The sequence below is a fragment of the Ruegeria sp. SAZA006 genome (assembly GCF_059613465.1).
In genome coordinates this window covers 1-55,661 of sequence record NZ_JBXWSO010000009.1, presented here as the reverse complement: position 1 = coordinate 55,661, position 55,661 = coordinate 1, and the positions used below count along the sequence as shown (strand labels likewise).

The 55,661-nt window shown below is 59.7% G+C and carries 53 protein-coding genes, 1 tRNA gene and 1 pseudogene (1 of these 55 running past the window's edge); 20 read left to right on the top strand and 35 right to left on the bottom strand.

Annotation, left to right across the window (positions count from 1 at the left end; genetic code table 11):
• The 6 genes in view from AC2FNZ_RS09325 to AC2FNZ_RS09300 are tightly spaced (at most 3 nt apart) and all read left to right on the top strand, a layout consistent with a single transcriptional unit that may run on beyond the window.
• Positions 1–779: the 3' portion of a sugar ABC transporter ATP-binding protein gene (locus AC2FNZ_RS09325; protein ID WP_496840340.1), read on the top strand. Its footprint begins 757 nt before the window's first position; the window shows 779 of its 1,536 coding nt (coding positions 758–1,536); its start codon lies beyond the left edge, outside the window; the stop codon is at positions 777–779.
• Positions 764–1,741 carry an ABC transporter permease gene (locus tag AC2FNZ_RS09320; RefSeq protein WP_496840338.1) on the top strand — a complete coding sequence of 326 codons (978 nt, stop codon included), beginning with the start codon at positions 764–766 and terminating at the stop codon, positions 1,739–1,741. Before AC2FNZ_RS09325 ends, AC2FNZ_RS09320 begins: the two co-directional genes overlap by 16 nt.
• 3 nt (positions 1,742–1,744) lie before the next feature.
• Positions 1,745–2,743 carry an ABC transporter permease gene (locus tag AC2FNZ_RS09315; RefSeq protein ID WP_142634806.1) on the top strand — a complete coding sequence of 333 codons (999 nt, stop codon included), beginning with the start codon at positions 1,745–1,747 and terminating at the stop codon, positions 2,741–2,743.
• On the top strand, positions 2,740–3,840 hold the full coding sequence (locus tag AC2FNZ_RS09310) for a mandelate racemase/muconate lactonizing enzyme family protein (RefSeq protein ID WP_496840337.1): 1,101 nt from the start codon (positions 2,740–2,742) through the stop codon (positions 3,838–3,840). Before AC2FNZ_RS09315 ends, AC2FNZ_RS09310 begins: the two co-directional genes overlap by 4 nt.
• Complete coding sequence (locus tag AC2FNZ_RS09305; RefSeq protein ID WP_496840336.1) at positions 3,837–4,877, top strand: zinc-dependent alcohol dehydrogenase; 1,041 nt, start codon at positions 3,837–3,839, stop codon at positions 4,875–4,877. The genes AC2FNZ_RS09310 and AC2FNZ_RS09305 overlap by 4 nt, the downstream gene beginning before the upstream one ends.
• Positions 4,874–5,644: an SDR family oxidoreductase gene (locus tag AC2FNZ_RS09300; protein ID WP_496840335.1), complete on the top strand. Its 771-nt coding sequence runs from the start codon at positions 4,874–4,876 to the stop codon at positions 5,642–5,644. The genes AC2FNZ_RS09305 and AC2FNZ_RS09300 overlap by 4 nt, the downstream gene beginning before the upstream one ends.
• A 30-nt stretch (positions 5,645–5,674) precedes the next feature.
• On the opposite strand, the gene AC2FNZ_RS09295 is transcribed toward AC2FNZ_RS09300, so the two are convergent.
• The 7 genes from AC2FNZ_RS09295 to AC2FNZ_RS09265 all read right to left on the bottom strand — a co-directional run bounded on the left by AC2FNZ_RS09295 (position 5,675) and on the right by AC2FNZ_RS09265 (position 12,438).
• Positions 5,675–6,094, bottom strand: a complete 420-nt coding sequence (locus AC2FNZ_RS09295) for a secondary thiamine-phosphate synthase enzyme YjbQ (RefSeq protein WP_170441776.1) — start codon at positions 6,092–6,094, stop codon at positions 5,675–5,677.
• Between the two features lie 112 nt (positions 6,095–6,206).
• On the bottom strand, positions 6,207–7,070 hold the full coding sequence (locus tag AC2FNZ_RS09290; RefSeq protein WP_496840334.1) for a sugar phosphate isomerase/epimerase family protein: 864 nt from the start codon (positions 7,068–7,070) through the stop codon (positions 6,207–6,209).
• 11 nt (positions 7,071–7,081) lie between these two features.
• Positions 7,082–7,972 carry an NAD(P)-dependent oxidoreductase gene (locus tag AC2FNZ_RS09285; protein WP_496840333.1) on the bottom strand — a complete coding sequence of 297 codons (891 nt, stop codon included), beginning with the start codon at positions 7,970–7,972 and terminating at the stop codon, positions 7,082–7,084.
• A gap of 224 nt (positions 7,973–8,196) precedes the next feature.
• Positions 8,197–9,378, bottom strand: coding sequence for a mannonate dehydratase (gene uxuA, locus AC2FNZ_RS09280; protein WP_496840331.1), 1,182 nt, complete (start codon positions 9,376–9,378; stop codon positions 8,197–8,199).
• Entirely contained in the window at positions 9,375–10,427 is a 1,053-nt protein-coding gene (locus AC2FNZ_RS09275) for a Gfo/Idh/MocA family protein (RefSeq protein WP_496840330.1), read from the bottom strand. Before AC2FNZ_RS09275 ends, uxuA begins: the two co-directional genes overlap by 4 nt.
• The gene (locus tag AC2FNZ_RS09270) at positions 10,424–11,425 is read right to left on the bottom strand and encodes a Gfo/Idh/MocA family protein (protein WP_496840329.1); all 1,002 of its coding nucleotides are present in this window, start codon (positions 11,423–11,425) and stop codon (positions 10,424–10,426) included. The genes AC2FNZ_RS09275 and AC2FNZ_RS09270 overlap by 4 nt, the downstream gene beginning before the upstream one ends.
• The gene (locus tag AC2FNZ_RS09265; RefSeq protein WP_496840328.1) at positions 11,422–12,438 is read right to left on the bottom strand and encodes a Gfo/Idh/MocA family protein; all 1,017 of its coding nucleotides are present in this window, start codon (positions 12,436–12,438) and stop codon (positions 11,422–11,424) included. Before AC2FNZ_RS09265 ends, AC2FNZ_RS09270 begins: the two co-directional genes overlap by 4 nt.
• A 123-nt stretch (positions 12,439–12,561) precedes the next feature.
• Between AC2FNZ_RS09265 and uxaC the strand changes: the two genes are divergently transcribed.
• Both uxaC and AC2FNZ_RS09255 read left to right on the top strand, forming a co-directional pair.
• Complete coding sequence (gene uxaC / locus AC2FNZ_RS09260) at positions 12,562–13,905, top strand: glucuronate isomerase (RefSeq protein WP_496840393.1); 1,344 nt, start codon at positions 12,562–12,564, stop codon at positions 13,903–13,905.
• Positions 13,906–15,102, top strand: a complete 1,197-nt coding sequence (locus AC2FNZ_RS09255; protein WP_496840327.1) for a mannitol dehydrogenase family protein — start codon at positions 13,906–13,908, stop codon at positions 15,100–15,102.
• Here AC2FNZ_RS09255 and AC2FNZ_RS09250 read toward each other — a convergent pair.
• From AC2FNZ_RS09250 to AC2FNZ_RS09205, 10 genes and pseudogenes are all read right to left on the bottom strand, one after another.
• Entirely contained in the window at positions 15,089–15,952 is an 864-nt protein-coding gene (locus AC2FNZ_RS09250; RefSeq protein ID WP_496840326.1) for a sugar kinase, read from the bottom strand. The genes AC2FNZ_RS09255 and AC2FNZ_RS09250 overlap by 14 nt on opposite strands.
• A complete protein-coding gene (locus AC2FNZ_RS09245) occupies positions 15,949–16,830 on the bottom strand; it encodes a DMT family transporter (RefSeq protein WP_496840325.1) in 882 nt (293 codons plus the stop codon). The genes AC2FNZ_RS09250 and AC2FNZ_RS09245 overlap by 4 nt, the downstream gene beginning before the upstream one ends.
• A gap of 3 nt (positions 16,831–16,833) precedes the next feature.
• Positions 16,834–17,751: pseudogene (locus tag AC2FNZ_RS09240) on the bottom strand (NAD(P)-dependent oxidoreductase); the annotation flags it as partial.
• Between the two features lie 109 nt (positions 17,752–17,860).
• Positions 17,861–18,865, bottom strand: coding sequence for a Gfo/Idh/MocA family protein (locus AC2FNZ_RS09235; RefSeq protein WP_496840324.1), 1,005 nt, complete (start codon positions 18,863–18,865; stop codon positions 17,861–17,863).
• The gene (locus AC2FNZ_RS09230) at positions 18,862–20,364 is read right to left on the bottom strand and encodes a UxaA family hydrolase (RefSeq protein WP_496840322.1); all 1,503 of its coding nucleotides are present in this window, start codon (positions 20,362–20,364) and stop codon (positions 18,862–18,864) included. The genes AC2FNZ_RS09235 and AC2FNZ_RS09230 overlap by 4 nt, the downstream gene beginning before the upstream one ends.
• A gap of 24 nt (positions 20,365–20,388) precedes the next feature.
• Positions 20,389–21,339 (bottom strand): phytanoyl-CoA dioxygenase family protein, encoded by a 951-nt coding sequence (locus AC2FNZ_RS09225; protein ID WP_496840321.1) that lies wholly within the window; start codon positions 21,337–21,339, stop codon positions 20,389–20,391.
• A gap of 10 nt (positions 21,340–21,349) precedes the next feature.
• The gene (locus AC2FNZ_RS09220) at positions 21,350–22,972 is read right to left on the bottom strand and encodes a TRAP transporter large permease (protein WP_496840320.1); all 1,623 of its coding nucleotides are present in this window, start codon (positions 22,970–22,972) and stop codon (positions 21,350–21,352) included.
• Positions 22,972–23,817, bottom strand: coding sequence for a TRAP transporter small permease subunit (locus AC2FNZ_RS09215; protein ID WP_496840318.1), 846 nt, complete (start codon positions 23,815–23,817; stop codon positions 22,972–22,974). Before AC2FNZ_RS09215 ends, AC2FNZ_RS09220 begins: the two co-directional genes overlap by 1 nt.
• A 13-nt stretch (positions 23,818–23,830) precedes the next feature.
• Entirely contained in the window at positions 23,831–25,000 is a 1,170-nt protein-coding gene (locus AC2FNZ_RS09210) for a mandelate racemase/muconate lactonizing enzyme family protein (RefSeq protein WP_496840316.1), read from the bottom strand.
• Between the two features lie 78 nt (positions 25,001–25,078).
• Complete coding sequence (locus AC2FNZ_RS09205) at positions 25,079–26,092, bottom strand: TRAP transporter substrate-binding protein (RefSeq protein ID WP_496840315.1); 1,014 nt, start codon at positions 26,090–26,092, stop codon at positions 25,079–25,081.
• A gap of 198 nt (positions 26,093–26,290) precedes the next feature.
• Here AC2FNZ_RS09205 and AC2FNZ_RS09200 point away from each other — a divergent pair, with 198 nt between their 5' ends.
• On the top strand, positions 26,291–26,941 hold the full coding sequence (locus tag AC2FNZ_RS09200; protein ID WP_496840313.1) for a GntR family transcriptional regulator: 651 nt from the start codon (positions 26,291–26,293) through the stop codon (positions 26,939–26,941).
• On the opposite strand, the gene denD is transcribed toward AC2FNZ_RS09200, so the two are convergent.
• Entirely contained in the window at positions 26,938–27,906 is a 969-nt protein-coding gene (denD, locus tag AC2FNZ_RS09195) for a D-erythronate dehydrogenase (protein WP_496840312.1), read from the bottom strand. The genes AC2FNZ_RS09200 and denD overlap by 4 nt on opposite strands.
• Positions 27,903–28,787: an NAD(P)-dependent oxidoreductase gene (locus tag AC2FNZ_RS09190; RefSeq protein ID WP_496840310.1), complete on the bottom strand. Its 885-nt coding sequence runs from the start codon at positions 28,785–28,787 to the stop codon at positions 27,903–27,905. The genes denD and AC2FNZ_RS09190 overlap by 4 nt, the downstream gene beginning before the upstream one ends.
• A 194-nt stretch (positions 28,788–28,981) precedes the next feature.
• Here AC2FNZ_RS09190 and AC2FNZ_RS09185 point away from each other — a divergent pair, with 194 nt between their 5' ends.
• Genes AC2FNZ_RS09185 through AC2FNZ_RS09170 form a run of 4 tightly spaced genes read left to right on the top strand, consistent with a single transcriptional unit; the run spans position 28,982 to position 33,309 of the window.
• A complete protein-coding gene (locus AC2FNZ_RS09185; protein WP_496840309.1) occupies positions 28,982–29,740 on the top strand; it encodes an SDR family oxidoreductase in 759 nt (252 codons plus the stop codon).
• The gene (locus tag AC2FNZ_RS09180; RefSeq protein WP_496840307.1) at positions 29,737–31,533 is read left to right on the top strand and encodes an IlvD/Edd family dehydratase; all 1,797 of its coding nucleotides are present in this window, start codon (positions 29,737–29,739) and stop codon (positions 31,531–31,533) included. The genes AC2FNZ_RS09185 and AC2FNZ_RS09180 overlap by 4 nt, the downstream gene beginning before the upstream one ends.
• Before the next feature lie 11 nt (positions 31,534–31,544).
• Positions 31,545–32,393, top strand: coding sequence for a fumarylacetoacetate hydrolase family protein (locus tag AC2FNZ_RS09175; RefSeq protein ID WP_093961722.1), 849 nt, complete (start codon positions 31,545–31,547; stop codon positions 32,391–32,393).
• A complete protein-coding gene (locus AC2FNZ_RS09170) occupies positions 32,386–33,309 on the top strand; it encodes a 2-hydroxyacid dehydrogenase (RefSeq protein WP_093961723.1) in 924 nt (307 codons plus the stop codon). Before AC2FNZ_RS09175 ends, AC2FNZ_RS09170 begins: the two co-directional genes overlap by 8 nt.
• A 17-nt stretch (positions 33,310–33,326) precedes the next feature.
• Here the strand turns inward: AC2FNZ_RS09170 and AC2FNZ_RS09165 are convergent, their stop codons facing one another.
• The 4 genes from AC2FNZ_RS09165 to AC2FNZ_RS09150 all read right to left on the bottom strand — a co-directional run bounded on the left by AC2FNZ_RS09165 (position 33,327) and on the right by AC2FNZ_RS09150 (position 39,088).
• Complete coding sequence (locus tag AC2FNZ_RS09165) at positions 33,327–34,328, bottom strand: HupE/UreJ family protein (protein WP_496840304.1); 1,002 nt, start codon at positions 34,326–34,328, stop codon at positions 33,327–33,329.
• Positions 34,325–35,155 carry a peptidyl-prolyl cis-trans isomerase gene (locus AC2FNZ_RS09160; RefSeq protein WP_496840302.1) on the bottom strand — a complete coding sequence of 277 codons (831 nt, stop codon included), beginning with the start codon at positions 35,153–35,155 and terminating at the stop codon, positions 34,325–34,327. Before AC2FNZ_RS09160 ends, AC2FNZ_RS09165 begins: the two co-directional genes overlap by 4 nt.
• A 150-nt stretch (positions 35,156–35,305) precedes the next feature.
• Complete coding sequence (locus tag AC2FNZ_RS09155) at positions 35,306–37,231, bottom strand: DUF3604 domain-containing protein (RefSeq protein WP_496840301.1); 1,926 nt, start codon at positions 37,229–37,231, stop codon at positions 35,306–35,308.
• 195 nt (positions 37,232–37,426) lie between these two features.
• Positions 37,427–39,088 carry a Na/Pi cotransporter family protein gene (locus tag AC2FNZ_RS09150; protein WP_496840299.1) on the bottom strand — a complete coding sequence of 554 codons (1,662 nt, stop codon included), beginning with the start codon at positions 39,086–39,088 and terminating at the stop codon, positions 37,427–37,429.
• Positions 39,089–39,257: 169 nt separating this feature from the next.
• Here AC2FNZ_RS09150 and AC2FNZ_RS09145 point away from each other — a divergent pair, with 169 nt between their 5' ends.
• On the top strand, positions 39,258–40,091 hold the full coding sequence (locus AC2FNZ_RS09145; protein WP_496840298.1) for a DeoR/GlpR family DNA-binding transcription regulator: 834 nt from the start codon (positions 39,258–39,260) through the stop codon (positions 40,089–40,091).
• Positions 40,092–40,228: 137 nt separating this feature from the next.
• On the opposite strand, the gene AC2FNZ_RS09140 is transcribed toward AC2FNZ_RS09145, so the two are convergent.
• The 3 genes from AC2FNZ_RS09140 to AC2FNZ_RS09130 form a co-directional block, all read right to left on the bottom strand.
• Entirely contained in the window at positions 40,229–41,206 is a 978-nt protein-coding gene (locus AC2FNZ_RS09140; RefSeq protein WP_496840297.1) for an oxidoreductase, read from the bottom strand.
• Between the two features lie 139 nt (positions 41,207–41,345).
• Entirely contained in the window at positions 41,346–42,227 is an 882-nt protein-coding gene (locus tag AC2FNZ_RS09135) for an AraC family transcriptional regulator (protein ID WP_496840295.1), read from the bottom strand.
• 254 nt (positions 42,228–42,481) lie between these two features.
• Complete coding sequence (locus tag AC2FNZ_RS09130; protein WP_496840294.1) at positions 42,482–43,018, bottom strand: RrF2 family transcriptional regulator; 537 nt, start codon at positions 43,016–43,018, stop codon at positions 42,482–42,484.
• Between AC2FNZ_RS09130 and AC2FNZ_RS09125 the strand changes: the two genes are divergently transcribed.
• The 6 genes from AC2FNZ_RS09125 to AC2FNZ_RS09100 are packed head-to-tail and all read left to right on the top strand — an operon-like array spanning position 43,017 to position 47,699.
• On the top strand, positions 43,017–43,496 hold the full coding sequence (locus AC2FNZ_RS09125) for a hemerythrin domain-containing protein (protein ID WP_496840293.1): 480 nt from the start codon (positions 43,017–43,019) through the stop codon (positions 43,494–43,496). The two genes, AC2FNZ_RS09130 and AC2FNZ_RS09125, sit on opposite strands and share 2 nt — an antisense overlap.
• Before the next feature lie 12 nt (positions 43,497–43,508).
• On the top strand, positions 43,509–44,042 hold the full coding sequence (locus AC2FNZ_RS09120; protein ID WP_496840291.1) for a DUF2478 domain-containing protein: 534 nt from the start codon (positions 43,509–43,511) through the stop codon (positions 44,040–44,042).
• Between the two features lie 39 nt (positions 44,043–44,081).
• The gene (gene ubiT / locus AC2FNZ_RS09115) at positions 44,082–44,618 is read left to right on the top strand and encodes a ubiquinone anaerobic biosynthesis accessory factor UbiT (protein ID WP_496840289.1); all 537 of its coding nucleotides are present in this window, start codon (positions 44,082–44,084) and stop codon (positions 44,616–44,618) included.
• On the top strand, positions 44,615–45,613 hold the full coding sequence (ubiU, locus tag AC2FNZ_RS09110; RefSeq protein ID WP_496840287.1) for a ubiquinone anaerobic biosynthesis protein UbiU: 999 nt from the start codon (positions 44,615–44,617) through the stop codon (positions 45,611–45,613). The genes ubiT and ubiU overlap by 4 nt, the downstream gene beginning before the upstream one ends.
• 4 nt (positions 45,614–45,617) lie before the next feature.
• Complete coding sequence (gene ubiV, locus AC2FNZ_RS09105; protein WP_496840286.1) at positions 45,618–46,529, top strand: ubiquinone anaerobic biosynthesis protein UbiV; 912 nt, start codon at positions 45,618–45,620, stop codon at positions 46,527–46,529.
• 9 nt (positions 46,530–46,538) lie between these two features.
• The gene (locus AC2FNZ_RS09100; RefSeq protein WP_496840285.1) at positions 46,539–47,699 is read left to right on the top strand and encodes an NnrS family protein; all 1,161 of its coding nucleotides are present in this window, start codon (positions 46,539–46,541) and stop codon (positions 47,697–47,699) included.
• Here the strand turns inward: AC2FNZ_RS09100 and AC2FNZ_RS09095 are convergent.
• The 9 genes from AC2FNZ_RS09095 to AC2FNZ_RS09055 form a co-directional block, all read right to left on the bottom strand.
• Positions 47,687–48,784, bottom strand: coding sequence for a M56 family metallopeptidase (locus AC2FNZ_RS09095; protein ID WP_496840284.1), 1,098 nt, complete (start codon positions 48,782–48,784; stop codon positions 47,687–47,689). The genes AC2FNZ_RS09100 and AC2FNZ_RS09095 overlap by 13 nt on opposite strands.
• A complete protein-coding gene (locus tag AC2FNZ_RS09090) occupies positions 48,771–49,166 on the bottom strand; it encodes a BlaI/MecI/CopY family transcriptional regulator (protein WP_005983946.1) in 396 nt (131 codons plus the stop codon). Before AC2FNZ_RS09090 ends, AC2FNZ_RS09095 begins: the two co-directional genes overlap by 14 nt.
• Positions 49,167–49,234: 68 nt before the next feature.
• Positions 49,235–49,504 carry a DUF2160 domain-containing protein gene (locus tag AC2FNZ_RS09085; protein ID WP_370797609.1) on the bottom strand — a complete coding sequence of 90 codons (270 nt, stop codon included), beginning with the start codon at positions 49,502–49,504 and terminating at the stop codon, positions 49,235–49,237.
• Between the two features lie 146 nt (positions 49,505–49,650).
• Entirely contained in the window at positions 49,651–50,448 is a 798-nt protein-coding gene (locus AC2FNZ_RS09080; protein ID WP_093961735.1) for a carbohydrate ABC transporter permease, read from the bottom strand.
• Positions 50,445–51,308 carry a carbohydrate ABC transporter permease gene (locus tag AC2FNZ_RS09075; RefSeq protein ID WP_005983941.1) on the bottom strand — a complete coding sequence of 288 codons (864 nt, stop codon included), beginning with the start codon at positions 51,306–51,308 and terminating at the stop codon, positions 50,445–50,447. The genes AC2FNZ_RS09080 and AC2FNZ_RS09075 overlap by 4 nt, the downstream gene beginning before the upstream one ends.
• Positions 51,305–52,381: an ABC transporter ATP-binding protein gene (locus AC2FNZ_RS09070; protein WP_496840282.1), complete on the bottom strand. Its 1,077-nt coding sequence runs from the start codon at positions 52,379–52,381 to the stop codon at positions 51,305–51,307. Before AC2FNZ_RS09070 ends, AC2FNZ_RS09075 begins: the two co-directional genes overlap by 4 nt.
• Before the next feature lies 1 nt (position 52,382).
• Positions 52,383–53,432, bottom strand: coding sequence for an ABC transporter ATP-binding protein (locus AC2FNZ_RS09065; RefSeq protein ID WP_496840280.1), 1,050 nt, complete (start codon positions 53,430–53,432; stop codon positions 52,383–52,385).
• A 93-nt stretch (positions 53,433–53,525) separates the two neighbouring features.
• On the bottom strand, positions 53,526–55,265 hold the full coding sequence (locus AC2FNZ_RS09060) for an ABC transporter substrate-binding protein (RefSeq protein ID WP_093961738.1): 1,740 nt from the start codon (positions 55,263–55,265) through the stop codon (positions 53,526–53,528).
• A gap of 319 nt (positions 55,266–55,584) precedes the next feature.
• Positions 55,585–55,659, bottom strand: a tRNA-Glu gene (locus AC2FNZ_RS09055).
• Positions 55,660–55,661: the final 2 nt, after the last annotated feature.

Here is a 55,661-nt window from a genome sequence, read left to right as displayed (position 1 = left end):
TTGCAGGCGCCAAGGCCAAGAAAGGCGATATCGTTTTGCGGGCCGACTCTGTTTCGACAGGCCCGCGACTGACGCATTTCGACCTCACGCTCCACCGCGGGGAGATCGTTGGGCTGGGCGGGCTTCTGGGCTCAGGCCGGACCGAGGCCGCGCGCGCATTGTTCGGAGTGGATAGTGCACGCGGCGGCGCAATCGAGCTGCACGGTGCGGTCGGGCAACCGTCCGGACCGGGTGACGCGATCGCAAACGGGGTTGGCTTTCTGACCGAAGATCGCAAGGCCGAAGGGATCATTCCTGACATGTCCGTGCGCGAGAATATGACGCTGGCCCTGCTGCCGAAACTGGCCAGCCGTGGTCAGATCGACTTTGCCCGCGAGCGCGAGATCGTTCAGGCCTTCATCGACGATCTGGGTATCAAGGCGGCGCATATGGACCAACCCATTCGCGAGTTGTCCGGCGGCAACCAGCAGAAGGTACTGCTCGCCCGTTGGCTGGCGACGCAGCCAGACATCCTGATACTGGACGAACCGACCCGAGGCGTAGATGTCGGCGCCAAGCGAGAGATCCAATCGTTCATTCGGTCTTATGTCGAGAAAGGATTTGGCGTCGTCCTCATCAGTTCGGAATTCGAAGAACTGGTGGAAGGCGCCGACCGCATCGTGGTCATGCACGAAGGGCGCTCGGTCAAGGAACTGACCAACCCCGGGATTACCGAGAACATATTGGTGCGCGCGCTTGCGCATCATGAAGAAGGAACTGGTTCATGGACCGCGCAATGAAGTTGCCGCAACGGGTCGCATCGATGCCCTTCCGCTTTCATGGCGGTATCGCCGCGTTGGTCGCCCTCCTGGTGTTCAACGCGTTTTTCACCCCCAATTTCCTGCAGCTGCAGACCCTGTTCGTGAATATCAGCCAGGTTGCCACGATCGCCATCGTGGCCATGGGTATGACGCTTGTCATCGCCACGGGTGGAATTGATCTGTCGGTCGGCGCTGTCATGGCTCTGGCGGGGGCGTTGGCCCCGCTGATCTTTCTATCGGATCTGGGCGCCGCCAATCCGATGCTTGGCGTCATTTTGGCCATTGTCCTGCCACTGTTCGTCGCGGGTTTATGCGGGGTATTCAACGGCGTGATGGTTGCCGTGTTGAACGTGCAGCCCATTATTGCGACGCTCATTCTATTCATCTCGGGTCGCGGTATTGCCCAGGTTTTGACGAATGGCAACCTGCAGACATTTTCAAACCCTTCATTCAGTTATCTTGGAACCGGCAAGGTGCTTGGCTTGCCGTTCCAGGGTTGGCTGGCGCTGGCCATTGCCTGTGTGCTGTTCTGGGTGATCACCAGGACCACTTGGGGCCGCTACCTGCTGGCGATCGGCGGAAATGAACGTGCGGCCTATCTGGCGGGTGGTCCCGTCCGGCGGGTCAAGATCGGGGCCTATGTCATCTGCGCGGTGCTTGCGGGCTTGGCTGGTCTGATTGTGGTTGCGATCAACTCGGCCTCGGACGCCGCGCGCAACGGCAATCTGATGGAGCTTGACGCCATCGCGGCCGCTGTCGTTGGCGGGGCTCTTTTACAAGGCGGACGGGCGCCGATCTTTGGTGCCATACTGGGCGCCGTGATCATCCAGCTGGTCAAATATACATTGCTGGCCAACGGGGTAGAGGACGAAGTTGCACTGATCGCCAAAGCGGTCATTATTATCCTGGCCGTCTGGGTCCAGCAGTTCCGGAGGGTTTGATCGATGTTGGATGAAACGGCTTTTGACCTGCGAAAGTATCTTCGGCGCAATTCGGCTTCGGTGACGGTGTGGATCGCACTGCTGGCTTTGATCCTGTTTGGGCTGATGCGCTATGACAACTTTGGCAGCGCCTACAATTTCTCGTCTTTCCTGAACTACAACGCGATGTTCATCGCGATTGCGCTGGGTATGTGTTTTGTGATCATGACCGGCGGGATTGATCTGTCGGTTGGATCCGTTGCGGCCTTTACGTCGGTTGTTGCGGCCTATCTCAGCCCATACGGGATTCAGGTTGCGCTGCCGGGGGCCGTGCTTGCCGGGGTGGGCTTCGGAGCGATCAACGCCTTTTGCATCATCATCCTTCGTATTCCGCCCTTCATCGCCACACTGGCGACCATGCTTGCCGCAAAAGGCGGCGCATTGGTGATTTCGGGCGCCCAGACAATTTCGGTTGATTGGGGGTCGAACTTTACCAAGCTTGGCATGGGGCAGGCGTTTGGTCTGTTTCCATGGGCAATAGTCATAGTGGCCGGACTGACGCTGGTCCTGTGGCTGGTGCTGGAAAGAACAACCATCGGGCGGACCGTCTTGGCGATCGGTGGCAGCGAGGATGCCTCGAACCTCATGGGTCTGAAGGTGAATCGCGCCAAGGCTTTCGTCTACCTGCTTTCGGGCGGCTGCGCAGGGCTGGCTGGCGTCTTTCTGGCCTCGGGCTTTGGAGCCGGACAACCCCTTGAGGGCATCGGATGGGAATTGTCGGCCATCGCATCCGTCGTTGTGGGCGGCACTCTGTTGACGGGTGGAATGGGGTCGATCCCCGCGACGGTGGCCGGCGCGCTGCTGCTGGGGCTGGTCTTCAACGTTCTGAACTTTGAAAACGGTCAGGGGACCATCAGTTTCAGCGCCTATTGGCAGATGGTCATACGTGGAGGCTTTCTTTTTGTGGTCATCCTTTTACAGTCTCGGGTTATTGCCAGGCAGCAGAAGGTCTTGGGTTCGTGAATCGCATAGAAAGTGTTTCAGCGCGGCTGTTCAACGTCCCGCTCGCCGAAGTCCTGGTCGATGCCAAACATGGCGACCACACGTTCTTTCAATTGATCACCGTTACCATTCAAACGTCGGATGGGGTTGAGGGGGTTGGGTATACCTATACGGGCGGCAAGGGCGGTCATGCCATCTTGGCGATGATCCAGCATGATCTAGCGCCGTTCCTGGTTGGACAAGACGCCGAACAGATCGAAAGCCTGTACGATGCCATGCAGTGGCATGTCCACTACGTCGCACGGGGCGGGATCGCATCGTTCGCCATCTCGGCCGTGGATATTGCCCTTTGGGACATTCGTGGCAGAAGGCAGAATGCACCGCTGTGGCAAATGGCCGGCGGAGCGTCCAAACGGTGCAAGGCCTACGCCGGCGGGATCGACCTGAATTTCTCGTTGGAGAAACTGCTGCGCCAGACCGAAGGCTACCTTGCGCGTGGGTTCAACGCGGTCAAGATCAAGGTCGGTCAACCGGATCTGGCCGATGATCTGGCGCGGGCCCGGGCGGTGCGCGAAATGTTGGGGCCGGACCGGTTCTTCATGGTCGACGCGAATTACTCCATGAGCGTCGAGCAGGCCATCGTGGCAGCCCGAGGGTTCGCCGACTGCGATATCCTGTGGTTCGAGGAACCGACAATTCCAGACGACTACAAAGGCTATGGCCGAATTGCCGAAGCCACGGGCGTTCCCCTTGCCATGGGTGAAAACCTGCACACGATTCACGAATTCGAGTACGCCTTCGATGATGCGAAGCTGAGTTTCATCCAGCCCGATGCCTCAAACTGTGGCGGGATTACCGGCTGGTTGCGCGTAGCCGCGCTGAGCGCCCAGCACGGCATTCCGGTTTGTAGCCATGGCATGCAGGAGCTGCACGTCAGCCTTGTTTCTGCGCAACCCAATGCGGGTTGGCTGGAAGTACACTCATTCCCGATAGACCAGTACACGACCCGTCCGCTGGTCGTGGAAGACTGCCTGGCCGTGGCCCCGGATACGCCGGGGACCGGAGTGGAATTCGACTGGGACAAACTGAATGCGGAACACAGGGAGATGCATACATGACGACCCAGACGATCTCTGCGGCGTACTACAGGGGCAACAAGAGCTTTGCCGTGGAACAGGCCCAGGCGACGGCACCGGGCCCCGGCGAGGCCGCCATTCGCGTTGCCTATTGCGGGATTTGCGGGACGGATATGCACGTCTACCACGGCAACATGGATGCCCGTGTCGGCCTGAACCGGGTAATTGGGCATGAGATGTCCGGTGTCGTAGAAGCGGTGGGCGAGGGCGTTGATACGATAAAACCCGGCCAAAAGGTCGTCGTCCGACCGCTTGATCACTGCGGCGAGTGCCCGGCCTGCAAACGGGGGCATCAGCATATCTGTCAGAACCTCAAGTTTCTCGGCCTCGATACCGATGGTGCCATGCAAGAGATCTGGACCGTTCCGGCCCATACGTTGCACGTTCTGCCGGATGACTTGCGCATGGATCACGCGGCGCTGATCGAGCCGGTCGCCGTTGCCTGCCACGATGTGCGCTTGTCTGGCCTGCAACCTGGCGAGGACGTGGTCGTCATCGGCGGTGGCCCGATCGGCATCCTGGTTGCCATGGTTGCGCGGGACGCGGGCGGAAACGTCGTGATTTCCGAAGTGAACCCAAACCGCTTGGCCATTGCCGAAAAGCTTGGTTTTGACACGATCAACCCAATCGAAACTGATCTGGCGGCCACGATCAACGGGCGCACGGGCGACAAAGGGGCGGATGTAGTTTTCGAGGTATCGGGAACGCAGCCCGGTGTTGATGCGATGACAGCCGTTGCCGCGACGCGGGCCCGGATCGTGATGGTCGCGATCCATGCTCAAAAACCCAAGATCGACCTCTTCCAATTCTTCTGGCGAGAGCTGCAACTGATCGGTGCTCGGGTCTATGAGCCGGAGGATTACGAGAAGGCGATCGCAGTTGTCGCCTCGGGCGGAGTGGACGCGGATGTCGTGATCACTGATGTCAGCCCTCTGGCAGACATTCAGGCCGCGTTCGAAGCACTAGATCGCAGCCCAACCGCAATGAAAAGCCTGATCGAAGTAGGACCGCGTTCATGAGTGTTTTGCAAAGTTTCGACCTGACGGGAAAAACGGCCCTTGTGACCGGGTGCAAACGCGGCATCGGGCGCGGCATGGCCGAGGCATTGGCATCGGCTGGAGCAGACATCATCGGAGTGTCCGCCTCGCTCGAGCTGTCCGGCTCGGAGGTCGAAGAAGCCGTCACCGCTATGGGGCGCAATTTCCGGGCTTACCAATGCGACTTCTCGGACCGCTCTGCACTGCATGGGTTTATTGATCAGTTACGAGCCGATGGACAAACCCCTGATATCCTTGTCAACAATGCCGGTACAATCAAACGCAAACCTGCCGCCGAACACCCGGACGACTGGTGGGACGAAGTGATTGAGGTCAACCTGTCCTCTCAGTTTGTTCTGTCTCGCGAGATCGGCAAGGACATGCTGGCGCGCGGCTCGGGCAAGATCATCTTCACCGCCTCGCTGCTGACGTTTCAGGGCGGCATCACCGTGCCCGGATATGCGGCGTCGAAAGGTGGGATTGGACAGCTGACCAAGGCCTTGGCCAATGAATGGGCCGGGCAGGGTGTGAACGTGAATGCGATCGCCCCCGGCTACATCGCGACTGACAATACCCAAGCCTTGAAGGACGATCCGGTTCGATCAAAGTCGATTCTGGAACGAACACCACAAGGCCGTTGGGGTACGCCTGGTGATTTTGCCGGACCTGTAGTCTTTTTGGCTTCTGCAGCGTCGGACTACGTCAACGGTGAAATCCTTGTTGTCGACGGGGGCTGGATGGGGCGGTAACCCCGTCAACTCTCCATGTGACACAAGGCATCACGTCCCGATGTAGTGCACCTTCAATCGTCGTGTCTTGGGTGCCTCGCGATGTTCGAAGAGATACAGGCTTTGTACGCGGCCCAGCGGAAGCTGCCCCTGTTCGACCGGGATGGACACCTGCGTTTGCGTCAACAGCGCCCGCAAATGCGATGGTGCGTTGTCGTCTTCGCTCGGGCGGTGGTGATATTTGCCTGGTGATTTGGGGACCAGTTCTTCGAAGAACGTCTCGATATCCTTGACCACCTCGGGATCGGCATTGGCCTGAACCAACAGCGCGGCACCGGTGTGGACGCACCAAAGGGTCAGCAGGCCCGAGCCAAGTTCATGGTCAGACACCGCACCCTGAACCACCCCGCTGATGTCGGTGAGGGATTTGCCGGGCGTTTCAATGGACAGCTCAAAAAACTCTTGCTTCATCCATCAGATCCTTTCCTTGATTTTGCGCGAATGCGCCCAGCTTTCCGCACCCCATTCGGAATTCAACTTGGAAACTCAAGTATATGATTTGTAACGTACAATGGCGCTTCATTCATGCGAACAGGCTTTTGAACCTGTCCACACACAGACGAAACCCATCTTCGAAGTTTCCGTTGCCGGGATGATAAACGCTCTCGAAAGAAATGACGCCATCATAGTCATCGGATCGGAGCGCTTCCGCGATGGGTTGGAACAGAGGCGCAAGCTGACCTTCCCCCATACGGCGCACTTCCAGCGTTGCCCGTGGCGTGTCGACCTTTACGTCCTTGATGTGAATGTGCCCTAGATAGCCGCCGCGCAGTTCTTCGTAACCGTCCGGGTATGCCAGTTCATGGCACCAGCAGTTGTTTCCGGGGTCCCAAAGTACCTTCAACGCATCCTTTGCATCCAACTCGTCGATCAGTTTGCGGGCTGTATAGTTGGAATTGACCAGCGTGCCGTTTCCGGTTTCTACGACAAGCGTCACGCCCTCAGCCCTGGCAAGTTCAACCGCCGGCGCGATCAGCGGCGGCATCGAGTCCCATACCCCATGCGCCACGTTCCACTTCTCGGCGCCGTTTTTTCCCCAGAGTATCTGCTCTTTTCGTTGGGTCATGATCCGAACCAGCGGAGACCCCACGACATGCGCCATGTCGATCACGCGTTTCAAGGCGTCCATGTGTCGGGTGTGCAGGTCGTCACCGGGCCTGTTGGCAGCTGTCATCCCCGCGAAGATATGGCGCGACAGACACGACACAGGCTTGCCTCGGTCTCGCAAGAGCGCGTCGATCTCGGCAATTTCCTGCGGGGAATGGTCCCCGACCTCGGTGTCGCCAACGAATTGAAGCTCTGCATAGTCCAGACCGAACTCGTCCATCACGTCCACGGCATGCCGCAGATCGCGGGAAATGCCGTCGCAAATCACACCTAGTTTCATGTCCGGTTCCCTCAGCGATGCAATTCTGCGCCAACGATCTCTTCGATGACGCGGGTACACACCCAGTTGTCGCCGTTCGGGTATTTGGTTTTTCCGGCGTGAAAGATCTGCATTGCGGACGAGGCTGTATGCATCGGAACGCCCAGCGCACCGGCCAGTGCCAGAGATATCGTCAGGTCCTTGTGCATGGTTGCGATATGGCTACCGGTAGCCTCGAACTCGCGATCAATGATGTTTTCAAGGGCGGTGTTCACGACACCGCACCCCGCGCTGGAGGATGAGAACACGTCGAGCAATGCCTGACCGCTGACACCGGCTTTGGCCGCCAGAGCCGCAGCCTCGAATGTGGCGGAAAAGATCGATCCGATCAGGGATTGAAGGCAGGCTTTCACGGTTTGCCCGTCACCGGCGTTTTCTCCGACCCGGTGAATAGTTGCCGACACCGCCTGCATGACTTCGGCGTTTTGGTCCAGCACATCCGCAGCACCGGCAGCCATCATCGTCAATGTGCCGTTCTGCGCGCCGGGAAACCCACCCGAGACCGGGGTGTCGATCAGGTGGATGCCCGAACCCTCCATGTCTTGTCCGATAGCGCTTGCTTCGGCCGGAGTAATGGTCGCGGACAGGATGACCGTTCCGCCTTTGGCCATGTTCGCAACCAGGCCGTTTTCACCCAGAATGACATCGCGGGCCTGATCTCCGTTCATCACCATGACAAACACGCTGGCGGCGTGACGGCCGACCTGTCCCACGCTGTCCTTGGCCAGGCCGCCCATGTCGGTAAATGCCGCCATGCGTGTCTCGCTCAGGTCGAAACCTGATGTTTCAAAACTATCCTTGATCAGGTTCTTGGCAAGGCCGCTGCCCATGTCGCCAAGACCGATTACGCCTGCGGTTTTCATTTGGATTCCTCCCGTTTTTCCGCCATTTCCGTCTGGCAGACGTTTCGAAAAATGATGCCATAAGGCATCGGTTTTCGCGGGAGTTTCACGCGTCTTGAACAGACGTCGGGCGAGTCCGGAAGACACCCCGCTGCCCGTTTACGTACCGTAAGTAAACGAAGATTGCGGCGCTCAGGCAAGCAAAGAAGTGATACGGGCGGAAAGAAACTGCCGCATCAGACGTATCAGGAAAACGCCGCCATGATGCCGCGCAGTTCCGCCAACCCGCGCATTCGTCCGATCAGCGGATAGCCGGGAGTGCTGTGTCCGCCCAGATCGCTCAGCAGCTCTTGTCCGTGGTCGGGTCGCATCGGAATTTGCCAGTCACTACGCCCTTGAGATTTGCGGCGGCGTTGTTCGTCCATCAGCTCGCGAATGGTTCCGACCATGTCGGTGTCGCCCTCCAGATGCGGAGCCTCATAGAAATCCGGCTTCTGACTGTCCGACCCCGCGATGCGTCGGGTATTTCGCAAGTGAACAAAGTGAATCCGGTCGCCATGCCGGCGCACGAACTCCGGCCCATCGAATTCGGAGGAAACACCAAGCGATCCGGTACACAAGGTTGCGCCGTTCGCGGGCATATCAACCGCATCCAGTACGGCGCCGTAGTCCTCGGTACTGGACATGACCCGCGGCAGACCGAGCAACGAGAAGGGTGGATCATCGGGATGACAGCACAAGCGCACCCCCAATTCTTGGGCTATCGGGGCGACCTCAGACAGGAAGTCGAGGAGGTTTGCGCGCAGCCGGTCACGGTCTATCTCGGCATATGTCTGCAGCAAGCCGCGCACGTCCTCTACGCTCCACTGATCGTTGGCGCCCGGCAGCCCCGCGGTGACATTGTGCTGCAACTGGGCCTTGGATTCCTCCGACATGCGCGAAAAGCGATCCTTGGCCACTTGCTGGACGGTGTTGGAATAGTCTTCGGACGCGCCCGGACGTTCGAGAATATGTATGTCAAAAACTGCAAAATCGGTCAGGTCGAACAGCATGGCCGTTCCGCCATGCGGCTGTGGGGCACGAAGGGCGGTGCGCGTCCAATCCAGGATCGGCATGAAGTTGTAGCAAACAACTTTGATGCCACGGGCGGATAGAGCCCAGAGGCTGGACTTGTACGCCTGCAGATGCTCGGCCATGTCCGCCGACTGCGTCTTGATCGCCTCGGAGACTGGCAGGCTTTCGACAACGTCCCAACTGTACCCGGCCGCCGCCAGAACGGCCTGCCGGTCGGCGATGCTCTGTTCATCCCAAGGCTGTCCCGGCGGGATGTGATGCAGCGCGGTGACGATGCCCTGAACCCCGACTTGATGGAGATCGGCCAGGGCGATCGGATCCTCGGGTCCGAACCAACGCCAGCATTGTTTCATGGCAGCCATCCTTCATACAGTGGGTGATCGGGCCTGATGGGAAGGGCAACGCGCTGCCCGGTGCGCGCCGCGTGATAAATCGCCGTCACAAGGCCGATGGACGCAGCGCCATCCTTCAGCGTAACGGCCGAATTTGCCTCGGACCGCAGCGCCTTGCCGACTTCGGTAAAAAACCCTTCGAACCCCGTTGGCTCGGCAGCGGCGGCTGCAAGAGCCGCGTCGATAGCGGCTTGATCCGCCGGGTCCCGCGCGACGAATGACCAGGGCGTTTGACCCGGGGCATAAGGTTCGGTGCCAGAGGTGGCGGTCAATTTTTCAAAGACGAACCGCAGGCGGGTTTCGTCCGTGGCAGCGCCCAAGGTGATATTGCTTGTGCACAAGGCTCCGGAAGCCATGCCAAAGCAGATTGCGGCACAGTCTTCGGTCTCGATCGGGTTGACCCGCGTTGTGGTCATTGCAGACACCCAGGCGATATCGCCCGCAATATGTGTCAGCAGATCATGGTTGTGGATGGCATGGCCCAGAACCGCGCCGCCGCGTTCACCGGCCCATGTTCCCCGCCACGGCACCGCGTAATAGTCCGCCCCTCGGGACCAATGGGTTTCAAGCGCGGCAGTTTGGACCGCTCCGGTCAGGCCTGCGCGTTGCAGGTGGCGCAGTTGGGCCAATGACGTGCCCCACCGGTATTGAAAAACCGGAAACACATGCTTGCCCGCGTTGCGTGCGGCTGCCGTGATCCGATCCACATCCCGCATCGAGGTCGCAAGAGGCTTTTCGCAGACAACGTGTTTTCCTGCGGCCAGTGCCGCAAGCGTGGTTGGTACATGCAGATGCGGCGGCAGGCAGATGTCGATGACATCAATCGTCGGATCATCCAGAGCGTCCTGAATGTTGGTCAGTGTTCGAAAACCCGAGTTCTGTCGTATCTGTTCGATCCGGTCCGTGTTCTGGTCGACCACGGCGGCTACGCGAAAGGTGCCGTCAAGTTGTTCCAAAGCGTCCAGATGTTGCGCACCGATACCTGCGCCGAGGATCGCAACGTTGATCATCCGCGTTCCGCCATTTCCTGCGCGCGCAGTGCCAGTTCCATGACTGTAAAGCAGTGGGTCTGCGTCATTGCGGTTTCAGTCCGGTTGCGAATGTCATCGGCCAGGCGCGCAAAGTAGGGAAGGCCGGCGTCGGATGCGTCGATCTTTTGGCAGGTTTCTCCGTTGACGAGGATCAGATGATCTGTCCCCGTGGCTCCACCCACGTCGACGTATTTCCGCAACTCGATATAGCCTTCGGTGCCCAGGATCGTCAGACGGCCATCCCCCCAGTTTGGCAGGGCATCCGGCGTAAACCAGTCAACCCGGATGTACCCGGTGCCATTCTCGCCGCGCAGATTGACCTCGCCGAAATCCTGCAATCCGGGATCTTTCGGGTTTGCGTAGTTCGCCACGTAGGCGTTCGTGATTTCTGCGGTTTCCGAACCTGTGTAGTGCAGGAACTGATCGATCTGATGTGAGGCGATGTCGGTCAGAATGCCGCCATAGCGGTCACGCCGGAAAAACCATTCCGGCCGGGTTGCCCGGTTCAATCGGTGCGGGCCAAGTCCGACCGTCTGGACCACGCGCCCGATGGCACCGGCCTCGACCAGCTCGGTGGCCCGGGTGCTGACGGGCGTTTCGAACCGCTCCGAAAAGTTCACCGACCAGATCCGACCGGTGTCCGCAACCGTTCGCTTGATCTGGTCGAGTTGCTCGAACGTCGTGCAGCCCGGCTTGTCGCTCATGACATCCATGCCGTTCTGCATCGCGCGGACCGCCAACGCGGCCCTATCTGCCGGTATCGCTGAAATCAGCGCCAGATCCGCCCCGCTAGTCAGGGCGTCTTCCAGTCGGGCCAGCCGCGAAATATCGGGAAACCTTTTTACGTATCCCGCCAGCGTCTCCGGATCGCCCTGTGTCCAATAGCCAACGCAGTCCACGCCGATTTTGCGCATGTTTTCCGTCATGCCATAGATATGGCGGTGGTCCAGGCCAAGGGCGACGCAGGTCAGGCTCATGAGATGACTCGTGTTTTCTGGCCGGTTCGATTGGCGATCTGCATCGCGTCGATGACGGCGTGGGTCAAAAGGGCACTGCGTCCGGTGGCCATAGGTTGTGTTCCACTGGAAACGGCCTTGGCGAAGTCCTCGATGACCGCCTGGTGCCAGGCATGTGTGAACGCCATGGGATCGGCCCCTCCGCCTGTGGCGGCGGATTCGCCGACCGTGGATTCCCGGCCGTCGAAAGTGGTCACGGTCAGGACACCTGGCTCCAGATGCGCTTTGGCGCGCGTGCCCTGGATCGTGATGGACTCAGCAGCCCCGGGATATTCGGCGGTAGTTGCCATCAACGTTCCCACCGCGCCGTTGTCCATTTCAAAGACTGCACCCGCCCAATCCTCGGCCTCGAGATTGTGTAGTGGAGTTTTTCTCATCACGGCCTGAATGTCCGAGATCGGCCCCAGCAGCCACATCGCAAGGTCAAGCGTGTGGATCGCCTGCGAAATCATGACGCCGCCACCGTCGCGTGCATAAGTGCCGCGACCCGGTTCGTCATAGTAGCTCTGATCGCGCCACCAGGGGACACGGATTTCCACCGTGGCGATCGTGCCCAGTTCCCCCTGTTCGATGGCCGATTTCAGCGCATGCGAGGCGGCGCGGGCGCGGTGCTGAAAAACGATGCCCAGCGGTACGCCAGACACCTCGCACTGCTCGACAATGGCTTTCGCGGCGCCCAGCGTTCTTTCAATGGGCTTTTCCATCAGGATCGGCTTCGAAGCGGTCGAGAGAATCCGTACCAACTCTGTGCGCTGATCAGGCGGGGTTGCGATGATCGCAAAGTCGACGTTTGGGTCGTTTGCGATTTCCTCGACCGAGACGAATGCGCGGGTCTCGTTTCGCCGCGCGAACTCAGCTGTTTTTTCAAGATTGCGCCCGAGGACTCCGGCAAGACTGAGGCCTTGATCCGATGCCCGAATGGCGGCGACATGCGTGCCAGAAACCATCCCCAAACCAATCAGCGCAATATTCATTCAGTCCCCCGGATCACCCGGTCAGTCTGCGGGTTCAAACGGGAAAGATGCAACCATTAAAAACTGTGTTAACAATTGCGGGTAGCAGTATCGGAGGCAGAATTGACTGGCAATTTGAATGGGATGGCAGAAGACCTGTATTTGGGCATCAAGGACCTGCCGATCGTGTCTCCGCATGGTCACTGCGATCCGGGGTGGTTTGCAACCGATGCGCCGTTCCCCAACCCGGCAGAGCTGTTGGTGGTTCCCGACCATTACGTGTTCCGTATGCTCTATTCGCAGGGCGTTCCCTTGTCGGAACTCGGCGTTGGGGAAGAGGGGCGAAAGAAGGATCCTCGCGCCGTTTTCCGCACCTTTGCCGAACATTGGCATCTATTTCTGGGAACGCCTTCCCGGATCTGGATGAACTACGTGCTGCATGAAACGCTGGGCGTGTCTGAGGAGTTGTCTTCGCGTACGGCAGATCTGATCTACGACAAGATCGCGGAAAAGCTGGCGCAACCCGATTTTCGCCCGAGGGCTTTGTTCGACAGGTTCGGGATCGAGGTTCTGGCCACTACGGATTCGGCTCTCGACACTCTCACACAGCATCAGGAGATCCGTGCAAGCGGTTGGGGCGGGCGGGTTGTTCCGACGTTCCGCCCGGACGGGGTTTTGGATGGGGCGGACCCGGAGTTCGTACAGAACCTGAACAAGTTGGCCGAGCTGACAGGCTGCGATCTGCACAGCTATGATGGCTACCTCAACGCGCTGCGGATGCGGCGGACTTATTTCATCCAGCTTGGTTGTACCGCCACGGACCACGGTATCGAACGCGTACAGACCGAGTGGCTGGACGACCCGGATGCGCTGTACCAACGGCTGAGACGGCGGGAAGGGACCGAACAGGACGCGCGCCGGTTCTATGGGCATATGCTGATCGAAATGGCGCAGATGTCTGTCGATGATGGTCTGACCATGCAGATACATGCAGGCAGCAAGCGCAACACGAACCACGCGGTAATGCGGGACTTCGGACGGGACAAGGGGGCCGACATTCCAATCGCGATGGATTGGGTCACGGGCCTTGAGGCGCTGTTGAACCGGGTGGGAAACTCAGCGGAACTGCGCATCATTCTGTTCACACTGGACGAAGGCACCTATGCCCGTGAACTGGCCCCGATGGCGGGACATTGGCCGTGCCTTCGGATAGGGCCGCCTTGGTGGTTCCATGACAGCCCAGCCGGGATTGCGCGGTATTTTGATCAGGTCGTTGAAACGGCCGGATATTACAACCTGGCCGGATTCAATGACGACACACGGGCTTTTCTGTCCATTCCTGCACGAAACGACCTTTGGCGGCGGGGCGTAGCGATTCATTTGGCCGAGCAGGTTGCGCGTGGTTACTTCGGTCGGGACAGTGCCGAGCATCTTGCTCGGTTGCTGGCGGTCGATCTGGCGAAACAGGTTTACGGATTGCAAAGCTAGATGGGTAAAATTCTGCACTTCGGCCTCGGAAACTTTGCCCGGGCGCATTTGCTGGACTACACCGATCAAGCGGGCGGATGGGACGTTGTCGGCGTCAGCCTGCGTTCATCCTCGGTTCGGGATGGATTGGCGCGACAGGGTTTCGAGTACGATCTGTGCGTACAGGGGCAGGGTGTCCGTCGCATCAAAGTTCTGAGGGATGTTCTGGTCGCGCCCGAGGATCGTGCAGCGGTTTTCGATGTGATGGCGGATGCCGAGATCATCTCGGCGACAGTGACCGAGAAAGGTTATCATCTGGATGCCGCGGGCAAGCTGAACCTTCGGGACCCGGCGATTGTCGCCGATCTGGCGGGGCAGGGGCCCGCAACGCTGATCGGGTTTCTTGCCTTTGGTCTTGCGGAACGGCGCAAGCCCGTGACGGTGCTGAGCTGCGACAATCGTATGGAGAACGGAAAAACGCTTGAAACGGCCGTATCCGATTTCGCGAATGCAGCCGGTCTGGACGTCAATTGGGACGCCGTTCGCTTTCCCAACGCGATGGTCGACCGGATCACCCCGGCCACAACGGACGCCGTTCGCGCAATCAGCGGTGACCCTATGGCCGTTCCGACCGAGGCGTTCTCTGAGTGGGTGATCGAAGACAGTTTTGCGGGCCCGCACCCAGATTGGCCGGGCGTGCAACTGGTCGATGACGTGGCCCCGCACGAGATGCGAAAGCTGCGCATGTTGAACGGGGCCCATTCCCTGTTGGCTTATGCCGGGTTGGAGCGGGGCCTGACCTACGTCCACGAAGCGGTTCGAGACCCGGTTCTGCGCCCGTTGGTTTCCCAGTTGATGAAGGATGCGGGCGCAACGCTGCCCGCAGCGCTGCAAGCGCAAGCTCCGGACTATGCCGAGGCTCTGTTGCGCCGCTTTGAAAACCCCGAGTTGGCGCACCGTCTGGACCAAATCGCGATGGATGGAAGCCAGAAGCTGCCGTATCGATTTGTTCCCACACTTCGTGAGACCGGCTCTCAGGCGGTGATTGCGGGGATGCGGGCCTGGGTCTCCTATTGCCTGTCCGAGACCGCCAAGGGTCGGGTGCTGAACGATCCTTGCGCGTCGGAAATCGCTTTGGCTGCCAAGCAGCCAGATCCGCTAGTGCCGCTTTTGCGTCTTGTTGGAGCCGAGGATCTCGCGCCGCTTATCCGGGAATGATCGCGCCGCGGAACTGAACAACGGTGGATGCCAGATTGTGTCCAGCCATCAGGGCCTCGGCCTGTGATTTCCCCGTCAGCAAGGCCGCGAGGTACCCACCGTTGAAACTGTCGCCGGCCGCTGTCGTATCCAGCACGTTTTTGGCAGGCTCATAGGTTTGGTCAATGTTCTGACCGATGGACAGGGGGCCATTCTCTCCGCGCTTCAACGCGCCGACTCCGTGATGAACCGCAAAGCGTGCCGCCACCTGTTCGGCGCTTTCCCCGAACAGTGCCATCTCGTCGTCGATGGATGGCAGGGCAATGTCCGCACGCCGCCAAAGCCGTTGGTTGATCTGCCGGGCGTGTTCAACGCTATCCCAAAGACGCGGACGAAAGTTGCTGTCATAGACCAACCGGACTGAAGCGCCTTCGAGCCAGTCCAGAAGCGCAAGCCTTACCGAATGCGGAAGAATGGCCACGGAAATCCCCGACAAGTACAGCACGTCATAGCCGTTCAACGAGCTGAAATCGTGATTGGCAAAAAGCTGACGGGCGGCCGCTTCGCTGCGCCAATAAGTAAAGCTGCGTTCACCGTCCGCAGAGGTGGTGATCGCGTACAGGCCCGGAGAGGCGTTCGGAATGATGCGGATGCCGGATGTCCCGATGCCATGGCTGGCGATGAAGTCCGCGATGCGCCCCGAGAACGGGTCGTCGCCCAAACATGTCACATACTCCACCTGCAGATCAGGCGCTGCGCGGTGCATGTAGATGGCCGTGTTCAGCGTATCCCCCGCGACGCCCACCTTTGCGCCGGTTTCCAGCATGGACAATTCGATCATTGCTTCGCCGATGCAGGCAATTCGCGTCATTTCTTTTCTCTTTTCCAGATGATGAGACCGGCAGCCATGATCAGCGCAGCCCCTGCCAACGTGAATGCGTCCGGTATCGTGTCAAAGAACAGATAGCCCCAGATCGCAACGTAGATCAGGAACGAATAGGTGAATGGCATCAACTGGTTCGCCGTTCCGAAGCGATGCGCGTTCGTCAGCAGTTGATGCCCGCACCACCCAAAGACGCCAAGACTGATCAGGACGATCATGCTCCAAGTGTTTTCCGGTTGGATCCAAAACCAGTTGGCGAAGGGCAGCAGGACCACCGTCCCGGTAAGCCCGAGGTAGAATTGCATGGTGTCCACGGCAACAACCCCCGACAGCCTGCGCGTCATGATCGAGTACAAGGCCAACGCGGTGGCATTGTAGACGATCAGCAGCATGGTCGGATGAAATGCCGAACCAAACGGCCGCACGACAACCAACACCCCCAGAAAACCCAGTATGATAGCCGCCCAACGCCATGGTCCCACGCTTTCTTTCAACACGAAGACGGACAAAAAGCACACGATGACCGGGCTTGAGAACATGATTGCCGACACGACGGTCAGAGGCAAAAACCGCAGGGCATAAAAATTGAAAACGGTTGCTGAGATCAGCAGTAAGGCCCGGCTAATGACCTGCCATGGATGGTCGGTCTTGAACCGGCTGGCCTCAATCCCGCCCTTGGCGATCACGCCCACAGAGATCACGAAGTGCCCTGCATAACGCATGAAAGCCAACTGAAATGCCGGCACGCCGGCCAACGCCAACCATTTGGCCCCAAGGTCCACCAGCGAAAAGAACAGCCACGCCGTCAGCATCAGCACGATGCCAAGGCGCGGCAGGTCCGCGTTGGGGTTGGCGGTGACGGCCATAGATCAGGTGTTGAAACGTTTGACGTAGTAGTCAACCATCTGGCTGACCATGTCATCCGCCTGACCGTGGTCGCGCGCGTCGTTCAGCGCGGAAAGTGCGCCCTGTGACATCACGCTGGTAACGCCGGCCTCGCGTGCCATTCGATCATAATACCCAAGGTCTTTTGCGGCGTTCTTGATGGCAAAGGCCAGCTGGTTTGGATCATTCTCGACACCGTAGGCTTTGACGAAATCCATCATTCCGGAATGCAGCGGCCCTGCGGCCATAACGTCATACAGCTGCTTGCGGTCAACGCCGGTGATGTCAGCCATGGCAAAGGCTTCGGCCATCGCGTTCGCGACCGTCATGCCGAAGAAGTTGTTGATCAGCTTGATCGTATGTCCCGATCCGACAGGGCCCAGGTAAAAGACGTTTTCACCCAGATCCTTCAGTGTCGGCTCGGCCTTGTCGAAGGCAGCCTTGTCGCCGGACGTCATGATGTTCAGCTTGCCTTCCAGCGCATGCGACGGTGTCCGGCCAAGTGGCGCGTCAAGATAGCTTCCGCCGGCTGCTGCAACCTCCTCGGCCAGGGCGCGTGTACTGCCCGGAAGCGAAGTGCCAAAGTCGATGACGATCGCCCCGGGCTTCAGTCCCGCGATCACTCCATCAGCACCGCGCATACGACCTTCGACCTGCTCGGACGTTCCCATGCACAGCATCACGATGTCGCTGGCCTGAGCCAACTCCCGCGCGTTTTGCGCCTCGCGGGCGCCCCGGTCAATCGCGGCGTCCAGATGTGTGCGGTCGCGGTTTCCCAACACCGTGACCGAGTATCCCTGGTCCAACAGCCGGCTCACCATGGCTCCGCCCATAAGTCCCAGGCCGATAAACCCGATTGATGGTTTGTTCATTGGTTTCCCTTTCCGTGAATATGTCTGGTTTTCATTCTTGTGTCTGTCGCGGGCGGATTTGCAGTTTGTTTGCTCATATTGCCCGGAGGATAGTCATTGGTTTTTGAACGGTCCGATATATTGCCCGGCCGCGTCTCCGTCAGGCCGGCGCCCGCGCTCGAGCCGTTCGCGCCTTCAGCCCCTGTTCGATGCGTGATGTGACCTCGAGCGTCCGGGCTGCATCCTCGACGTCGATCAGGGGTGGGACGCCATCGATCACGTCAAGGAAGTGATCCAGTTGCGCCTCCAGCGGTGTGCGTTTCTGGTCCGGTCTTGGAAGTTGGTCTTTTTGGGCCGCAGTGCCCCAATCCTGTCCGCGCCACAGGGTCATGGAGGGAAAACTCACAGCGCCCCTGGTTCCCGTGATCCACATCATGTCCTGATGGGTCGTGCCGATGTTCGGATTTTCACCGGTTCCGGCTTCAAACCCCCAAGGGCTGGGCGCGGTGTCGGCAAAGCTGATAGTGCCCGTCGCGCCGTTTTCGAATGCGATCGCCACAGCGCCACTTTCGATCCGATCCGATCCGCGGATCGGCGCGCCGGGCAGGGCGACGACATCCGAGATTTCTCCGATCACAAAGCGCAGGACATCGATGTCGTGCACCAGATTGATCATGACCGGGCTGCCATCAGATGTCCGCCAGTTCTGTTCAAAATAACTCTCGGGTTTACGCATGGCCCATAGCAACGAGATGTTGATGACTTGTCCGATCGTACCTTGCGCGATCACCTCCTTCAGGTGCTGCAAGGTTGTGTGGTACCGCCTATGGTGGCCGACCAGGCTGCGGACATCGGCCTGGCGAACGGCTGTCTTAAGGCGCAGGGCATCATCGATCGATGCGGCAACCGGCTTTTCGATCAGCATATGCCAACCGCGGGATGCGGCCAGAATGCCATGTTCGGCATGCAGGCGGGTCGGCGTTGCAATGATGACGCCATCTACTGTGTCCTGCACCTCGTCCATACTGGCAAAACGCGGCGCATCGATCTGGATTGAGACATTCGGATCAGCCAACCCGACCAACGTGCAGCCGGGATGCTCGATCACGGCGCGGACGTGGCGAATACCGATCAATCCGCCGCCGGCTACAAGGATCCGTTTCACATTACCGCTCCGATTTGCCAAGGAACGAATTCGTAGTCGCCCAAGCCCTGCGCCTCGGACTTGGTTCGCGCGCCCGAGGCGACTTGGAGCAGCCGTCGGTATATCTCCTGTCCTTTTTCTTCGACGCTGACGCCTTTGGTCAGGATGTCGCCCGCGTCCACGTCCATGTCTTCGGACATGCGCGCCGCCAATTCAGAATTGGTGGCGATTTTTAGCGTCGGCGCCGGTTTGGACCCAAAGGCCGAACCGCGCCCTGTAGTGAAGCACACAAGGTTGCACCCGGCCGCGATCTGCCCGGTCACCGAGGCAGGGTCATATCCGGGGCTGTCCATGAAGGCGAAGCCCTTGGCAGTGATGGGTTCGGCGTATTTGAATACACCGGTCAAAGGGGTGGTTCCGCCCTTCGCCGCAGCCCCCAGCGATTTCTCGAGGATGGTCGTCAGACCCCCTTGCTTGTTGCCGGGGCTGGGGTTGTTGTCCATCGAACCGTGATTGCGGGCGGTGTAGTCCTGCCACCAATCGATCAGTCCGATCAGTTTTTCCCCAGTTGCGCGGTCAAGGGCACGGCGGGTCAAAAGATGTTCGGCTCCGTAGATTTCGGGCGTCTCCGCAAGGACACCCGTGCCACCTTGAGCGACCAACAGGTCGCAGGCATGTCCGAGCGCCGGGTTCGCGGTCACACCGGACCAGGCGTCAGATCCACCGCATTGCAGCGCAAGCATCAGCTCGGACGCCGGGGCTTCGCTGCGGCTTGCCTCATTGGCAATGGGCAGCATTTGATTGATCTTGCTGATGCCCATTTCCACAGTCCGGCGCAATCCGGCCACGTTCTGGATGTTCATCGTCTGGAAGGTGGGGCTTTGCTTCAATCCATACGCATCCAGCAGCCAGTCGATCTGGTTCATCTCACAGCCCAGACCCACCATCAGTACTGCGGCGTGGTTGGGATGTTTCGCGAACCCCCACATGACCCGTTGAAGAGCCTCGAAACCGTCGCCGGAATCTGCCATTCCGCAGCCCGTTCCGTGGACAAAGGCCACCACGCCGTCGACATTCGGATACGCGGCCAACTTGTCCGGCGTGAAGTGGTTGGCGATCATGCGAGCCGCCGTAGCAGAACAGTTCACGGTGGTCAGAACCGCAATGTAATTGCGCGTGCCGACCCGACCGCTGTCCCGGCGATAGCCCATGAATGTATCGACCGAGGTGGCGGGTCTCATAGGCCTGTGATCCGTTGCAAACTCGTAATCCACACTGGTGTTGCGGAACTCGACATTGTGGGTGTGCACATGGTCGCCGGGGTGGATCGGTTGGGTGGCGTAACCAATGATCTGGGCGTATTTTCTGACCGGATCGCCGGGTGCAAGGGTCCTCGTGGCGACCTTGTGGCCCGATGGGATGCGCGCATTGGTCGTGACACCTTCGACCACACTGCCGGCCTCCAGGGGCCGAGTTGCAACCACCACGCTATCCGTTCGATCTAAACGTACAAAAGTCATAATCAGCTTTCCTGGCGGCTGCAGCTAGGCGCAGAACGGCGAGTCCGATGTCCACCGGTGAATATCTATATGCGGCTGTCCAGACAGCCTTGCTCGTGCCGCCTCCCAATTGGATTTGCAGACACGCCAATCCCGCAGTTCGGATTCGGGGCGCGATCTGGACCTTGCGATGAAGCTGGGGAAATGGTCTCGACCGGTGGGCTGGCCTGCTGCACTGAAGCGGATGTCGAACGACCAGCGGAACCGGTCCGTTTCGTTGACCAGCGACGCATGTGGCGTCAGAGGGTGAAACAGGATGACCCCGCCCGCCTTGACGGGCAAGGGCACGGCTCGGTCTTCGTCAATGAACCCGTCGGCAATGCCTGTCTGCGTGCGCGCGCAATGCGGCAGGATGGATTGGTCCTGTGCCTTTGGCAGCACTTGCAGGCAGCCGTTCTCGATCGTTGCATCGTTGACGGCAATCCAAACCGTGACCATGTCGGTCTGGTCCGCATCCTCCAACGCAACTGCCCGGTCCTGATGCCAGTCCGTTGCGGTAATATGCGCCCGTACCTCGTCCTTGGACAGCTTGAGGGCAGGGGGCTTCAGCCGAACGTGCTGGATCGGATTGCTGACCAACTCCGGCCCGATCAACTGCTCGACGATGTCAAGCATGGGCTGGGCCGTCAGCAGGTCGAACACGGCGGGCCCAATATGGAACGGTGTGTCAGCCATGATCCGGTCGCCGGGCAGCGAGATGTCCAGCGGCTGGAAATAGTCGCAACCGGCCTGATAGGCGGACAGAAGTTTGTCCCAGAAGGTCATTCCTGACGGCTCGTCCTTGACCAGTCCCTTTTCGTACCAACCGTCATAGAGCCGGTTCAGGACATCCGAGTATTCGGCCTGTACCCGATCCAGGACATCGCCGGGAATTACATCCTGGACCACGAGGTATCCGTCCGTCTGGAACTTGCCAATCTGATCTTGTGTCAGCATGGGTGCAACCTCACAACAGCAGCGCGATGATGCCCGGCCAGATCAGAAGAACGGAAAGCGCCAGCAGCTGGATCCCGATGAATGGCAGGAAGCCGCGGAAGATATCCGTCAGGCTGATATGCGGCGGGGCCACGGATTTCAGGTAGAACGCCGCCGGGCCGAACGGGGGCGACAGGAAGCTGACCTGCATGTTCATACAGAACACGACGCCAAACCAGATCGCGACATGGCTGGGCTGCAACTGACCGATGAGTCCGATTTCCTCGATGGGAAGGCGCAGGACGATCGGCAGAAAGACCGGGATGATCAAAAGCACGATGCCGACCCAATCCATGAATGCGCCCATGAACAGCAGGATCAGCATCATCACCAGAATGACCAGCATGGTCGGCAAGTCTTGCCCGACGATCAGATCGGCCACGTATTGGGGTCCGCCAGCAATGGTGTAGGCACCCGCCAGCGCGGCGGCCCCGATCGTAACCCAGATGATGGTGCCTGTGGATTTGAGCGTCCGCATCAAGCTGTCCCAAACCAGTTCGAACGATCCTTCGCCACGTAGGATGGCGATGATCAGAACGGCGAAGGCGCCCATGCCTGCAGCCTCGGTGATGCCGGTGATCCCGCCATAGATCGAGCCGAGCACGACGCCGATGACGACAAGCGGTGCAACGAGGCCTTTGCCCATTTCCCAGCCGATTTTTGCGCGCTGTCGGCCAAAGACAAAGAATATCAGCAAAAGGGCGACGATGGTGATGCCAGCAAACCAGGGCAGGTAGTCAGCGGTACCCAGCCGTGCGGGCTCGCCCTGGCTGGCAGCGTTCGAGCCGGAAAGCTCGAAAAACGCGGCGCGGATAAACAGAACGGTGGAAAATCCGGCGACGACGATGCTCATGAAGGCGGCAAACAGTTTGCGCTTTTCGGTTGGCTCGGGGTCGTTCGGGTCCGGTTCCGGCAGCGGAGCGTGGTGGGGATTCAGCCGCGTGCGGATGATGATGTATAGGATGATCATCGAGGCCAGCATGAAACCCGGGATGAAGGACGCGGTGAACAGCGACTTGATCGAGGTTTCGGTGATCAGCCCATAGATGATCAGAACGATCGAGGGCGGGATCATGGTCCCCAGCGACCCCGAGGCGCAGATCACGCCGATCGCGAGATTCTGATCGTAGCCGAGGCGCAGCATCTGGGGCAGGGCGATCAGACCAAGAAGGACAACCTCACCGCCGATGATGCCGGACATGGCTGCCATGATCACCGCCATGATCGAGGTCACGATCGCGATGCCGCCGCGCGTTCTGGACAGCCAGACATTCAGCGACGAATACATGTCGCGCGCGATCCCGGACCGCTCCAGCAGCGACGCCATGAAGATGAACAATGGCACGGATATGAGCACGTAGTCCGTTAAGAGCCCATATATCTTCTGCGCCAGAATGTAGAGTGGCCCAGTCCCGGGGCGTCCGGTCAGAATGCCGTCGCCGAATGAAAATGGGTTCAAAAGAAGTGTTGGTTCGAACTTCAGGACAAGAACCAGAACCGCAAGCGAGGCCGAGGCCAGACCCAGGGGCATCCCGATCGCCAGAAGCACGATCAGGGCGACCATCAGGATGAGTGAGATCGTTCCAATATCCATCAGTCTTGTCCCACCGCTCGTTTGATCATTTCAATTTCGTCTTCGTCCGGTTCATCCGTGTGGATTTCCGGTTCTTTGTTCCAATCCGCGATCAGGTTCAGAACGGCCTGCATGGCGACCAGAGTGATCACGATCAGGACCATGGGTTGCAACGTCGCCGGGATCGGCGGGTTGAAGGCCGAGCCGTAAAGCTCCCATTTATAGAGCTTGTTGACGAAGACCTGCTGATAGCTGCCGTAGACCAGAAAGAACGCGAACATCACGATCAGGATGGTCGAGATCGTGTCGAACACGCGCTGCAACCAGCGAGGAACCGCATCATACAGCAGAAAGATCCGGATATGGCTGCGTTGCTGCATGGCATAGTAGCCGGACATCAGGAACACGAAGCTGGCGAACCACAGGGTCATCTCGTTGGCCCACTCAGTCGGCTTCTCGAGGATATAGCGCATGAAGACTTCGTACAGCATCACCACCGTCATGATGGCGATCATCATCATCGTGACCCGACCGATGAACAGGGCGAAGCGGTCCATCGCAGTCGTGCCCTCGTATTCCATCGCGGCCGGCTGGACGGTCTTGGTTCCGATCACCGCAAGGATCGGCAGCAGTATCAGCGCGCCGATATCGACAATGTCGACAAATCCGCCGAAAACCCCGGCCATTTCGGGCGTCACGTCGCTGCGCAGATAGATTTCCGTTACCTGGCTTTTCAGAGATTCGGACGTGTACGGCAGCCAGTCCAACAGGAAGGCCGGCAAATGCCAGACGAGCCAACTGGCCGTTGCGACGAAGGCGAGCGGGATGAGCCACTCCAGTATTCCGCCTGAGTTTTTTTGCAACACGTAGCCCTCGTCCTTATCCGTCGATCCGGTGGTGATCGATAAATTCCAGGTCCGGCTCGACGCCCAATCCGGGGCCGGTCGGGATCGTCACGCGGCCGTTGTTGGCCTTGACTTGTTTCTGAATCTCCAGCGGAACGGTCAGCAGATCGTCGCGGAATTTGTTGTCCGTGGTGTCGAATTCCAACATCGGTTCCCACGGGTGCAGCCCGCCCGGCATTGCCGGCATTGACGCCAGCAGATGCAGGTTGGTGGCCACAGCAACCGCACTTCCCCAGACGTGATTGACGACCGGGGTGAAATGCGCGTGGCACAGCGCAAGTACCCGCAGATACTCCGAGATTCCGCCCAACGCGCATACTTCGGGCTGAGCGATATCGACACTGCGGTTTTCGAGAAGCGCGCGCCACGCCCAGCGATTGAAGACAGCCTCGCCGCCGGAGATATTGATCTTCAGCCCCGCGCGCAGTTCGCGATAGCCGTCAAGATCCTCAGGGGCCACCGGTTCTTCAAACCAATAGGCGCCAAGCTCTTCCAAGGCACGGCCCACATAAAACGCGTCCGAGGTCGTGTAGGCATGATTCGCGTCGACCATGAAGGGGAAGTCTTCGCCAACCCCGCGACGCACCGCCTCGCAGAGCTGTACGTCCGGTTTGGGTCCGAACCCGGTTTTCATCTTGGTGGCGACAAACCCTATGTCCTTGATCGTTGCGGCTTCGTCCTCGAACCGGGCGGCAAGGTCGGCAATCGGCTCATCCCGCAGCATCATTCCGTAGCCGTAGCAGGGAACGCTTGTCCGATGTGCGCCGCCAATGAGTTTGTGCAGCGGCAAACCGGCCACCTTGCCGACGATGTCCCACAGGGCGATGTCCACGCCGGACAGCGCCTGTATCGGCATTCCGCCTTGCCCATGATCTCGCAGAAGGTTGTACACCTTGTGCCAGATCACGTCCTTGTCCAAAGGGTCCAGCCCCAGAACCATCGGCTGAATGACCTGTTCAACGATGGATTTGTTGGCTCTTGCTACGTTGCCGGGGCCAAAACACTCTCCCCAGCCGGTCACGCCCTCGTCGGTTTGAACCTCGACCAGATGGGTTGTGCGCTTATCATAATACTGCTGCGAATACCCCAGGACTTCGGGCATCTCGTACTGCAGTACATGGCTGGTGATCTTGGTGATTTTCATGAAATGCAGGGTCCCGGGCACATTCGGAGAGGCCGTCAGCACGGCCTTTCCGATTGTCGTTGAATGGCCGAAGCCCGATTATTGCATTGCGCCCAGATCGCGCAGGAAGTTGATGTGGCTTTCCAGCAGCGCTTTGGCCTCTGGGGTCGTGGCGAACTCGGTCCACCCGACCTGGACAGCTGCGCGGTAGGCGGCCAGATCTTCCGGCGACCATTCATACAGCTGAACGCCTTTGGCCTTCAGGTCCTTGGCGGTCTGAGCGTTCTGCACTTCGTTGATCGTCGCATTGTGCAGCGCCAGGCTGTCCATCGCGACTTCCATGATCTTTCTGTGATGTGCAGGCATCGCGTCCCAAACGTCCTTGCGGCAGGCCAGGTGGTCTGCGGGCATCGAGTGGAAGCCGGGATAGTTCGTGTGACCGGCGATTTCGTACAGACCCAGACCCACGTTGTTGGTCAGGTTCGCAGCATCCGCGCCGTCGATGATGCCGGTTTCCAGAGCGGTGAAGATTTCGTTGAAGTCCATAACGATCGGCGATGCGCCCAGTTCGGCAAAGACCTTGGTGGCCAGGCCCGGGGGCGAACGGAATTTCCAGTCTTTGAAGTCATCGACCTTGGCGATCGGCTTGGTCGAGGCCAGAGATTCCGGTCCTGGGATCCACCAGCCGATGAATTCCATGTCGTAGCCGTTGTACAGGTCATTGACGGCATCTCTGCCGCCACCGTGTAGCAGCCATGCCATTTGCTGATAGGGGTTCTGGTAACCGCCCAGCAGATCGCCCGCGAACTGGAAGGCCGGGTTCTTACCGGTCTGATAGCCGCCGCCGGTCATGTCGCAGTCGAGGATGCCCGTTGCCGCGGCATCGAAGGTTTCGACCGATTTGACCACCGAGGACGAGTAGAACATCTCGACTTCGATCTCGCCGTTCGACATTTCCTGGATGTCTTCGACGTATTTTGCCGCCATCTGCCCGGACAGCGTCTCGGGCGAGAAATGGGTTTGAATTCTCAGTTTGGTCGTTTCGGCCACCGCGAAACCGGCCGCCATCGTCGTTGCTACGGCGGCAACAGCCGCTGTCTTGACTATTTTCATATTGTCCTCCCAGACGTTGAGCAGTGCGCCGGGTAGGAGATCTTGCCGCCTCCCTTGTCGACACGCTGCTAGACGTTAAGCGGTCGAATCGAATGCAACAAGAAAAATATGAAATTTCCAAAAATTTCGAGATTCTTGCAATAAGTCGAAAATATGACTAGGACACTAAGGGGCCAGACCTGAAAGGTGCAAACCGGAATGAATGAAGAAGTAGATATTTATCAGCACCTTAAAATGCGTCTAATCTCGAACGGATTCGAGCATGGTGCCAAGGTTCGGGCCGAAGAGTTGCGCAAGGACTATGGGTGCTCGGCCAGCACGGTTCGCGAAGTTCTTTTTCGTTTGTCATCTGTGGGTTTGGTGGACTTTCAGGAGCAGAAGGGCTTTCGCGTCCCGAAGCGTTCGCCGCAAAGACTGATCGAGCTGACCCACATCCGCGTTTTGCTGGAGGGAGAGGGCACCGCGATGTCGATCCGCAACGGCGGGGTGGATTGGGAAGCCAGGCTGACCGCGGCGCATCACAAGCTGAGCCATATCGAAAAGCGCATTCATGCCACCGACGACCCTAGCGAGCTGATCGAGATCTGGTTTGCTTCGGAAAAGGAATTCCATCAAACGCTGATATCGGCCTGTGGGTCGGACACGTTGAAGCAGATGCACGGCCGAATTTACGCGCAGTTCCGGCAGCAATTGATGGTGGCGGACCGGCGGTTCGAGTTCATCTCCGAGAACATCCGGCATCACGCCGACATCCTCGAGGCCGCATTGTCCGGCGATGAGCAACAGACCAAGCAGAAAATTCATGACCACCTCAAGCGCCATCTGACAGGCAAGACGATGGGCGACTAAGCGCGGAAGTCATCCTCAAGATAAACGCGGATGATGTCTTCAAAGCTCGACTCTGCGCGGAAGCCCAGCTCAAGCGCGCGATCGGTTTGAAAGTCGCGTGGCCAGCCTTTGACAATGCGCTCTATGTCCGGGTCGGGAACATGCTTGATCAGGTTGACCGCGTCTTGACCGGCGATGGTCCGCAAAGCTTCGATCTGTTCGGCGACCGTACAACTGATGCCTGGCATGTTCAGGGCGCGCCGGTCGTTCAGCAGCTTAGTATCAAGATCGGCCGCGTGGGTCAGAAATCGTGCCGCTGCCCGAGGGCTGGCGTGCCAGTGGCGAACGGTGTCGTCGACCGGCAGAACCGCCTCGAGCCCGTTCAGGGGCTCTCGTATGATACCCGAAAAGAAGGAGGAAGCGGCGGCATTTGCCTTGCCAGGACGCACGCACAGCGTCGGCAGACGCAGGGAGATGCCGTCGATGTATCCTTTTCGACTGAAGTCGGAAATCATCAACTCGGACGCAGCCTTCTGCGCCCCGTAGCTGGTCAGAGGGGCGCACAGGAATTCATCGTCGATCCTTGCGGGGAAAGGGGCGCCAAAGACGGCTATGGACGAAGCGAAGACCAGCCGCGGGCGGTAGGCGCCGCTGGTGGCGTTATGCTCGTCCCTCAATGCGTTCAGCAGCGCCCAGGTCGTCATCAGGTTGACGTCCCAACCGAGGTTAAAGTCAGCTTCAGCCTGACCCGAGACAATCGCGGCCAGATGAAAGATCACGTCAGGGCGCTGAGCGGCCAGAAGCTTGGCCGAGTTCGGGGCCGCGATGTCGCCAACGGTAATTTCGCCGGGTGCACCCTCGACCGGAAATGAAAGGTCGAACAATGATACACGGGCGTCCGGGCCAAAGGTCTGCTCGGCCGAAATGTGATGCGCCAGTTTCTGACCCAGCATTCCACCGCCGCCGATGATGAGGATATGCGTCACGACATGCCATTCCGTTTTCTGAGCTCGAGGTAGAGCGCAGAGTGATCCAGCTCGGCCCCATCCATTTCGTTTATCAGGTATTCGAACCGGTCGCGTACGGCTTGCGTATTGGGCAGTTCCAGGCCGAGACCGCGTGCCTCATCCAAGGTGTTGTCCAGATCCTTCAGCTGAAACTTCGAGAGCCCGCCGGGAACGAAATCCCGGTTGGACATGCGTTCTCCGTGCTGTTGCAGGATCACGCTGTCGGCAAACCCACCGCGCAGCGCGGCGCGCAAAGCAGCCGGGTCTGCGCCACCTTGTTCGGCCAGCAGGGTTGCCTCGGCAACGGCGGAAATCGTGACGGCGACGATCGTCTGATTGGCCAGTTTGCACAATTGACCTGCGCCGCTGGGTCCGACATGCACAGGTCGCCCCATGGCGGAGAGGATTGGCAGTACCTCCAGCATGACCTTCTCGTCGCCGCCCACCATGATCGCCAGCGAGCCCGCCTCGGCCCCCCTGGTGCCACCGGAGACCGGGGCATCCAGATGCCGCAGGCCGAGGGTTTCGAGTTGGGCCGACTGCGCGCGGGCATGTTCAGGCTTGGCGCTGGACATGTCGATCCAGACGGCACCAGGTTTCAGCTGGTCGAAAAAGGAAGGGTCTTCCAGCAGCGCGCCGGTTGCGTATCCGTCGGCCAGCATGGTCACGATCACATCGGCTTGGGCAACCGCTTGGGCCGGGGTCTCCGCAACTGTAGCACCTTGGTCCGCCAATGGTCGTGCCTTTTCGGCGCTGCGGTTCCAAACGGTCAGGGGAAAGCCTGCCGCAAGTAGGTTTCGTGCCATCGGCGCCCCCATTAGGCCGGTGCCCAAAAGGGTCACTTTGCGCTGTTCGCTCATACTTGCTTATCCTCCTTCGGGCCGCACCACGCATGGTTATAGCCAAACCAAAATCTCTGTCATACGCTAACGGCATCAAGTTCCTGCGCCAAAGCCTGTTGCGTTTCCACGCAGAATTTTTTGGTGCTGCCCGGTCGCACTCGGGCCCGGGGTCGTGGTGTTTGATCGCAAGTAGTGAAAGGTAAATTTTACATATGTCAGAAAGACTTGTGGGGAAGCGCGTCCTTGTGACGGCCGCCGGACAGGGTATCGGGCGTGCCAGCGCAATCGCAATGGCGCGCGAAGGGGCGCAGGTGTTTGCGACGGATATCAACCTCAAAAACCTTTCTTCGATTCGGTCCGAGAATCTCGAAAATATCGAAATTTTCGAGATGAACGTCACCGATGACGCCAGCGTCTCTCAGGGGGTTGAGCGGGCAAATCCGGACGTGTTGTTCAACTGTGCGGGCTTCGTGCATCACGGGACCATCCTGGACGCCACCGATGAGGAGTGGGATTTTGCGATGGACCTCAACGTGCGGTCCATGATGCGCACAACGAAGGCTGTGCTGCCGGGGATGGTCGAACGGGGCGGTGGCTCGATCATCAACATGTCTTCCGCTCTGGGGTCGATCATCGGCGCGCCCAACCGCTTTGTCTATGGCGTGACCAAAGCTGCGGTTGTTGGGCTGACGAAATCGGTTGCGGTTGATTTCATCACAAAGGGCATTCGCTGCAACTGCATCTGCCCCGGAACGGTCGACAGCCCCAGTTGGCGCGATCGGGTCGAGGCCTTGGCCCAAGAGCTGGGCAGCAGGGAAGAGGCCATGGCGCAGTTCGTGGCTCGCCAACCCATGGGCCGCGTCGCCAAGGCGGAAGAAATAGCGGCACTGGTCGTCTACCTGGCAAGCGATGAGAGTGCTTTCACCACAGGACATACACACATAATCGATGGGGGGTGGTCAGGCCAATGACGAAGATAACAAAGGACGATCTGCGGTCGCGGAAATGGTTCATGAACTCGGAGAACCTCGAGATGACCGCGCTGTATCTGGAACGGTATCTCAACTACGGCCTGACCCGCGCCGAGCTTCAATCCGGCAAGCCAATCATCGGCATTGCGCAAACGGGTAGCGATCTCAGCCCCTGCAACCGCCACCACCTGGAATTGTCCAAACGTGTGCGCGACGGGATCATCGCGGCCGGTGGCACGTGCATCGAAATTCCGGTGCACCCGATTCAGGAAACGGGTAAGCGGCCGACTGCCTCGCTGGATCGCAATCTGGCCTATCTTTCGCTGGTCGAGAGCTTGTTTGGTTACCCGATCGACGGCGTGGTGCTGAACATCGGTTGCGACAAGACCACGCCGGCGCTGTTGATGGCGGCCGCCACCGTCAATATCCCGGCAATCGCTCTGTCCGTCGGCCCGATGTTGAACGGCTGGTGGAAGGGCGAGCGCGCAGGGTCGGGAACTGTGATCTGGAAGGCTCGGGAAGACCTGGCCGCCGGTGAAATCGACACTGATGAGTTCATGGAAATCGCAGCGGCTTCGGCGCCCTCGGTTGGCTATTGCAACACGATGGGAACAGCGACCACGATGAATTCGCTGGCCGAAGCCTTGGGAATGCAACTGCCCGGGTCCGCCGCGATACCGGCCCCGTACCGGGAACGCGGGCAGATCAGCTATGAAACCGGAAAGCGCATCGTCGAGATGGTGTGGGAGGATCTGCGCCCAAGCGATGTCATGACCCGGGCGGCATTTGAAAATGCGATCGTCATCAACTCGGCGATCGGTGGATCGACGAACGCGCCGATCCATTTGAACGCGATCGCCCGGCACCTTGGCGTTCCTCTCAACAACGATGACTGGCAAAGCCTGGGTCACGACGTGCCGCTGCTGGTCAACATGCAGCCGGCCGGGAAATACCTAGGAGAGGACTACCAGCGCGCCGGCGGTGTCCCTGCCGTGGTCGGTGAGTTGATTGATGCCGGATTGCTACCCAACCCCGATGCACTGACGGTCAACGGCCAGTCGATGGGCGAGAACAGCGGGACACGCCGGTCGCTGAACGACGACGTGATCAAGCCGGTTAGGAATCCGGTCAAGCATCAGGCCGGGTTCATCAACCTTTCGGGCAACCTGTTCGAAAGCGCGATCATGAAGACATCGGTGATCTCGTCCGCTTTCCGCGATGCCTACCTGTCGAACCCGGATGACCCCAATGCCTTCGAGGGCCGAGCGGTCGTGTTTGACGGGCCTGAAGACTTTCATCACCGCATCGATGATCCGGCAGAAAACATCGACGCAGACTGTATCCTGATCATGCGCGGCGCAGGGCCCAAAGGTTACCCGGGCGCGGCCGAGGTGGTGAACATGCGGCCGCCCTCATACCTGTTGAAACAGGGGATCGAAGCGCTGCCCTGCATCGGTGATGGGCGCCAGTCCGGCACTTCCGGAAGCCCGTCGATCCTGAACGCCTCGCCCGAGGCGGCCGAAGGCGGCGGGCTGGCGCTGGTGAGAAATGGCGACCGGTTGCGCATCGATCTCGGCAAAGGGACGGCGGACATGCTTGTTCCGCTGGAGGAGTTGCATGAACGTGCCCGCGAACTGGAAGCCGCAGGTGGCTACTCGGTCCCGCCCGACCAGTCACCCTGGCAGGAGATCTTCCGCGAGAAGGTCGATCGTCTCGATCGCGGCATGACGCTGAAGGGCGCCGACAAATTCAGGGACATCGCGCGGCAATTCCTGCCGCGGGACAATCACTAAAAGGAACCGAAATGAAACTTGTTCGCTACGGAGCCGCAGGGTCGGAAAAGCCTGCGTTGGTCGACTCTGCGGGTCAATTGCGGGACTTGTCCGCCCATGTCACCGATATCACCGGTGAAACGCTGGGCGACGCAGTGCTGGACAGGCTGCGCGCAATTGATCCCGAAAGCTTGCCGATTGTTGAAGGGGATCCGCGGATCGGAGCTTGCGTCGGCAAGATCGGCAAGTTTCTGTGCATCGGACTGAACTACTCGGACCATGCTGCCGAAACGGGCGCGGATATTCCCAAGCATCCGATCCTGTTCTTCAAGGCAAACTCCGCCATCGTGGGGCCTTATGATGACGTTGTGATGCCGCGCGGGTCCACCCATACGGATTGGGAATGCGAGTTGGGTGTGGTGATCGGCAAAACGGCGAAATACGTCTCCAAGGCTGATGCTTTGGACTATGTCGCCGGTTATTGCATCGTCAATGATGTGTCCGAGCGGCATTTCCAGACGCAACTGACCGGACAATGGACCAAGGGGAAGTCCTGCGACACGTTCGGTCCGACCGGTCCGTGGTTGGTCACCCGCGATGAGGTTCCCGATCCTCAGGCGCTGGGCATGTCCCTGGATGTGAACGGACAGCGGATGCAGACTGGAAACACGGCGACGATGATTTTTACCGTTGCCGAGATCATCGAGCATCTGAGCCAGTTGTTCACCCTTCATCCCGGTGACGTGATTTCGACGGGCACACCGCCTGGGGTCGGCATGGGGATCAAGCCCGATCCGGTCTATTTGAAGAAGGGCGACGTGATGGAACTGAGGATCGACGGGCTGGGCACGCAGCGGCAGAAGGTCAGTCAGGATGACTGAGCTGTTGCAGATCGGCGGGATTACCGACCGGATGAAAGATCGGCTGTCCACCGCATTTGATATTCGCCAGTTGGACGATTTTGATGCCGCGCGCATCACGCATGTGGTCACGAACGGACATGACGGCGTGCCGCCCGACCTGATGGCCCAACTGACAAACCTGAAGATGATCAGCGTCTACGGGGTGGGATATGATGCAGTCGATGCAACGGCTGCTGCAGCCCGTGGAGTTGTCGTAACGCACACCCCGAATGTGCTGAACAACGAGGTCGCAACCACCGCCGTTCTGCTGATGCTGGCCTGCTACCGAGAGCTTGTGCGCGACGATGAGTACGTCCGATCGGGCCGGTGGGAAACAGAAGGCAATGCCCCTTTGACCCGATCAGCCGACAATCAGAAGGTTGGAATTCTGGGGCTTGGCCGTATCGGCCAGGCGATTGCTGACAAACTGGGGCCGTGGTCGCCCGAAATCTCCTATCACACCCGCAGTCCCAAGGATGTGCCATACCGATATTTCGACAATCTGGTCGACATGGCCAAACACGTGGATGTGCTGATTTGCATAACGCCGGGCGGGCCGTCGACCAACAAGCTGGTCAACGCCGAAGTGATGCGGGCGTTGGGGGCCGGGGGCACGCTGATCAATGTCAGCCGAGGATCTGTTGTTGACGAGGCGGCTCTGATTGAGGCGCTGCAAAGCGGTGCGCTTGGCTGGGCAGGGCTGGATGTTTTTGAGGACGAGCCCCGCGTTCCACAGGCGTTGCGCGAGTTGCCAAACGTGGTTCTGTTGCCGCATGCGGGCAGTGCTACTGTCGAAACGCGTGCCGCTATGGGTGATCTGACGGTGGACAATCTGTTGCAGCATCTCAATGACGGATCGGTTCTGACCGCCGTGCCGGAATGCAAAGATCTGTGAATTGACCGCTTAGGCGCTCAGAACCCGTTGACCCGCTCGATCAGCCAATAGAGCGATATGCACCCGATGGCATAGCCTGTCACCGGGGTGGCCAAGTGGGTCACCCAATCGGCGTTCCGTGGCGCGATAAGGCGCCACATCGCAATCAGAAGCGCGAGCACTGCGATAAAGGCAAGCTGACCGGCCTCGACGCCGATGTTGAAAGCCAGCAGCGCTGCGGGGATCTCTTGCGAGGGCAGGCCGATTTCAGCCAGAGCACCGGCAAAGCCGAGCCCGTGCAGAAGGCCGAAACTGAAGCAAACGATCCACGTGTATTGCTCGGATAACCGCAGCTCGCCCTCTTTGTGCCTCAGGATTTCCAGAGCAAGGAATACGATGGACAATGCAATGACGGGTTCGACGGGGCCGGCGGGCACGTTGAGAAACCCAAGCGTCGCCATCGCCAGCGTCAGCGAATGCGCGACTGTAAACGCGGTGATCGCACCGACCAACCGCCATGGGTTCCGCACCAGAACAAAAAGCGCAAAGACGAACAACAGGTGGTCCCAGCCTCCCAGAATGTGTTCGAAACCAAGCAGGAAGTAGCTGCCAAAAACCGACCAGATCGTAGGCTCCGCAGGGACCGTCAATTCGACCTCATCCGGCGTAAATCTGAGCGTCACGGGTTCAGCATTCAGCAGTCGAACGCGCAGCAAGACATCGTTCTGCTGACGCTCCAACCCGTCTATGGTCACAACATGGCCTGCTATTTCGGCGTCACATTCTGCAATCCAAGAAGACACCCACGCCTGGTTTTCCGCTGTTGGCTCCGGGCCATGTGCCGGAGCGCAATGGTCGGGCAGAACCGCATCGATCTCCATGGGTTGTCCGTTCACGTCGGGAACACGCCAAAGGATTCTCCAGGTGCCCGGCGCCAGTTCGTTCAGGTCCAGATAGCCGGGGTCAAGCGCGTGTGCTCGGCTGGATTGTGGAACCATGCCCAGCCAGAAAGCCAGCAGAACAAAGAAGACCGTCTTCACGAGCCGCCCTCTGCGGATTCGGGTGTCTCGACCCGGTACCGGGCGGCCAGGCTTTCGTATTGAGCTTGCGCCAGATCCTGAGCCGTCGCCCTACGCCAATCGTTCAGAACGAAATCGTAGATCTCCGCGAGCGGTGGGAGGTAGCCGGGCTTTGCCTCGGTCACGCGGACAAGATGCTGTCCGTATCCCGAGTTGATCGGGCCGATCCAGATCATCGGCTCGCTCCCGTCAAGCTGAGACGCAAACCCGCGCCCAAAGGTTGTGTCGATTGCGCCCGCGGCTGTCAGTGGCATCGACCGCGCCAGCAAGGACGAAACACCAAGGCTGGACCAATCCGCGCCACCGTTCAAAGCTTGCAGAGTGTCATCGACAACGTCCGGGTCTGGGGCATCACCCAGATAGATCTGATCAAACGCGATCATAGGGGGGGTCGTGAAGCGGTCTGCGTTCTGGGCCAGATGCTCTTGCAGAACAGCGTCTTCGGGGGCGACCGAGGACGCAATTGCGGTGGTCAGAAACTCCATTTTTTGGGCAAGGCGGGCCCGGATCACCTGATCACCACGGTCCAAACCCAGCTTTCGGGCCTCGCGCACAAGAATTTCTTCGCGGGTCCAGGAATCGATCAGGGCCTGCAACTCGGCGTCGGTGGGTTGCCGTTTCCAGCTGGCCTCGAACCGTGTTTTCAAAAGCGCGATGTCGTCGCCGTCAATTGTGATCGTTTCGGTCTCTACCGGGGGCTCGGCCTCGTCGGATACAAGATAGAACCAGCCGAAAATGGCCAGCCCGATCAGAATGAAGTGGAACAGCGGTTCTTTATAAAAGCGCATGAAAGATCTGACCTGCTGGCAATTCGATACCCGATCGTTGATCCCAACGGCCCGTCATGTCAAATCGCCGATTTCAACTTGGGGTGAAGATGTTGCAGCAACGACCCCGGCCCAAGGGCGCGGTCCCGCGCCCCCGGTTTCGGTCTTGGCTCATTCGCTCGCAGGCGTGTACCAGATCGGTGACGAATACGCCCGTTCCTGATGGATCAACTGGGCCTCGGCGGGCAGATCGATTCCAAAACGAAGCTTGTCGTACAACACCCAGCGCGGGGTCGGGATTTCCAGAACCCGCACGTAGTAGAATGCCCGCGCGTCGGGATCGAAGTCGGGATCCGTCCAAACGGTCACCAATTCCGATGCGCCGATCGAGTTGCTCCAGCTGGCGGTGTCTAGATCGACGGTATTGCCGACTTCGGGAAGGTTGCCATTGGCATCCAGCGCACGATCGTCGGACCAGGCTACGTTATAGACCTTTTCCTGAAGCGCGCCGTCGGCATCCAGCCAGCCCTTGACGACCTGAACTCGATCGAGGTTTGCACCGACGGGGTCGCGCAGCGCGCCGATCAGGAAAGTCGGTGCGCTTTCACCCTCGGGTGGACGCAGGTCACCGCCCATCGGCACGCCTTTGGTGTATCCCACATCAGCCACAAGACGAGTCAGCAGGTCGGTCTCATCGAAATCCCATCCGCCGAAGAAACGAAGCCCGATGCGAGGCCCGGTCGTGGCGTATGTCTCGCGTCGCTTGAACGCGTCGAAAATGGCCGAGCGCGTATTCTCGGACGCCCAGACTGCGGTGTAGCCCGATGCGACCAGCGTATGCCCCTCAAAGGCGCCCAGATCGCTTTCGACAAAGGGGTGCAAAACGCGCGTGGCCGACGGCTCGGCACTTACGGATTTGCCGAAATAGTTGTCTTCCTCGGCCGTGGCCAGCGACGTATGGCTGTCCGTCGCGCCGCCCATCCCGAACTTGTAGGGGTTCACGCCGAATTTTTCTTCAAGCATCAGCCCACGCTTCAGCGCCTCACGCGCATATTCGCCGGCCAGCATGTCATCAGTTTTCAGCTCGGAGATATCGAGGTTCCCGACATCCCAGTTTTCATAGTCGGCAAATGGGTCGTCAGGGCTGAGATAGGGATGGGCTTCGCCGTCACCCTTGATCTGGGTGACCTCGTAATGCGGTTCCCACTTGGCGCGGTTCTGTACGTATTCCTCATCCACCTTGCCGCCGTGATAGGTGTCTTCGGTCGGGAACATCCAGCCGTTCGACAGATTGCCGTTATGCGCGAAGGCAACGGCACGGCCTCCGGTCTTGGTCTGGTACTCCTCGAGCCACGCATAGAGTGCCTTCGGATCCGTATTCCCATAGGGCGGCTGCGTGACCGGCGGCACCATCTGCAGCGCACGGATTGGGCCATCGCGCAGCATGACGTTTCGATGCAGGTTGAATCCCTTGGGCACCGAGGTCCACTCGAAACCGATGAACGCTGTGAAATTGCCCGGGTCGTTGTGCCGTTCTGCGGCCATCACGATATGTTCCCAGGTAAACGCAAAGGCGTCCGCTCCGGGGCTGTATGATTCAAGCAGGTCTTCCGGCAGGGTCATCTGCGAGAAATTGGAAATGATGTCGAACGCCGCTATGGCAGCTTCGTCCCCGCCCGCAGAGTATCCTTCGTACCATTCCAGACCCTTGGGATGTGCCAAGACCCCTGGATTTCCGGCCTGCAGGTCCGGGGCAAACCCCATCAGGTCCGTGTGATCCGTAAGAACCATCCAATCCAGTGGGCGCGCGAGCCTTACCGGCTGTCCGGTCGACGAGATGACCTGTTGGCCTTTGGCAAATCGCCAGGCGTCATCCGGCAGCAGCGTATTCCCGAACGTTCCGGCGTCCAGTGACAACCCGGTGTGCAGGTGCGTGTCCCCCCAAAAAGGGCGCTCCGGGAATGTCCGGTTGGCATAGGGCGAGAACGGACGCTCGGCAAAGGTTCCCTCTGCGGCTTCTTTGGTCGGTACAGCGTCGGCGAGAACGCCTGCCGGGCCGAGTGTCAGTAGCATTGAGCAGACGTAGAGTCGCAGCATGAGAACCTCCCAATTCAACAGCTTCGAATTCAAAGAAACGGTTTTATGTCATAACATTCTTATATAACGATAGTATGTGAGCGGGGTCGACTGTCAATTCTGCCGGATCCAGGAAGCCAGAAAAGCCATGTACTCACGGAAGGGCGGGAGCCTTCGCTGCCGGTCCTTAAAAGTACAATCCGAAGAGTGCTGTGGCTAAGGTGCGTCCGAGATTATACGCGGTTTGGCTAAACGGCTTTCCAGAAGATCGCCCGTCTCCTCGGCGATCGGGTAGGCCACAAAGGCCAGCGCCGCGTTGATTTGCTTCAATAGGCGCAGCGTCTCCTGGTGGATATTGGTTGTCTCAATGCTGGCCGGACCCCGACTTTGCAGGCGCTTCAGGTGGCGCTCCTGCAGGTATTGTTCCTCGATCCGGATGCGATCCTTTTCGGCCACCAATTGGCGGGCCGCCTCAGCGTCGCCGGTGGTCAGAATGCTCAGAGCCAACTGGCCGTTCGTCGTGATCTGATCGTGGAATTGTTCAATGTCGGTCAGACCTTCCTTGGAAAAGGTGATGCCCTCGTCAGCCATTTTATTCGCCAGCGCCACAAGGTTGACCGCGATCCGATCGGCAGCCTCTTCAAGGTTGTTGGCCATCGACACCAGCTCGAGTGTCTTTTTCTCCTGCTGAGGTGTCAGATCGCCTTCCCGCAGACGCGAGACGTAGATTTTGATGTCAAAATGCATGCGGTCGACATCGTTCTCCCGCAGTTCGATGGTGCGGGCAAGTTCGGGGTCCCAGTTACGGAACAGGTGAATGGTCGGCACCAGCATCGCTTGAACCGTTTCAGCCATGCGCAGAAGTTCGCGCTGTGCGCAGGCCAGCGCCAGAGGCACGTGGTCCAGTGCGCTGGGGTCCAATGCGGTCACGTTGTCGGCGGTGATGCTGGCATGGCGGGGAACGAACGTGTCGGCCAACCGGATCAGCAGGTTGGTAAATGGCAGCGCAACGACCAGAAGGGCGACATTCATCGCAATGTGCAGCATCACCACCTGTTGACCGGGCGCTGTGCCGAACACGGATATGTTCAGCACGCCGGTCAGCAGCAGGGCCAGCGCCACCAAAGTGGCACAGGCCCGAGCCACCAGGTTGGCCAGGACGACCAACTTGGCCGGGCGCTCCTGCGACCAGAGCAGGGCGAATGAGATCACGGCGCCGCCGAGATTGGCACCGATGACCAGTGCGGCGGCCACCGTGCCGCCGACCAGCGCTGACGCCGCGAATGTTGCAAAGGTCAGCACCGCGGCAAGGCTGGAATGCATGAGCCACGCCAGAATTGCTCCGACCACATAAGCGCTGATCAAGTCGCTTTGAAAATATGCCGCAATGCTTTGAACGATTGGGCTGGCCCCGATTGGCACTGTGGCTTCGCGGATCATTCCAAGAGACAACAGCACCAGGGCAAAACCGATGGTGATGCGCCCGATCTGTTTCGTCCGCCGCCGTCCGGCTTTCAAAAACACCACGACCCCGACCAGCAATGCGAATGGCATCACCGCCTGGACGGGTAGGGTTAGCACCTTTGCCATCAGGGCGGATCCCACCTCTGCCCCCAGCAGCAGCGCAAGGGCTGAGGGTGGGGCGAGCATGCCCGATACCGCGAATCCGGCTCCGATCAATGCAACTGCAGTCGAGCTTTGCATCAGCATCGCTGCCATACCGCCGCCCAATGCAGCGGACATTCGGTTTTCAGACAGGATTTTAAGGCCGCGTTTCAACTCGGGCAGGAACGCTCGTTCTACTCCGGTCCGGATCAACCGGACAGACCACAAAAGCAGGGCGACGCCGGCCGCCAGATGGGTGGCCAGCACGATCATGCGTTCGATACCTTGTTTGCGCTGCGCCGTTGTATGGCCAACATTCTGCCTTCCACAATGGGGTGAGTCCGACGATCTTCATCACCAGTTTGAGGGCAATGCAACAAAATATTTGCAAAAATGAGGTAAACGCCACAAAAGTTGATTATCGTCTAGCCGGGTCAATGAGATGTCAAAGGCCAAAACACGTCAGAAACAGAGCAAGAAAGGGCGGGATCGGCTGAAAAAATCCGATCGTCGTCAACGTATCCTGCTTGAACTCAAGCTGCGCCCGCACGTGCGCATCAGTGATCTGGCCCGCAGTTTCGACGTATCCACCGAGACCGTCCGCAGAGATTTTGACGCGCTGGCCGAAGACGGCCTGATTGCGCGTGCGCACGGTGGTGCGTCGGCGCCGGTGCAAGGGCATTATCTCAGTCTGGACGAGCGCAATGCGGCCCGGGTTGCCGAACGCGAGCGGATCGGAAACGCCGCCGCTGGCCTTGTGCGTGAAGGTGAGACGGTCATGATCGACTCGGGCTCGACAACCGCACAACTGGCGCGCTCACTGGCATTTCGCGACATACGTTGCACTGTCATCACGAATTCGATTCCGGTGGCCGTGACACTGGGCGGCAGCGCGGCCGAGGTTATTGTTTGCCCCGGTGCTTATCTTGCCGCCGAGGCTGCCGTCGTTGGTTACGAAACGCTGGAGTTTCTGGGCCGTTTCAATGTCGATCGATGCATGATCGGCGCTTCGGGGTTGTCCGAGGATGGACCCAGCGAACCGATAGGTGATATCGCCGCCGTAAAACGCGCGATGCTGGGCCGTTCTGCGGAACACCATCTTCTGCTTGATGCCCAGAAGTTCAATCACAAGCAGTTGCACAAAGTGTGCGAACTGTCGGATTTGGACACGTTGATCGTCGACACGGTCCCGCCAAGCCAGTTGGCCGTGGCGCTGGGCGTATCAGATGTCGAACTGTTGATCGCCGATCCAGCGCCCGAGCAGGCTCTGGCTTGAACCGTTGGGGTCCAGCTCGGGCCGGGACCGGCAGCGCAGAGGGCTAGGTGGCGCGACTGCGTTCTAAAACCCTAGCGCTGTCTTATCGCCCAAAAGCGCAGTCCGGCCGGGATCATCCCGACCGGACTGCGTGGGTATCAGGCCTCTTGCAGTAGCCGTTCGCTGATCTCCCACAGCTTTTCAGCCGATGCGTCATCGCAGGCATGTGCGTTGACCCCGAAATATCGGGCCGTCGGGCTGTTGGGGTCGGTTGGAGCTGCAATGTCAGCGTCCTCGCAATAAACCCCGGGTTTGCCAACCAGCTTTGGCGACGTCGCCGCCCAAACCGTTGTTGACGCGCCCTGTTCGGGCGTCTTGAAACCCTCCTTGGCCAATTCGGACGGCTCGCCATCCTCGTTCAGCCAACCCAGTGCGATCATCTCTTCCTTCGGCAGGTGCCGTTGCAGAGGGGTGAAAATCCCACCGGGATGTACCGAAAACGCCAACCCGCCGGTCGCTGCCAAACGGCGGGACAGGGCGTTGGCAAACAACGCATTTGCGGTCTTTGCTTGCCCATAGGCCTGCCATTTGTCGTAGTCCGTCTTTTCGAACTGGATATCATCCCAATGGACGTCACAAATCTTGTGCGCGGTTGAGGAGAGAGCCACGACCCGCGCGCCCGGCGTTTGCTCCAAAAGCGGCAGCAGCAACTTGGTCAGGGCAAAGTGGCCCATGTGGCAGATACCGAATTGGGATTCCCAACCGGGTCCAACACGGGCCTCGGGGCACGCCATGATCCCGGCGTTGTTGATCAGCAGATCCAGGTTTTGCAAGTCGCTGGATACCGTCTTGGCAAACCGTCGGACTGATCCCAGATCCGCCAGGTCCATCGGTGCGGTCCTGATATTGCCATCCACGCTCGCCAGGCTCTCCTGCGCTTTGGCTTCCGAGCGTACGGGAACAATCACTGCGGCCCCCTTGTCGGCAAGGGCGCGGACGGTTTCGAGGCCAATACCGCTGTAGCCACCGGTTACGATTGCGGTCTTTCCGGTCAGGTCGATATTGGCCAGCACTTCGGCCGCCGTGCTTTTTGCGTGAAATCCGGAATTTGTAGGAACTTGGTCGGAGACTGCCATCAGGTATCCTTACGATTTCGGGGGCAACATCGCCCGGTTGCATCATGGATGAACCTAACCTGTCCGCTCCGGGCGGAACACAGAGCTTCCTCCTCAACTCTTGCTCGATTCTCCGAAACCCAAGAGCAAAGCGTGCAGCTCAGGTCACGTGATCCCGGGTCAGTTCTCGGGGCGGAACGCCAAATTTCTTGGCGAACTCACGGCTGAATTGGGCCGGGCTTTCATACCCAACCGCGTGTGCAACACTCGATACAGGCGTTCCCGTCTGCTGAAGCAGTTGGAAGGCCTCGGTCAGGCGCAGGTCTTTCTGGAACTGCAGCGGACTGTTGGCTGTGACCCGTTTGAAAGCGTCATAGAATACCGACGCGCTCATGCCCGAGATCGCGGCCAAGTCCGAGGCTTTGATCGTCGAGCGGTACTCTTTGCGGATATGTGCGATAGCCTTGGCGACCTGGTTGGCCTTGCTGTCCGCGCGGATGATACGGCGCAGCGCGCGCCCTTTGTCGCTGCGCAGAACCCGGAAATAAACCTCGCGGACGGCGGCGGCCCCCAGCGTTTGCTCTGCGATCGGATCTCGGCGCAAACGGAAAAGACGTGCAAATGAATCAATGACTTCCACATCGGCCTGACCGCTTTCCAAGGCCGGCCCCGCATCGTCCAGCGAGGTGCCGCCCATGTCGGTGTAGACGCCCCGCAATACGCGCATGTCGATGCCGAGATACAGGGCGATGTAGGGGTTTTCGGGCGAGGCATCCACAAGGCCCGAGACCATTGGCAGGGCGCTTCCCACGACAATGACGTCCCCTGCGTAATAGCGGACATGCTCGGTTCCGTACTGAACCGACTTGCTGCCCTGAAGCACCAGCCCGATCATGGGTTCAACGACTGAGCATGACGGGCGTTTGGATTGGCGCGTCTGCGCCAATACCATGTCCCGCACACCACAGGGCCAGAAGCCGTCATCCAATTGGGCCTCGGTAATCAGCGCCTTGGCGTCGTCAAGGAGTCTCTGCAGTTCCAATGGGATCTCTCCGGCCAGTCCGCCAAGACTACAACCTGCATTTATCCGCACAAGAGTTTCGGGTTGTTATTCGGAGAATCAGGCAAGTCCGCCGGAGAAACAGCTAGCTGAATTTCCAGAGGCGTGCGGTTGACCGTCGCTGCCGAGATTGGGGGCATCTGATCTGACCGATCGAAGCACGAACGTAACCGTGTTCGCAGCCTGATTGGTTCTGAGAGAACCCAGGCGAATTGTCGGAAGGGGCAGGCCAGCTGCTATTCTGCCGCCGAAACCTCCCACGGCGGGCGATAGATGCAATCAGCCAGTGTTGCCTGATTCAGGTCGTCAAAAAACGCCTGCTCGGCTTGCTTCAGCCGGTCTTTCAAAAGGCAGCTTGGTGTCAGAGTGCACGCACTGCCATCGGCCGAAAAACACTCAACGATTGGTTGCCCGGTCTCCAGAGTGCGCACTACGTCGCCCAAGCGGATGTCCGACGCCGGGCGAGACAGGATTGCCCCGCCGCCACCGCCGCGTCGCGTATTGAGGTAACCGGTATTGGCCAGCGCCGAAATGACCTTGGCGAGATGGGCGCGTGACACCTTGAATTCATCCGCAAGTTCGCCGGTTGAAAACGGGCGGTCCGGGCTGCCGGCCAGCCGCATCAGAATGCGGAGACCATAGTCTGTGAATGAGGTGAGGCGCATGGTCGCGTTTTCCAATCGGTATTTTTTATGCGTATTAGCAAAACAGAATGCGCAAATCAAACTCCGATTCGAGATGCTCGGGTCGTGAACCCTGAAAGCACGAACCATGACGAACTTCGATATGCACGAAGCTGATCTTGAGACAAGCGCCCTGATTGATCACATCCTCACACGGTATCACGAAACACACCGGACCGAGCTTCAGCAGCTTCAACATCTTGCTGAACGCGTGGCCTCGGTTCACCGAGACGATCCCCAAGCCCCCCGAGGGTTGGTTCGTGCGCTGACCGAACTGGCGGCCGAAATGGAAACGCACATGGTAAAAGAGGAGATCGTCCTGTTTCCCGCCATGCGTATGGGCGGCATGGAAGGAATCGAAAACCCGATCCGAGTTATGCGCGCCGATCACGATGGTCACGCCGAGAGTATCGCTCTGATCCGGCATATCACCCATGACCTGACACCGCCCGCACATGCCTGCGGGTCTTGGCGACGGCTTTACGACGGGCTGCGGAACCTTCTGGCGGATCTTGACCGGCTCATGATGCTTGAAAACCAGGTCCTGTTTCCACGGTTCGAACGGTAGAGGGGTTCAATCATGCTTCTGGCAGGTGTCGACGCAAGTGGGGCAGGCGGAACGGATCATTTGCTGGCGGCAGTTGCCGCGCGATTGCAGGAAGAAGGTCTGCGCTTGCTCGGAGCGCTGCGTGTGAACATTCCGGACACTGGCACCCAGTTTTGTGAGACAACGCTTGGACTGCTGCCGCATGGCCCCAATATCCGGATCACGCAGGATCTGGGTTCGGGCTCAGGCGCGTGTCGCATGGACGCCGGTGCGATCGAAGACGTGGTCGGCATCGCGTCCGCTCGGTTTCGAGAAGACAGTTGCGACATCGTTCTGCTGAACAAATTCGGACTCAGCGAGGCCGAGGGCCGCGGATTTCGCACGCTCATTGCCGAGGCCTTGGCGCGAGATATTCCGGTCCTGATCGGCGTGAGCAACACCCATCGCGCCGCCTTCGATCAGTTTGCCGGAGGAACCGCCAAACTCCTGCCGCCCCTTGAGGACGTTGTGGTCGAATGGTGCCGATGGTCCATCGCGCAAGGCCGAAACACGGCGGCACCGGGTTGAGCCCGCACAAATACAACAGCCAAACGGATGAGGCATTACATGCAGCATATGGTGAGCCCAACACAGACATCGAACAGGCCAAGGCCGCCGGGACAGGCAATCGTCTCGCGTTTGGCCTGTTTGGCGGTTCAGCCCATTCTCGCGCGGGTGGTCCGTAGGGTCGCGCAGGAACACCCTGCGCTATTCGCCCGGCTTGGCCCGTATCAAAGCGCCGATTTCCTGATCGACCCGATCGAGCTGCCGTTCGCGCTGCATCTGCGCCCGGATCCTCAGAACCTGAGCTTTCGCGCCGTGCCGCGGTCGATGCTGCCTGACGCCACAGCAGTTATACGAGGGCGGTTCCTGCTGCTGTTGGAACTGGTTGATGCGGAACAGGACGGCGACGCAGCCTTTTTCTCGCGCGATTTGGAGATCACAGGAGATACCGAGGCTGTCGTTCGTTTGCGCAATGCATTGGACGACATGGATGGATCCATCGCTCAGGAGGCTGCGGACATGTTCGGCCCGCCTGGTCGCGCTATCCTGTCCCAGTTGCGCCGAAATTACCAAGAAGTAGAAGGAGCGACCGCTTCATGAGCCTCGCCGAATTGATATGCCCCGCCGGAACTCCTGCTGCCCTGCGCACGGCAGTCGATGCTGGGGCCGACGCCGTCTATTGCGGCTTTCAGGACGCCACCAACGCCCGAAATTTTCCGGGGCTGAACTTCACGCCGCAGGAATTGGAGGAGGCGGTCTCCTATGCCCATGCCAAGGGCGCCAAAGTCCTTCTGGCACTCAACACTTATCCCCCGGCGGGAAAGGTCGACCTCTGGCGGCACGCTGCCGACACCGGTGCGCGGATCGGTGTTGATGCCTTTATCGTGGCTGATATGGGCGTGGCCGACTACATCGCCCGAACCCATCCACAGGTACGCTTGCACCTGTCGGTGCAGGCTGCTGCGTCGTCACCCGAGGCGATCCGCTACTACTGCGAGAATTTCGGTGTCAAACGCGTAGTCCTGCCCCGTATTCTGACCATTCCCGAGATCCGGCAGATCCGAAAAGAAATCCCCTGTGAGATCGAAACCTTCATCTTCGGAAACCACGGTCTGATGGTCGAAGGGCGCTGCAGCCTGACGAACTATCTGACCGGGCAGTCCACGAACCTCGATGGCGTCTGTTCGCCGGCGTCTGACGTGGAGTACGTGCGCGATGCCGATGGTTCGATGTCATCGAAGTTGGCTGGCTTTACCATCGACCGGTTCGGGCCAGATGAGAAGGCCGGTTATCCGACGATTTGCAAGGGCCGCTATCAGGTCGCTCATCGCCCGGACGGGTACTATGCGTTCGAGGAACCGATCAGCCTGAACCTGGCCCGACTTCTGCCCGAGTTGATCGATGCCGGTGTCCATGCGTTCAAGATCGAAGGGCGGCAAAGGTCCAAGAGTTATGTCCGGTCCGTGGTGTCTGCATTTCGAAACGCTGTCGACGATATCCGGGCGGGTCGCGAAGCGGATATCGGGAACCTCGTCGCACTGACCGAGGGTCAGAAACAGACGCAAGGCGCTTTTGCCACGAAGAAATGGCGGTGAAACGATGACGAAACTTACATTGGGCCCGATCGCCTATCACTGGTCGGCCGACCAACGCTGGGATTTCTATGCGCGTGTCGCCGACGAAGCTCCGGTGGATGAGGTCTATCTGGGCGAGGTCATCTGTTCAAAACGCGCCCCGTTCCAAGAGGCTGACCTGCCGTCCATCATCGAAAGGCTCGAACGGGCTGGCAAAAAGGTGGTTTTGTCCTCCTTGGCCGAAGTGATGCTGAAACGTGAGCGCAAGGCCACCGAAGATCTGTCTGAGATGGAGTCGCCCGAGATCGAAATCAACAACGCTGCGGGACTGTATGCACGCGGTACGCGACCGCATCGCATCGGCCCATTCATGAATGCCTATAACGAGGCCGCAATCCGCTGGATGGCGTCAAAGGGGGCGACGCATGTCTGCCTGCCCACCGAGTTGCCAGCGCCCTCGATCGCCGTCGCGGCGCGAATGGCGCGCGACATGGGCCTTGGGGTTGAAGTGCAGGTCTTTGGGCGGGCGTCGCTGGCCGTTTCGGCGCGGTGCTATCATGCGCGCTCGCACGGGCGGACAAAGGACAATTGCCAATTCGTCTGCGAAGAAGACCCCGACGGGATGCCGCTGCGTACGAGGGATGAGCAGCCGATCCTGCGCATCAACGGGATCCAGACCCAATCCGAAGGGTATCTGATCCTGCTGCAGGAGCTGCCGCAACTGGTTGCCGATGGCGTGAGCCATTTGCGGTTGATGCCGCAGGCCGTGGACATGGTCACCGTCGCCGAGGTTTACCGGGCGGTGCTGGATCAAAGCATGTCTACCGAGGCGGCCGAAGCCCGGTTGCGGCAGGTTTGTGCGGATACGCCGTTCAGCAATGGGTTCTACCACGGTCAGGCCGGCTATCGCAGGATAGCCCAGGCGTCCCTTGCATGATCGGAAACCATGCTGTCCTCGCCTCATCGGATTATGTTTCCTGCGGCGGGGGCGGCTGCCCTTCTGGGGGTGAGCGGCCTGTTTCTGGGGCAGGATTTCATCACCCATTGGTCGCCGTTGCCGGGGCTGTGGGCTTGGCATGCGCATGAGATGCTGTTCGGCTTCGTCGGCGCGGCATTTGCGGGCTATTCGCTGACGGCGATACGCAGCTGGTCGGGGGGCGAGTCTGTCTCGCCAACCGGCACATTGTTGCTGTTCGCGCTTTGGGCGATGTCCCGGTTTGCCGCCATCGGTGCGCTTGGGGGCGAACTCATGTTCATCGTCCCAACGGGCACGGCGTTCTTGCTCTTTCTCGCCGGTCGTCTCGCTTGGGCTGCACTGCGCGCGCAGGCGGTTGCCGGAGGACTGCAGGCGCTTTTCGCCCTTTTCTTGGTCATCTGCCAGCTTGCCTTTCTAACTGGGTCTGCGCCGTCCTTCTCCTCAGTTTTGCTCGTTGCACTTTTGGTTTCGGTTGTCGGCGGGCGCATGATCGCTGCATTTACATGGAATTGGACGCACCAAAGCCCAACCGCCGCGCAAGATTTTCGGTGCGCGAGGGTATTGGGAGACGCTTCGGCGGCAGCTCTGGCTTTGGCCGCGGTCCTTGTCGGGCTTGTTTCCGTCGACGATGGTCCGCTTATCGGGGTCCTGCTTGTGATCTGCGCGGGGTGCGCGGGTGGGCGTCTGTGGCTCTGGCATTCAACGGCAGTTCGACAGGATGGTCTGCTGGCGATGCTTCATATGGCCTTTGCGTGGTTGCCCGCTGGTATGTCTCTGTTGGCGGCTTCCCTGTATTTCCCCGACTTGCTGGCGGTGTCTGATGCGTTGCACGTTCTGACGGTCGGAGCGGTCAGCTGCGCGATCTATGCCGTAGCTGCCCGTGCCGTCGCGCGCCGTTGCGGCCGGCTGCGCCCCAGCGCGATCGACGGTATCGGATTTGCTTTTTTGTGCCTTGCTGCGGTTTTGCGGGCGTCCTCTGCAGACGTGCCCGCGGCCCTGGCTTGGGGAGCGTGTTGGGCCGTGTTTCTCTGGCGGCACGTCCAAACGCTAGGCCGCCCACTCGAGCGACCGGTGTTCAGCGGTCAGGCCAGCAACAGGATGGATCCTGGCGTCGCCGATCAATTGCCCTGATTGCGTGCCTCGAGCCGTTCAAGGTTCACGACGGTCGACAGCATCAGCCGGTCATGGCTCCAGTCCTGAGTCTGGCGGATCGTGGCTGCGCCCAAGGCCAGCAGAACAGCGAACAGCAGGGCCGAACCCATGAAGAGTGCCGGCAACGGTGCCGAGAACGAGGGTGCATCGGCCAGCGCGATCACGCGTTGTTTCAGAACCCGTTTGGCCTTGCCACCAGAGACCAGCGCCACGTTCAAGACCCGTGGCCGGCCCTGCGCAACGGTCCGGGCGCAATAGTCCAGCAGGCAGTCGGTATAGTCGCGCGCGTCGATCCCGCGTCGGGTGACGACGGACTGGTCGCAGGCCAGTTCGCGCAGTCGGCTGAACTGGTATTTCAACGCCCAGTAGGCAGGGTTCCAGAACAGCAGCGGTCGCACGGCCTCAAACGCAATCTCCCATTCGACGTCCCGGGCGCGAACGTGCTGCAATTCATGCGCCAGGGCAAATCGCAGTTCGCGGGGGGTGTCCAGCAGATGGCTGGGCAGAACGACATGGCGACGACGCGCCCCGCGCACGGCAAATGGAACCGTGATCCGATCGGACAAGCGAATGTCCACGTTGGCCGACCGCCGCCACAGGAAGCTGGAAACCACCGTATCGCGGATCGCCAGCGCATCCCGGACGGTGCGGACCAGCATCCGGAGGGCGGCCAGGGCCAGCAGCACCAAGGCGGCCGTCACAAGGGCGCTTTGTCCGGACAGAACCGTGTCGACCCAACGTTCGCGCGTGTTCAGCAGGGCTTCGAATTGTGTGGCCGGCATCGCGATTTCACCGCGCAAATACGCCGCTACCGCAATATCACCGATGGAAACGGCCTGACCCGGCCAGAAAAAACCGGCTGCTGCCGTGACCCCAAGGGCCAGAACAGGGCTGAGCATGACGCAGAAGCACAGAACCTTCAGCACGCGCAGCTGTGTCATGTAGTCGTGCCGCAGGCGCGTTCGGGCTACGGCCATGCGGGCGCCCAACCAGATAAGTGCCGAAAGAACCAGCACCACGTTCAGGTCGAGAAATACATCGAGAACCGGTTTAACCGCTGTCATTTTGCAGTCTCCTCTCTACCAGTGCTCGAATTTCCTCCAGATCAGCTTCGGTCAGGCCGGCGTCGTCGACAAGTCGTGCCACCAGCGAGGCCGGGGTGTCATCGAACAACGTGCGGGACAGGTTCTGCAGCGACCGCGCCTGATAAGTGTCCTTCTCAAGCAGCGGCCGGTAGATCAGGGTTTTGCCGTCCTTGCGGCTCTGGACAAATCCCTTTTCATCCAGGATGCGCAGGATCGTCGCGCCCGAGGTGTAGGCCAGGTTCCGCTCGGGCGGCAGCCGGTCCAGCACGTCGCGCACCGAGCCTTCGCCAAGTGCCCAGAGCTCGTTCATGAACTCCAGTTCGACCTCGGTCAGCAGATTTCCTGTCTTTCTCTTTCGCATCGGTCTCGGTGTCACCATTTTGCCTGTTATGCTCGCCAGACAAGCATCCTTTCACGGTTACGCAAAGCCTAAACTTTCCAGAAAACGAAAATGCCCCAGCCGATCGACAGGAAAAGCGGGGTCCAGACCGGTTGGCCGACCAGCCCCAGCCAGGCCAGAAAGATATAGGCCGAGCCCAGCAGGGTGATGAACAGCCGGTCGCCCAACGTGGTGGTCAGGCCCAGCACGCCCCGGCGTTCGATCCCGTCGCGAAACTTGACCACCTCGAGCACGCCGATCAGGGCGATGGCCGAGAAGATGCCCACGAAAACCGCCAGCGTTGCCGGGGTCCAGGCCATCCAGAAGTCGGGCCACAGCGGGTCGGTCCAGGAAAAGCCCTTGGGTTCTTCCTGACCGACATTGCCCCAGCCGGCCTTGGCTTGCGCCAGTGCCGGGGAAGGGGCGAACAGGGAGAGGGAGAGAAGGAGTTTGCGCATGTCGAACCTCATACACGTCCCATCGCGAAACCGCGCGCGATGTAGTTGCGGACAAACCAGATGACGATGGCGCCGGGGATGATGGTCAGGGTGCCGGCGGCGGCCAGCAGACCCAGCTCGTAGCCTGCGCTGGACGCGGTGCGGGTCATCACGGCGGCGATGGGTTTGGCCTCAACCGCTGTCAGGGTCTTGGCCAGCAGCATTTCCACCCACGAGAACATGAAGCAGAAGAACGCCGCCACGCCCACGCCCGCCTTGATGTTGGGCAGGAAGATCGTGACGAAGAACCGGGGGAAGGAATAGCCGTCGACATAGGCGGTTTCATCCAGCTCTTTCGGGATGCCGCGCATGAAGCCTTCCAGGATCCACACCGCCAGCGGCACGTTGAACAGAGTGTGCGCCAGTGCCACCGCCAGATAGGTGTCGAACAGATGGATCGACGAATACAGCTGGAAGAAGGGCAGGGCGAACACGGCCGCCGGGGCCATGCGGTTGGTCAGCAGCCAGAAGAACAGCTGCTTGTCGCCCAGGAACCTATAGCGCGAGAACGCGTAGGCCGCGGGCAAGGCCACGCAGACCGACAGGATCGTGTTCAACGTCACATACGTGATCGAGTTGATATAGCCCCAATACCACGTCGGATCGGTGAAGATGGTGATGTAATTCTCCAGCGTAAAAGTCTGGGGAAACAGGGAAAAGCCTGACAGGATCTCGTTCGTGGTCTTGAAGGACATCGCCACCAGCCAATAGATCGGCAGCATCAGGAACGCGATATATAGGATCGGGATGAGAGACCGCTTCTTCATTGCGCGTCATCCTTTGTCATGAGGGTGTAGAAGACCCAGGAAACCAGCAGAGTGATGGCGAAATAGATCAGGCTCATCGCGGCCGCGGGGCCGAGGTCGAACTGTCCCAGTGCGATCTTCACCAGGTCGATCGACAGCAGGGTGGTCGAGTTGCCGGGGCCGCCCCCGGTCAGAACGAACGGTTCGGTGTAGATGTTGAAACTGTCCATGAACCGCAGCAGAACCGCGATGGTCAGAACCGTCTTCATTTTGGGCAGCTGGATATAGCGGAACACCGACCAGGGGCTTGCACCATCGATCTTGGCCGCCTGGTAATAGGCGTCGGGGATCGACACCAGACCGGCATAGCACAGCAGCACCACCAGCGAGGTCCAGTGCCAGACATCCATCACCACGATGGTGATCCAGGCCGACAGCGGCTGTTGGGTCATGTCATAGTTGATGCCCAGTACGTCGTTCAGGAAATACCCCAGCAGGCCGATCTTTGGCAGGGTGAAAATGTTCCACATCGAGCCGACCACGTTCCACGGGATCAGCATCGGCAGGGCCATCAGGACCAGGCAGACCGGCACCCAGAATCCCTTGCGCGGCATCGACAGGGCCACGATGATGCCCAGTGGCACCTCGATCATCAGGATCAGCGCGGTGAACAGGAACTGCCGCCCCAGCGCCGCCTGGAAGCGGTCAGACCGCAGGATCTGTTCGAACCAGCCCAGCCCTTCCCAGAAGAACTGGTTGTTGCCAAAGGTTTCCTGCACCGAATAGTTGACCACCGTCATCATCGGCACAAGCGCGTTGAAGGCGACCAGCGCCAGCACCGGCAGGACAAAGAACCACGCTTTCTGGTTTTCCGTTCTCATCGGACGCGCTCCTCGGTTGCGATCCAGCCGTCGCGATAGACGCGCGTCTGTTCAGGTTTGAATTGCAGAAAGACTTGCGATCCGGGCTCGGGGGGCGCGTGTTCGGTCACCGCCTTCAGTGCGGTGTTGCCGACCATGGCACTGACCACAAAATGCCGGCCGATATCGGCCACCTTGGTGACATGGGCCGGAATGCCCTCGGCGCCAAAGCCCACATATTCGGGCCGGATGCCCAGATCTGTGCGGCCGCCACTGCCGCTGACCGGACCTTCCAGCACCACCTCGTGCCCTTCGAACAGGGCGCGATCGCCCCGCGCCTCGCAGGGCAGTACGTTCATGCCGGGCGAGCCGATGAAATGGCCCACGAATGTGTGCTGAGGGCGCTCGAACAGCTCGACCGGGGTGCCGATCTGGACCACTTCGCCTTCCTGCATCACCACCACCTCGTCGGCGAAGGTCAGCGCTTCGGTCTGGTCGTGGGTGACATAGATCATCGTCGCCTTGACGCGCTGGTGCAGCTCTTTCAGTTTGGACCGCAGCTTCCATTTCAGATGCGGGTCGATCACGGTCAGCGGCTCGTCGAACATTACCGCGTTCACGTCGTCGCGGACCAGACCGCGACCCATCGAGATTTTCTGCTTGTTGTCGGGGCTGAGGCCGCTGGCGCGGGTGTTCAGCATGTCAGTGACATCCAGCATCTCGGCGATTTCGTCGACGCGGCGCTTGATCGTCGCCGGATCGACGCCGCGGTTCTTCAGCGGAAAAGCCAGGTTTTCGCCCACGGTCATCGTGTCGTAGATCACCGGAAACTGGAACACCTGTGCGATGTTGCGTTGATCGGGGGGCAGGGCGGTCACGTCACGGTCACCGAACAGGATCTGCCCTTCGGACGGGGTCAACAGGCCCGAGATGATGTTCAGCAGCGTGGACTTGCCGCAGCCCGACGGCCCCAACAGCGCATAGGCCCCGCCATCACGCCAGGTCACGTCGATTTCCTTCAGCGCATAGTCCTGCGGGCCTTGCGGCGACGGCATGTAGCTGTGTTTGAGGTTGGAAAGCTTGATCTGCGCCATGTCAGGCCACCCTTTTGCCGTCTTGGCCGAAATACCGGCAATGGGCCGGGTTCATGTAGAATGTGTGGTCCTCGCCCACCTGATAGGGGTGGACCCCGGCGGCCAGCGAGACCCAGGCGTCCTCGCCATGTTGGAAATGCGCGCTGGAGTCGGACCCGGACAGCTCGGTCACGATCACGCGGCCGGTCAGTTCGACGTCGTCGTCAGAAGCCTTGAGCGGAGTGACCCTGTGCGGACGCACCGCGACCATGTATTCGCCATCGGCAATCCCGGTCACAGTCCATCCGCCTCCACCGGCCAGGCGCGCTTGGGCACCGGCGACCGTGACACGTGCCACGTTGATCGGGGGGTCCGAGAACACCCGCGCGGCGGCGAGGTTTTCGGGATTGCGATAGATGTCGGCCGTCGGGCCGAACTGGGTCACGCGGCCGTCCTCCATCAAGGCGGTATAGCCGCCCAGCAGCAGCGCCTCTTCGGGTTCGGACGTAGCATAGACCACCACGGCGCCGCGCCCGGCGAACAGCTCGGGCAGTTGTTCGCGCAGTTCCTCGCGCAGCTTGTAGTCCAGATTGGCCAGCGGCTCGTCCAGGAACACGGCGCGGCTGTCCTTTGCGATGGCGCGGGCCAGTGCGGTGCGCTGCTGTTGGCCGCCCGACAGTTCATGCGGACGACGGTGCAGCATCGGGCGCAGTTGCAGCAGGTCGGCGGCTTCTTCCACGCGGCCTTCGATCTCAGATTGCGCCATTCCGGCAACGCGCAGGGGCGAGGCGATGTTGTCGAATACGGTCATATGCGGGTAGTTCACGAAGAACTGGTGCACGAGGCTGATTTTTCGCTTCTGCGTATTCTGCCGTGTGACGTCCTGCCCATCCATCAGGACCTTGCCCGAAGCGATCGGGTCCAACCCGGCCATCATCTTGATCAGAGAGGTCTTGCCCGACCCGGTCGCGCCCAGCAGCACGTTGAAATTGCCGGTCTGCAGCGTCAGGGACGTGGGTTTGATATGGGTAACGGTGCCGACCCGCTTGGTTGCGTTTTGTAGTTCGATCATGTCCGTGGGTTCCGATCCCGCAGCGCGTGGCAACGCTGTTTGGTCGTGGTTGGTAAGGGGCGCCGGTACCGGCGCCCCCCGGGGAGTAGTGGCTTACTGGGACTGCCAGCGTGCCACCAGTTCCTCGTAGTTGACGGTCTGGCCTTGCGGCTTCTCGTTCTCCAGCTTGGCTTTAGGCGCGCCCGGCTTCTCCAGCCAGAAGGCCGGATCCTGCGGTTCGTTCAGGCGCGGACCACAGCCGCCGTAGACGCCGGCGCTTTCATCCGCGGCCTGCATGCGGGCCATGGTGATGTCCATCTCTTCAGCCAGACGGTCCATCGCCTCTTGCGGGGTGAAGGCGCCCGAGTTCACGTCACCGATCTGCTGCCACCAGATTTGGGCCAGCTTCGGATAGTCGGGAACGTTGATGCCGGTCGGCGACCACGCCACACGGTCGGGCGAGCGGTAGAACTCGACCAGGCCACCCAGCTTGGGTGCGCGTTCGGTGAACGACTCGTGGTTGACCGAGCTGTCGCGGATGAAGGTCAGACCCACGTGGGACTTTTTCACATCGACAGTCTTGGACGTCACGAACTGAGCATACAGCCACGCGGCCTGCGCCCGATCCGACGGGGTGGACTTCAGGAAGGTCCACGATCCTACATCCTGATAGCCAACCTTCTGGCCTTCTTCCCAATAGGGGCCATGCGGGCTGGGTGCCATCCGCCACAGCGGGTTGCCCTCATCATCGACAGTGTTGTTGCCTTCGGACTTGGGCTTGACCATGTCGGCGGTAAAGGCTGTGTACCAGAAGATCTGCTGGGCCACGTTGCCTTGCGACAGGGCGGGCAGCGACTGGTAGAAGTCATAGGACGCCGCACCCGGAGGCGCATAGGCCCGCAGCCACTCGTCCCATTTGCGGATCGCGTAAACGGCCGCTGGGCCGTTTGCGGCACCACCCCGCGACACCGAGGCGCCGACCGGGTTACAGGTGCCCGCTTCCATGCGGATGCCCCATTCGTCGACCGGCACACCGTTCGGCTCGCCCTTGTCGCCGGCACCGGCCATCGACAGCCATGCGTCGGTCATCCGCCAGCCAAGGTCAGGCGCGCGCTTGCCGTAGTCCATGTGGCCGTAGATCGCGACACCGTCCACTTCCTTCACGTCATTGGTGAAGAATTCGGCGATATCCTCGTAGGCAGACCAGTTGACCGGTACGCCCAGATCATAGCCGTATTTTTCCTTGAATGCGGCCTTGTTGGCTTCGTCATCGAACCAGTCCTTGCGGAACCAGTACAGGTTGGCGAATTGCTGGTCGGGCAGCTGGTACAGCTTGCCGTCGGGACCGGTGGTGAACTGGATGCCCATGAAGTCATCCAGGTCCAGCGTCGGCGAGGTTGTCGCCGCCCAATCACCCGCCATCATGTCCGACAGGGGATAGGCCAACTGCAGGCGCGAGTGCGTACCGATCAAGTCACTGTCGTTGACATAGCCGTCATACAGGTTCCGTCCGGTCTGCATTTGCGTCTGAACGGCCTGAACGACCTCACCTTCACCCAGGATCTGGTGGTTGACCTTGATGCCGGTGATTTCCTCGAACGCCTTCGTCAGAACTTCGGATTCATACGAGTGGGTCGGGATACCTTCGGATAGAACGTTGATCTCCATCCCGGCATACGGTTCGGCAGCCTTGATGAACCACTGCATTTCCGCCATCTGCTCGTCTTTCGACAAGGTGGATGGCTGGAATTCATCGTCGACCCAGCGCTGTGCTGCGGCTTCGTCGGCCCAAACAGGACCGTGCCCCGCAATGACGGCAGCCGCCGCCACTGCGGACAAAAGATGTTTCCGCATCTTTCTCCTCCCAAAATTTATGGTTCTCCGGCGCAAACCGGATGACGAACAGCATCAGCGATTTTTCGCGAGTCTGTCAAACTAAAAAATTAGTAAATGGCGAAAATGGCCTGTTCGACCCAACGCATACAGTTACTATAGCCTTGAAAATATATGGTTTTTAACCCACTCGACGTGGCGTCATAAGCCAGGCGAAAAGAGCATGCCAATGACCCTTCACTATGGGTTTTTCAGCGACACCGCTCCGTCGATTTGCAAATTTCGATGCAGAAAGTCGCCGCAGTGGTAGCGCTGGATTAGCGTTTCTCGGGGGTGAAAATGGCAGCCCGTAGGGGAATCGAACCCCTCTTTCCAGGTTGAAAACCTGGCGTCCTAACCGATAGACGAACGGGCCAC

What these genes read in the sequence shown, in the direction of transcription:
- AC2FNZ_RS09320 (WP_496840338.1), top strand. Translation starts at nt 764, where the DNA reads ATGGACCGCGCAATGAAGTTGCCGCAACGGGTCGCATCGATGCCCTTC.
- AC2FNZ_RS09315 (WP_142634806.1), top strand. Translation starts at nt 1,745, where the DNA reads ATGTTGGATGAAACGGCTTTTGACCTGCGAAAGTATCTTCGGCGCAAT.
- AC2FNZ_RS09305 (WP_496840336.1), top strand. Translation starts at nt 3,837, where the DNA reads ATGACGACCCAGACGATCTCTGCGGCGTACTACAGGGGCAACAAGAGC.
- AC2FNZ_RS09300 (WP_496840335.1), top strand. Translation starts at nt 4,874, where the DNA reads ATGAGTGTTTTGCAAAGTTTCGACCTGACGGGAAAAACGGCCCTTGTG.
- AC2FNZ_RS09295 (WP_170441776.1), bottom strand. Translation starts at nt 6,094, where the DNA reads ATGAAGCAAGAGTTTTTTGAGCTGTCCATTGAAACGCCCGGCAAATCC.
- AC2FNZ_RS09290 (WP_496840334.1), bottom strand. Translation starts at nt 7,070, where the DNA reads ATGAAACTAGGTGTGATTTGCGACGGCATTTCCCGCGATCTGCGGCAT.
- AC2FNZ_RS09285 (WP_496840333.1), bottom strand. Translation starts at nt 7,972, where the DNA reads ATGAAAACCGCAGGCGTAATCGGTCTTGGCGACATGGGCAGCGGCCTT.
- uxuA (WP_496840331.1), bottom strand. Translation starts at nt 9,378, where the DNA reads ATGAAACAATGCTGGCGTTGGTTCGGACCCGAGGATCCGATCGCCCTG.
- AC2FNZ_RS09275 (WP_496840330.1), bottom strand. Translation starts at nt 10,427, where the DNA reads ATGATCAACGTTGCGATCCTCGGCGCAGGTATCGGTGCGCAACATCTG.
- AC2FNZ_RS09270 (WP_496840329.1), bottom strand. Translation starts at nt 11,425, where the DNA reads ATGAGCCTGACCTGCGTCGCCCTTGGCCTGGACCACCGCCATATCTAT.
- AC2FNZ_RS09265 (WP_496840328.1), bottom strand. Translation starts at nt 12,438, where the DNA reads ATGAATATTGCGCTGATTGGTTTGGGGATGGTTTCTGGCACGCATGTC.
- uxaC (WP_496840393.1), top strand. Translation starts at nt 12,562, where the DNA reads ATGGCAGAAGACCTGTATTTGGGCATCAAGGACCTGCCGATCGTGTCT.
- AC2FNZ_RS09255 (WP_496840327.1), top strand. Translation starts at nt 13,906, where the DNA reads ATGGGTAAAATTCTGCACTTCGGCCTCGGAAACTTTGCCCGGGCGCAT.
- AC2FNZ_RS09250 (WP_496840326.1), bottom strand. Translation starts at nt 15,952, where the DNA reads ATGACGCGAATTGCCTGCATCGGCGAAGCAATGATCGAATTGTCCATG.
- AC2FNZ_RS09245 (WP_496840325.1), bottom strand. Translation starts at nt 16,830, where the DNA reads ATGGCCGTCACCGCCAACCCCAACGCGGACCTGCCGCGCCTTGGCATC.
- AC2FNZ_RS09230 (WP_496840322.1), bottom strand. Translation starts at nt 20,364, where the DNA reads ATGACTTTTGTACGTTTAGATCGAACGGATAGCGTGGTGGTTGCAACT.
- AC2FNZ_RS09225 (WP_496840321.1), bottom strand. Translation starts at nt 21,339, where the DNA reads ATGCTGACACAAGATCAGATTGGCAAGTTCCAGACGGACGGATACCTC.
- AC2FNZ_RS09220 (WP_496840320.1), bottom strand. Translation starts at nt 22,972, where the DNA reads ATGGATATTGGAACGATCTCACTCATCCTGATGGTCGCCCTGATCGTG.
- AC2FNZ_RS09210 (WP_496840316.1), bottom strand. Translation starts at nt 25,000, where the DNA reads ATGAAAATCACCAAGATCACCAGCCATGTACTGCAGTACGAGATGCCC.
- AC2FNZ_RS09205 (WP_496840315.1), bottom strand. Translation starts at nt 26,092, where the DNA reads ATGAAAATAGTCAAGACAGCGGCTGTTGCCGCCGTAGCAACGACGATG.
- AC2FNZ_RS09200 (WP_496840313.1), top strand. Translation starts at nt 26,291, where the DNA reads ATGAATGAAGAAGTAGATATTTATCAGCACCTTAAAATGCGTCTAATC.
- AC2FNZ_RS09190 (WP_496840310.1), bottom strand. Translation starts at nt 28,787, where the DNA reads ATGAGCGAACAGCGCAAAGTGACCCTTTTGGGCACCGGCCTAATGGGG.
- AC2FNZ_RS09185 (WP_496840309.1), top strand. Translation starts at nt 28,982, where the DNA reads ATGTCAGAAAGACTTGTGGGGAAGCGCGTCCTTGTGACGGCCGCCGGA.
- AC2FNZ_RS09180 (WP_496840307.1), top strand. Translation starts at nt 29,737, where the DNA reads ATGACGAAGATAACAAAGGACGATCTGCGGTCGCGGAAATGGTTCATG.
- AC2FNZ_RS09175 (WP_093961722.1), top strand. Translation starts at nt 31,545, where the DNA reads ATGAAACTTGTTCGCTACGGAGCCGCAGGGTCGGAAAAGCCTGCGTTG.
- AC2FNZ_RS09170 (WP_093961723.1), top strand. Translation starts at nt 32,386, where the DNA reads ATGACTGAGCTGTTGCAGATCGGCGGGATTACCGACCGGATGAAAGAT.
- AC2FNZ_RS09160 (WP_496840302.1), bottom strand. Translation starts at nt 35,155, where the DNA reads ATGCGCTTTTATAAAGAACCGCTGTTCCACTTCATTCTGATCGGGCTG.
- AC2FNZ_RS09155 (WP_496840301.1), bottom strand. Translation starts at nt 37,231, where the DNA reads ATGCTGCGACTCTACGTCTGCTCAATGCTACTGACACTCGGCCCGGCA.
- AC2FNZ_RS09150 (WP_496840299.1), bottom strand. Translation starts at nt 39,088, where the DNA reads ATGATCGTGCTGGCCACCCATCTGGCGGCCGGCGTCGCCCTGCTTTTG.
- AC2FNZ_RS09145 (WP_496840298.1), top strand. Translation starts at nt 39,258, where the DNA reads ATGTCAAAGGCCAAAACACGTCAGAAACAGAGCAAGAAAGGGCGGGAT.
- AC2FNZ_RS09140 (WP_496840297.1), bottom strand. Translation starts at nt 41,206, where the DNA reads ATGGCAGTCTCCGACCAAGTTCCTACAAATTCCGGATTTCACGCAAAA.
- AC2FNZ_RS09125 (WP_496840293.1), top strand. Translation starts at nt 43,017, where the DNA reads ATGACGAACTTCGATATGCACGAAGCTGATCTTGAGACAAGCGCCCTG.
- AC2FNZ_RS09130 (WP_496840294.1), bottom strand. Translation starts at nt 43,018, where the DNA reads ATGGTTCGTGCTTTCAGGGTTCACGACCCGAGCATCTCGAATCGGAGT.
- AC2FNZ_RS09120 (WP_496840291.1), top strand. Translation starts at nt 43,509, where the DNA reads ATGCTTCTGGCAGGTGTCGACGCAAGTGGGGCAGGCGGAACGGATCAT.
- ubiT (WP_496840289.1), top strand. Translation starts at nt 44,082, where the DNA reads ATGCAGCATATGGTGAGCCCAACACAGACATCGAACAGGCCAAGGCCG.
- ubiU (WP_496840287.1), top strand. Translation starts at nt 44,615, where the DNA reads ATGAGCCTCGCCGAATTGATATGCCCCGCCGGAACTCCTGCTGCCCTG.
- ubiV (WP_496840286.1), top strand. Translation starts at nt 45,618, where the DNA reads ATGACGAAACTTACATTGGGCCCGATCGCCTATCACTGGTCGGCCGAC.
- AC2FNZ_RS09100 (WP_496840285.1), top strand. Translation starts at nt 46,539, where the DNA reads ATGCTGTCCTCGCCTCATCGGATTATGTTTCCTGCGGCGGGGGCGGCT.
- AC2FNZ_RS09095 (WP_496840284.1), bottom strand. Translation starts at nt 48,784, where the DNA reads ATGACAGCGGTTAAACCGGTTCTCGATGTATTTCTCGACCTGAACGTG.
- AC2FNZ_RS09090 (WP_005983946.1), bottom strand. Translation starts at nt 49,166, where the DNA reads ATGCGAAAGAGAAAGACAGGAAATCTGCTGACCGAGGTCGAACTGGAG.
- AC2FNZ_RS09085 (WP_370797609.1), bottom strand. Translation starts at nt 49,504, where the DNA reads ATGGCCTGGACCCCGGCAACGCTGGCGGTTTTCGTGGGCATCTTCTCG.
- AC2FNZ_RS09080 (WP_093961735.1), bottom strand. Translation starts at nt 50,448, where the DNA reads ATGAAGAAGCGGTCTCTCATCCCGATCCTATATATCGCGTTCCTGATG.
- AC2FNZ_RS09075 (WP_005983941.1), bottom strand. Translation starts at nt 51,308, where the DNA reads ATGAGAACGGAAAACCAGAAAGCGTGGTTCTTTGTCCTGCCGGTGCTG.
- AC2FNZ_RS09070 (WP_496840282.1), bottom strand. Translation starts at nt 52,381, where the DNA reads ATGGCGCAGATCAAGCTTTCCAACCTCAAACACAGCTACATGCCGTCG.
- AC2FNZ_RS09065 (WP_496840280.1), bottom strand. Translation starts at nt 53,432, where the DNA reads ATGATCGAACTACAAAACGCAACCAAGCGGGTCGGCACCGTTACCCAT.
- AC2FNZ_RS09060 (WP_093961738.1), bottom strand. Translation starts at nt 55,265, where the DNA reads ATGCGGAAACATCTTTTGTCCGCAGTGGCGGCGGCTGCCGTCATTGCG.